This window comes from Streptomyces sp. NPDC004065, assembly GCF_044903565.1.
In the GTDB taxonomy this organism is placed as follows: Bacteria; Actinomycetota; Actinomycetes; order Streptomycetales; family Streptomycetaceae; genus Streptomyces.
The window spans coordinates 55699-112045 of record NZ_JBJDQT010000029.1; the positions used below are offsets into that span (position 1 = coordinate 55699).

51 protein-coding genes and 1 riboswitch (2 of these 52 running past the window's edge) are annotated in these 56347 nt (G+C 74.6%); of the genes, 20 read left to right on the forward strand and 31 right to left on the reverse strand.

Going from position 1 to position 56347, the window contains the following annotated elements; all coding sequences use genetic code 11:
• The 4 genes from ACI2LW_RS26640 to ACI2LW_RS26655 form a co-directional block, all read left to right on the forward strand.
• A protein-coding gene (locus ACI2LW_RS26640) for a DUF6010 family protein (protein ID WP_404733801.1) crosses the window boundary here: on the forward strand, window positions 1-263 show its 3' portion. It extends 154 nt beyond the left edge of the window; 263 of the gene's 417 nt are visible here — the last part of the coding sequence; its start codon lies off the left edge, out of view; it ends in the stop codon at window positions 261-263.
• 131 nt (window positions 264-394) lie between these two features.
• Window positions 395-1123: a TIGR03086 family metal-binding protein gene (locus ACI2LW_RS26645; protein ID WP_404733748.1), complete on the forward strand. Its 729-nt coding sequence runs from the start codon at window positions 395-397 to the stop codon at window positions 1121-1123.
• Window positions 1124-1402: 279 nt separating this feature from the next.
• A complete protein-coding gene (locus tag ACI2LW_RS26650) occupies window positions 1403-2197 on the forward strand; it encodes an HAD family acid phosphatase (protein WP_404733749.1) in 795 nt (264 codons plus the stop codon).
• Between the two features lie 203 nt (window positions 2198-2400).
• Entirely contained in the window at window positions 2401-3852 is a 1452-nt protein-coding gene (locus tag ACI2LW_RS26655; protein WP_404733750.1) for an NCS2 family permease, read from the forward strand.
• Window positions 3853-3872: 20 nt separating this feature from the next.
• Here the strand turns inward: ACI2LW_RS26655 and ACI2LW_RS26660 are convergent, their stop codons facing one another.
• The 3 genes from ACI2LW_RS26660 to ACI2LW_RS26670 form a co-directional block, all read right to left on the reverse strand.
• Window positions 3873-5324, reverse strand: coding sequence for a peptidoglycan D,D-transpeptidase FtsI family protein (locus ACI2LW_RS26660; RefSeq protein WP_404733751.1), 1452 nt, complete (start codon window positions 5322-5324; stop codon window positions 3873-3875).
• Window positions 5325-5425: 101 nt separating this feature from the next.
• Window positions 5426-5899, reverse strand: a complete 474-nt coding sequence (locus ACI2LW_RS26665) for a GNAT family N-acetyltransferase (RefSeq protein ID WP_404733752.1) — start codon at window positions 5897-5899, stop codon at window positions 5426-5428.
• 4 nt (window positions 5900-5903) lie between these two features.
• Window positions 5904-6677: an IclR family transcriptional regulator gene (locus tag ACI2LW_RS26670; RefSeq protein WP_404733753.1), complete on the reverse strand. Its 774-nt coding sequence runs from the start codon at window positions 6675-6677 to the stop codon at window positions 5904-5906.
• A gap of 140 nt (window positions 6678-6817) precedes the next feature.
• Here ACI2LW_RS26670 and ACI2LW_RS26675 point away from each other — a divergent pair, with 140 nt between their 5' ends.
• The 4 genes from ACI2LW_RS26675 to ACI2LW_RS26690 all read left to right on the forward strand — a co-directional run bounded on the left by ACI2LW_RS26675 (window position 6818) and on the right by ACI2LW_RS26690 (window position 11268).
• Window positions 6818-8347: an aldehyde dehydrogenase (NADP(+)) gene (locus ACI2LW_RS26675; RefSeq protein WP_404733754.1), complete on the forward strand. Its 1530-nt coding sequence runs from the start codon at window positions 6818-6820 to the stop codon at window positions 8345-8347.
• Window positions 8348-8753: 406 nt separating this feature from the next.
• On the forward strand, window positions 8754-9308 hold the full coding sequence (locus ACI2LW_RS26680) for a GNAT family N-acetyltransferase (RefSeq protein WP_404733755.1): 555 nt from the start codon (window positions 8754-8756) through the stop codon (window positions 9306-9308).
• A gap of 81 nt (window positions 9309-9389) precedes the next feature.
• The gene (locus ACI2LW_RS26685) at window positions 9390-10112 is read left to right on the forward strand and encodes a DsbA family oxidoreductase (RefSeq protein WP_404733756.1); all 723 of its coding nucleotides are present in this window, start codon (window positions 9390-9392) and stop codon (window positions 10110-10112) included.
• A 106-nt stretch (window positions 10113-10218) separates the two neighbouring features.
• Window positions 10219-11268, forward strand: a complete 1050-nt coding sequence (locus ACI2LW_RS26690) for an aminotransferase class V-fold PLP-dependent enzyme (RefSeq protein WP_404733757.1) — start codon at window positions 10219-10221, stop codon at window positions 11266-11268.
• A 96-nt stretch (window positions 11269-11364) separates the two neighbouring features.
• On the opposite strand, the gene thpD is transcribed toward ACI2LW_RS26690, so the two are convergent.
• The 6 genes from thpD to ACI2LW_RS26720 all read right to left on the reverse strand — a co-directional run bounded on the left by thpD (window position 11365) and on the right by ACI2LW_RS26720 (window position 17130).
• On the reverse strand, window positions 11365-12276 hold the full coding sequence (gene thpD / locus ACI2LW_RS26695) for an ectoine hydroxylase (protein ID WP_404733758.1): 912 nt from the start codon (window positions 12274-12276) through the stop codon (window positions 11365-11367).
• Window positions 12277-12283: 7 nt separating this feature from the next.
• The gene (locus tag ACI2LW_RS26700) at window positions 12284-12682 is read right to left on the reverse strand and encodes an ectoine synthase (protein ID WP_404733759.1); all 399 of its coding nucleotides are present in this window, start codon (window positions 12680-12682) and stop codon (window positions 12284-12286) included.
• Between the two features lie 43 nt (window positions 12683-12725).
• Entirely contained in the window at window positions 12726-13997 is a 1272-nt protein-coding gene (ectB, locus tag ACI2LW_RS26705; protein ID WP_404733760.1) for a diaminobutyrate--2-oxoglutarate transaminase, read from the reverse strand.
• A gap of 48 nt (window positions 13998-14045) precedes the next feature.
• The gene (gene ectA / locus ACI2LW_RS26710) at window positions 14046-14585 is read right to left on the reverse strand and encodes a diaminobutyrate acetyltransferase (protein WP_404733761.1); all 540 of its coding nucleotides are present in this window, start codon (window positions 14583-14585) and stop codon (window positions 14046-14048) included.
• Window positions 14586-14892: 307 nt separating this feature from the next.
• A complete protein-coding gene (locus ACI2LW_RS26715) occupies window positions 14893-15420 on the reverse strand; it encodes a DinB family protein (protein ID WP_404733762.1) in 528 nt (175 codons plus the stop codon).
• Window positions 15421-16029: 609 nt separating this feature from the next.
• Window positions 16030-17130 (reverse strand): pyridoxal-phosphate-dependent aminotransferase family protein, encoded by a 1101-nt coding sequence (locus tag ACI2LW_RS26720; protein ID WP_404733763.1) that lies wholly within the window; start codon window positions 17128-17130, stop codon window positions 16030-16032.
• Window positions 17131-17337: 207 nt separating this feature from the next.
• Here ACI2LW_RS26720 and ACI2LW_RS26725 point away from each other — a divergent pair, with 207 nt between their 5' ends.
• From ACI2LW_RS26725 to ACI2LW_RS26745, 5 genes are all read left to right on the forward strand, one after another.
• Window positions 17338-18198 carry a transporter substrate-binding domain-containing protein gene (locus ACI2LW_RS26725; protein WP_404733764.1) on the forward strand — a complete coding sequence of 287 codons (861 nt, stop codon included), beginning with the start codon at window positions 17338-17340 and terminating at the stop codon, window positions 18196-18198.
• Window positions 18195-19028, forward strand: a complete 834-nt coding sequence (locus tag ACI2LW_RS26730; RefSeq protein WP_404733765.1) for an amino acid ABC transporter permease — start codon at window positions 18195-18197, stop codon at window positions 19026-19028. Before ACI2LW_RS26725 ends, ACI2LW_RS26730 begins: the two co-directional genes overlap by 4 nt.
• Complete coding sequence (locus ACI2LW_RS26735) at window positions 19025-19819, forward strand: amino acid ABC transporter ATP-binding protein (protein WP_404733766.1); 795 nt, start codon at window positions 19025-19027, stop codon at window positions 19817-19819. Before ACI2LW_RS26730 ends, ACI2LW_RS26735 begins: the two co-directional genes overlap by 4 nt.
• Before the next feature lie 18 nt (window positions 19820-19837).
• The gene (locus ACI2LW_RS26740; protein WP_404733767.1) at window positions 19838-20935 is read left to right on the forward strand and encodes an amidohydrolase family protein; all 1098 of its coding nucleotides are present in this window, start codon (window positions 19838-19840) and stop codon (window positions 20933-20935) included.
• Window positions 20936-21201: 266 nt separating this feature from the next.
• Complete coding sequence (locus ACI2LW_RS26745; RefSeq protein ID WP_404733768.1) at window positions 21202-22173, forward strand: SCO1860 family LAETG-anchored protein; 972 nt, start codon at window positions 21202-21204, stop codon at window positions 22171-22173.
• 715 nt (window positions 22174-22888) lie between these two features.
• Here the strand turns inward: ACI2LW_RS26745 and cobC are convergent.
• The 6 genes from cobC to cobM form a co-directional block, all read right to left on the reverse strand.
• On the reverse strand, window positions 22889-24073 hold the full coding sequence (gene cobC, locus ACI2LW_RS26750; RefSeq protein ID WP_404733769.1) for an Rv2231c family pyridoxal phosphate-dependent protein CobC: 1185 nt from the start codon (window positions 24071-24073) through the stop codon (window positions 22889-22891).
• Window positions 24063-24980 carry a sirohydrochlorin chelatase gene (locus ACI2LW_RS26755; RefSeq protein ID WP_404733770.1) on the reverse strand — a complete coding sequence of 306 codons (918 nt, stop codon included), beginning with the start codon at window positions 24978-24980 and terminating at the stop codon, window positions 24063-24065. Before ACI2LW_RS26755 ends, cobC begins: the two co-directional genes overlap by 11 nt.
• Window positions 24977-25561: a precorrin-8X methylmutase gene (locus tag ACI2LW_RS26760; RefSeq protein WP_404733771.1), complete on the reverse strand. Its 585-nt coding sequence runs from the start codon at window positions 25559-25561 to the stop codon at window positions 24977-24979. Before ACI2LW_RS26760 ends, ACI2LW_RS26755 begins: the two co-directional genes overlap by 4 nt.
• Window positions 25558-27270 carry a precorrin-3B C(17)-methyltransferase gene (gene cobJ / locus ACI2LW_RS26765; protein ID WP_404733772.1) on the reverse strand — a complete coding sequence of 571 codons (1713 nt, stop codon included), beginning with the start codon at window positions 27268-27270 and terminating at the stop codon, window positions 25558-25560. Before cobJ ends, ACI2LW_RS26760 begins: the two co-directional genes overlap by 4 nt.
• The gene (gene cbiE / locus ACI2LW_RS26770; protein WP_404733802.1) at window positions 27267-28538 is read right to left on the reverse strand and encodes a precorrin-6y C5,15-methyltransferase (decarboxylating) subunit CbiE; all 1272 of its coding nucleotides are present in this window, start codon (window positions 28536-28538) and stop codon (window positions 27267-27269) included. The genes cobJ and cbiE overlap by 4 nt, the downstream gene beginning before the upstream one ends.
• A gap of 158 nt (window positions 28539-28696) precedes the next feature.
• Window positions 28697-29515: a precorrin-4 C(11)-methyltransferase gene (gene cobM / locus ACI2LW_RS26775; protein ID WP_404733773.1), complete on the reverse strand. Its 819-nt coding sequence runs from the start codon at window positions 29513-29515 to the stop codon at window positions 28697-28699.
• A gap of 107 nt (window positions 29516-29622) precedes the next feature.
• On the opposite strand from cobM, the gene ACI2LW_RS26780 reads away from it, so the two are divergent.
• Window positions 29623-30351, forward strand: a complete 729-nt coding sequence (locus ACI2LW_RS26780; RefSeq protein ID WP_404733774.1) for a ZIP family metal transporter — start codon at window positions 29623-29625, stop codon at window positions 30349-30351.
• Window positions 30352-30383: 32 nt separating this feature from the next.
• Here ACI2LW_RS26780 and cobI read toward each other — a convergent pair whose 3' ends face one another.
• The 9 genes from cobI to ACI2LW_RS26825 all read right to left on the reverse strand — a co-directional run bounded on the left by cobI (window position 30384) and on the right by ACI2LW_RS26825 (window position 43517).
• On the reverse strand, window positions 30384-31115 hold the full coding sequence (cobI, locus tag ACI2LW_RS26785) for a precorrin-2 C(20)-methyltransferase (RefSeq protein ID WP_404733775.1): 732 nt from the start codon (window positions 31113-31115) through the stop codon (window positions 30384-30386).
• Window positions 31112-32587 carry a cobyrinate a,c-diamide synthase gene (locus tag ACI2LW_RS26790; RefSeq protein WP_404733803.1) on the reverse strand — a complete coding sequence of 492 codons (1476 nt, stop codon included), beginning with the start codon at window positions 32585-32587 and terminating at the stop codon, window positions 31112-31114. Before ACI2LW_RS26790 ends, cobI begins: the two co-directional genes overlap by 4 nt.
• A complete protein-coding gene (gene cobO / locus ACI2LW_RS26795) occupies window positions 32584-33183 on the reverse strand; it encodes a cob(I)yrinic acid a,c-diamide adenosyltransferase (protein ID WP_404733776.1) in 600 nt (199 codons plus the stop codon). Before cobO ends, ACI2LW_RS26790 begins: the two co-directional genes overlap by 4 nt.
• On the reverse strand, window positions 33183-35201 hold the full coding sequence (locus ACI2LW_RS26800; RefSeq protein WP_404733777.1) for a putative cobaltochelatase: 2019 nt from the start codon (window positions 35199-35201) through the stop codon (window positions 33183-33185). The genes cobO and ACI2LW_RS26800 overlap by 1 nt, the downstream gene beginning before the upstream one ends.
• Window positions 35198-38851: a cobaltochelatase subunit CobN gene (gene cobN / locus ACI2LW_RS26805; protein ID WP_404733778.1), complete on the reverse strand. Its 3654-nt coding sequence runs from the start codon at window positions 38849-38851 to the stop codon at window positions 35198-35200. Before cobN ends, ACI2LW_RS26800 begins: the two co-directional genes overlap by 4 nt.
• A complete protein-coding gene (locus ACI2LW_RS26810) occupies window positions 38848-40356 on the reverse strand; it encodes a cobyric acid synthase (protein WP_404733804.1) in 1509 nt (502 codons plus the stop codon). Before ACI2LW_RS26810 ends, cobN begins: the two co-directional genes overlap by 4 nt.
• A gap of 44 nt (window positions 40357-40400) precedes the next feature.
• Entirely contained in the window at window positions 40401-41351 is a 951-nt protein-coding gene (locus tag ACI2LW_RS26815) for a cobalamin biosynthesis protein (protein WP_404733779.1), read from the reverse strand.
• Between the two features lie 106 nt (window positions 41352-41457).
• Window positions 41458-41600: riboswitch (cobalamin riboswitch) on the reverse strand.
• A gap of 266 nt (window positions 41601-41866) precedes the next feature.
• On the reverse strand, window positions 41867-42094 hold the full coding sequence (locus ACI2LW_RS26820) for a hypothetical protein (protein WP_404733780.1): 228 nt from the start codon (window positions 42092-42094) through the stop codon (window positions 41867-41869).
• Window positions 42095-42128: 34 nt separating this feature from the next.
• On the reverse strand, window positions 42129-43517 hold the full coding sequence (locus ACI2LW_RS26825) for an inorganic phosphate transporter (protein WP_404733781.1): 1389 nt from the start codon (window positions 43515-43517) through the stop codon (window positions 42129-42131).
• A gap of 257 nt (window positions 43518-43774) precedes the next feature.
• Between ACI2LW_RS26825 and ACI2LW_RS26830 the strand changes: the two genes are divergently transcribed.
• The 3 genes from ACI2LW_RS26830 (at window position 43775) to ACI2LW_RS26840 (ending at window position 47993) form a co-directional block, all read left to right on the forward strand.
• Window positions 43775-44470, forward strand: coding sequence for a class II aldolase/adducin family protein (locus ACI2LW_RS26830; protein ID WP_404733782.1), 696 nt, complete (start codon window positions 43775-43777; stop codon window positions 44468-44470).
• A 269-nt stretch (window positions 44471-44739) separates the two neighbouring features.
• Window positions 44740-45867, forward strand: a complete 1128-nt coding sequence (locus ACI2LW_RS26835) for an alpha/beta hydrolase (RefSeq protein ID WP_404733783.1) — start codon at window positions 44740-44742, stop codon at window positions 45865-45867.
• 848 nt (window positions 45868-46715) lie between these two features.
• Window positions 46716-47993 carry a hypothetical protein gene (locus tag ACI2LW_RS26840; protein ID WP_404733784.1) on the forward strand — a complete coding sequence of 426 codons (1278 nt, stop codon included), beginning with the start codon at window positions 46716-46718 and terminating at the stop codon, window positions 47991-47993.
• Window positions 47994-48160: 167 nt separating this feature from the next.
• Here the strand turns inward: ACI2LW_RS26840 and ACI2LW_RS26845 are convergent, their stop codons facing one another.
• Entirely contained in the window at window positions 48161-48571 is a 411-nt protein-coding gene (locus ACI2LW_RS26845) for a VOC family protein (RefSeq protein WP_404733785.1), read from the reverse strand.
• A gap of 281 nt (window positions 48572-48852) precedes the next feature.
• Here ACI2LW_RS26845 and ACI2LW_RS26850 point away from each other — a divergent pair, with 281 nt between their 5' ends.
• Window positions 48853-50451, forward strand: a complete 1599-nt coding sequence (locus ACI2LW_RS26850) for an ABC-F family ATP-binding cassette domain-containing protein (protein WP_404733786.1) — start codon at window positions 48853-48855, stop codon at window positions 50449-50451.
• Between the two features lie 323 nt (window positions 50452-50774).
• Window positions 50775-50996, forward strand: a complete 222-nt coding sequence (locus ACI2LW_RS26855; protein WP_018567695.1) for a helix-turn-helix domain-containing protein — start codon at window positions 50775-50777, stop codon at window positions 50994-50996.
• A gap of 73 nt (window positions 50997-51069) precedes the next feature.
• On the opposite strand, the gene ACI2LW_RS26860 is transcribed toward ACI2LW_RS26855, so the two are convergent.
• Entirely contained in the window at window positions 51070-51159 is a 90-nt protein-coding gene (locus ACI2LW_RS26860; RefSeq protein ID WP_404733787.1) for a CGNR zinc finger domain-containing protein, read from the reverse strand.
• Between ACI2LW_RS26860 and ACI2LW_RS26865 the strand changes: the two genes are divergently transcribed.
• Complete coding sequence (locus tag ACI2LW_RS26865) at window positions 51126-51941, forward strand: enoyl-CoA hydratase/isomerase family protein (RefSeq protein ID WP_404733788.1); 816 nt, start codon at window positions 51126-51128, stop codon at window positions 51939-51941. The genes ACI2LW_RS26860 and ACI2LW_RS26865 overlap by 34 nt on opposite strands.
• Before the next feature lie 123 nt (window positions 51942-52064).
• Here the strand turns inward: ACI2LW_RS26865 and ACI2LW_RS26870 are convergent, their stop codons facing one another.
• The 5 genes from ACI2LW_RS26870 to ACI2LW_RS26890 form a co-directional block, all read right to left on the reverse strand.
• Window positions 52065-52820 carry an SDR family oxidoreductase gene (locus ACI2LW_RS26870; RefSeq protein WP_404733789.1) on the reverse strand — a complete coding sequence of 252 codons (756 nt, stop codon included), beginning with the start codon at window positions 52818-52820 and terminating at the stop codon, window positions 52065-52067.
• 5 nt (window positions 52821-52825) lie between these two features.
• Entirely contained in the window at window positions 52826-54613 is a 1788-nt protein-coding gene (locus tag ACI2LW_RS26875) for a glycoside hydrolase family 15 protein (RefSeq protein WP_404733805.1), read from the reverse strand.
• A 153-nt stretch (window positions 54614-54766) separates the two neighbouring features.
• Window positions 54767-55597, reverse strand: coding sequence for an SURF1 family protein (locus ACI2LW_RS26880; protein ID WP_404733790.1), 831 nt, complete (start codon window positions 55595-55597; stop codon window positions 54767-54769).
• Window positions 55598-55669: 72 nt separating this feature from the next.
• The gene (locus ACI2LW_RS26885) at window positions 55670-55903 is read right to left on the reverse strand and encodes a hypothetical protein (protein WP_189708537.1); all 234 of its coding nucleotides are present in this window, start codon (window positions 55901-55903) and stop codon (window positions 55670-55672) included.
• A gap of 78 nt (window positions 55904-55981) precedes the next feature.
• A protein-coding gene (locus tag ACI2LW_RS26890) for a DEDDh family exonuclease (RefSeq protein ID WP_404733791.1) crosses the window boundary here: on the reverse strand, window positions 55982-56347 show its 3' end. 621 nt of this gene lie beyond the right edge of the window; only the last 366 of its 987 coding nucleotides appear in the window; the start codon falls outside the window, past its right edge; it ends in the stop codon at window positions 55982-55984.

Below are 56347 nucleotides of genomic sequence, written 5' to 3' on the forward strand. Positions count from 1 at the left end.
CCTTCACGGCCGTCGTCACCTGGGCCGCCTACCGGGGCCTGGAGTCGTGGACCTTCATCGGGATCGGCTGGCTGCTGCACACCGCCTGGGACGTCGTCCACCACCTCAACGGCAACCCCATCGTCCCCTTCGCCGGCGACTCCTCCTTCGGCTGCGCGCTGTGCGACCCGGTGATCGCCCTGTGGTGCCTCCGGGGCGGTCCGTCCCCCTGGGAGTGGCTGCGCCGCGGGCGCCCGGCGGCGGCCGGGGAGCCGGCGGCCTGAGGGGGCCGGCCGGGCGGGCGATGAGCTCCGTGCCGGGCGGGCGATGACCTCCGTGCCGGGCGGCGATGAGTTCCGTGCCGGGCCGGGGTCTGTACTCCCGGGGGACACCGTGACGACCCTGGGAGCACCCGATGACCGACACCGAAGCCGGCACCACCGGCACCGACACCACGCGCACCACTGTCACCGGCGCCGAGACCACCGGCGCCGAGACCACCGGCGTCGAGACCACCGGCGCCGAGACGACCGGCACCACGCGCACCGGCGGCACCGGCACCCCTCCCTCTCTCGACCTGGGCCCGCAGGCGCGGGTGGTGGCCGGGCTGGTCCGGGGCGTGGACGAGGACCTGCTCGCCGGCCGGACCCCGTGCCCCGAGCTGGCGGTGCGCAACCTGCTGGGGCACCTGCTGCACCTGGCGGTGGCCTTCCGGGACGCCGCCCGCAAGGACCTCGGCGTCACGACCGATACCGCCCCGGACACCGTCGTGCCGGACATCGGCCCCGGCTGGCGCGGGGAACTGCCCCGGGCCCTGGACGCCCTCGCCGCGGCGTGGCGGGACCCGGACGCCTGGACCGGAGCGACCCGCGCGGGCGGCGTGGACCTGCCGGGCGAGGTGGCCGGCGTGGTCGCGGCCGACGAACTCGTGATCCACGGCTGGGACCTGGCGCGGGCCACCGGCCAGGAGTACCGGCCCGACCCGGCCGCGCTGAGCGCGTCGTACCGCTTCCTGCGGGCGGCGGCCGGCGAACCGGACAGCGGCGGCGGCCTGTTCGGGCCCGTGGTGCCCGTCCCCGAGGGCGCCCCGCTGCTGGACCGGGCGGTCGGGCTGAGCGGCCGGGATCCCGGCTGGACACCGTGAACCGGCCGGGAGCGGCCGAGGAGTGACGGAAGCAGGGGCCGCTCCCGCGTAGGCCGCGTCGTACTCCGGCAGGCAGGTGCCGGAGTGCGACGCGGCCGACTGGCGGGTCGCCGCCCCGGTACGCCCCGCCGGCCCCCCAACTCACCCGCGCCCGGGTCGCGTCGGCGACCCGGGCGAATTGTGTATCGATCGGATAACTCCCCTCGCGTCCCTGTGCGTGATGCGCGTAGACAGTGCGTGACCTGGTGCATCAACCACCTCTGCAGATCCGGAGATTCCATGCGGAAGTCCCTCAGAGCGGCCGCCGCGGCCGCCGCCTGTGTCGTCGCCGGTGGCGCGCTGTACGGCGCCGGCGCCGCCACGGCCGGGCAGTCCAGCGCCAACTCCACCCGCGAGCCCTACAACATCGGGCTGCTGGTGAAGGACATCGACACCTACTACGGCACCGCGCTCGACGCGAACGGCGTCTACCAGGCGTCCCCGACGAGCCAGTACGCCAAGGACCTGGCCCGCATCGACGCCGACGCCAAGCGGTACATCGACAAGGCGGCCCACAAGGCGCACCACCGCGGCCAGAAGCCGGCCGTCGTCTTCGACATCGACGACACGCTGCTGCTCAGCCTCGACTACGAGAAGCGCTACAACTACACGTACAACTCGGCCAGCTGGGCCGAGTACGTCAACCGCGCCGACCGCCCGGAGGTGTTCGGCAGCCCCGAGCTCGTGCGGTACGCCGCGCGCAAGGGCGTCACCGTCTTCTACAACTCGGGCCTGAACGAGGCGCAGCGGTCCGCCGCCGTGGAGAACCTGAAGAAGGTCGGCGCCGACGTCAACCTCGACCCCGCGCACATGTTCCTCAAGGACGCGGCCAACCCGCCGGCGTACCTGAGCGGCTGTGCCACCCCGGGTGCCTGGAAGTGCACCACGGTCCAGTACAAGTCCGGCACCCGCAAGCACATCGAGGACCTCGGGTACGACATCGTCGCCAACTTCGGCGACCAGTACTCCGACCTCGACGGCGGCTACGCCGACCGCACCTACAAGCTCCCCAACCCGACGTACTTCGTCAGCTAGCCGCGTCCTTCGCGCGCCCGCCGGGCCGCGCCGCCGCCCGTCCCCGCGACGTGGCGGGGGCGCGGCCCGTCGCGTTGAGCCCCCGCGCCGGCCCCGCAACTGACGTCCATTCCGTAACACCGGGAACACCTGAAAGGGATGCGCCGGGGGAACAATCCAGCCAGCATCCGCGCACCGATCACTCAGGCCCGAGGAGTACAGCCATGTCCGAAACACAGAAGGCGGTCGACCGGCCAAGTGCCGCGCCCCCGGCGGCAGGCGGCGTCGACCGCTTCTTCCGGATCTCCGAACGCGGCTCCACCTTCGGCCGGGAGATACGCGGCGGTCTCGCCACGTTCTTCACCATGGCCTACATCCTCGTGCTGAATCCGATCATCCTGGGCAGCGCCAAGGACAAGTTCGGCCACCAGCTGGACACGGGCCAACTGGTCACCGCCACCGCGCTGGTGGCCTGTGTCATGACGGTCATCATGGGCGTGGGCGGCAATCTGCCGTTGGCCATCGCCGCCGGCCTCGGCCTCAACGCGGTCGTCGCCTTCCAGATCGCCCCGCTGATGAGCTGGGCCGACGCGATGGGCCTGGTCGTCATCGAGGGCGTCCTCATCTGCGTGCTGGTGCTGACCGGGCTGCGCGAGGCGATCATGAACGCCATCCCGCGCCAGCTCAAGCAGGCCATCGGCGTCGGCATCGGTCTGTTCATCGCCTTCATCGGCTTCGTCGACGCCGGGTTCGTCAGCCGCATCCCGGACGCGGCGGGCACGACCGTGCCGGTGCAGCTCGGCGCGGTGGGCCGGCTGACCGGCTGGCCCGTCCTGGTGTTCTGTCTCGGCGTGCTGCTGACCATCGCGCTGCTGGCGCGGAAGGTGAAGGGCGCGATCCTGATCAGCATCGTCACCATGACGGTGGTCGCCGTCGTCATCGACGCCGTCGCCGACGTGAAGAGCTGGGGCCTGACCACACCCGAGGTGCCCGACAAGGTGGTGGGCACCCCCGACTTCGGACTGGTCGGCCACTTCAGCCTGTTCGGCGCCTTCGGCGAGACCGGCGCGATCACCGTCGTCCTGCTGATCTTCACCCTGGTGCTGTCGGACTTCTTCGACGCCATGGGCACCATCGTCGGCATCAGCGCCGAGGCCGGGCTGCTCGACGAGCAGGGCCGGGTGCCCGGCATCGGGCGGGTGCTGTTCATCGACGGCGCCGCCGCGATCGCCGGCGGCGCCGGCTCGGCCTCCTCCAACACCGCCTACATCGAGTCCGCCGCGGGCGTCGGCGAGGGCGCCCGCACCGGTTTCGCCAACCTGGTCACCGGCGGACTGTTCGGCCTGGCGCTGTTCCTCACCCCGCTGCTGACCATCGTCCCGCTGCAGGCCGCCGCGCCCGCGCTGATCGCGGTCGGCTTCCTCATGATGACCCACGTCAAGCACATCGACTGGGACCGCTACGAGATCGCCATCCCGGCCTTCCTCACCATCGCCGCGATGCCGTTCACGTACTCCATCACCGACGGCATCGGCGCCGGCTTCCTGTCCTACGTCGTCATCAAGACCGTCCTCGGCAAGGCCAGGGAGGTCAACTGGCTGCTGTGGGGGGTGTCCGCGCTGTTCCTCGTCTACTTCGCGATCGACCCGGTGGAGCAACTGCTGGGCGTGGGCTGAGAGCCCTGAGGCTCCCCGCCTCAGTCCTTGAGCGCGGCCCGCATCACCGCCCTGGCCACCGGCGCGGCCAGCCCGTTGCCGCTGACCTCGGAGCGGGCCGCGTCCGACTGCTCGACGACCACCGCCACCGCGACCTGCTCGCCGGTCGCCTCCGAGGTGCCGTAGGAGGTGAACCACGCGTAGGGCACCTTGCTGTTGTGCTCGCCGTGCTGGGCGGTGCCCGTCTTGCCGCCCACCGTCACCCCGGGGACGCGCGCGTTGGTGCCGGTGCCCTGCTCGACGACCGTGCGCATCGCCGACCGCAGCTGCGCGGCCGTGCCGGAGCCGATGATCCGCCGGGAGCCGGCGCCGTCGTCGTAGTCCCGCAGCACGTCGCCGTCGCCGTCGGTGGTCCGGGACACCATGTGCGGCGCGACCAGCTCGCCGTCGTGGGCGATCGCCGCCGACACCATGGCCATCTGCAGCGGGGTGGCGGTGACGTCGAACTGGCCGATGCCGGACAGCGCGGTCTGCGCCTTGTCCATGTCCTTCGGGTAGACGCTCGGGTACGCCCGCACGGGCACGTCCTGCGACCGGTCGTCGAAGCCGAACTTCTCCGCCATCGCCCGCACCTTGTCCTGGCCGAGGTCGACGGCCATCTTGGCGAAGACGTTGTTGCAGGAGTACCGCAGCGCGGTGCGGATGGTGGCGTTCTCGCAGGGAGCGGAGGGGTTCTCGTTGGACAGGGTCCGGCTGGTGCCGGGCAGCGGGTAGGGGTCGGGGCTGTCGGTGCGTACGTCCACCGACGGGTACAGCCCGTCCTCCAGCGCCGCCGCCGCGACCACCAGCTTGAACGTGGAGCCCGGCGGCAGCGGCTGCCGCAGCGCGCGGTTGGTCATCGGCTTGTCCGGGTCGGCGCTCAGCCGCTGCCAGGCGCTCCCGTCGCCGGTGCTGAGCAGGGAGGGGTCGTAGGAGGGCGTGGAGACCACCGCGAGGATCCGGCCGGTGGCGGGGTCGACGGCGACGGCGGCGCCCTTCTTGCCGCCGAGCGCCCGGTACGCGGCCCGCTGCACGTCCGGGTCGATCGTCGTGATCACGTCACCGGGGGCGGCGCGCTTTCCGGTGACGGTGTCGAGCGGGTTCTTCAGCCGGGGGTCCGTGCCGTTGAGCAGGTCCTGGTGGACGCCCTCCAGCAGGGTCGCCCCGTACACCTGCGAGCTGTACCCGGTCACGGCGGCGTACAGCCGGCCGTCGACGTACGTGCGCTTGTACCGCAGGTCGCCGCCGGCCGTCCGCGCGGAGCCGGTGACCGCCCTGCCGCCCACGACGATGTTGCCGAGCGGCTCCGCGTACGTCTCGATCGCCCTGCGCCGGTTGTCCTTGTCGTCCGCGAGGGCCCTGCCGTCGTAGAACTGCACCCAGGTCGCCCTGACCAGCAGGGTCAGCACCAGCAGCAGCGCGAAGACGGAGGCCCGCCTGATCGTCTTGTTCATCGCACGCACAAGGACGAGCGGCGGGGGGTGAATCGTTCCCGTCCGCCCCCGTCCGCCCGCTTTCTCATCGGACGTTCATCAACGTCCGCCGCCGTCCGCGGTCAGCCGTGCAGGGACAGCACGACCTCGTCGATCTCCTCGCCGCGCGCCTGGGCGAACCCCCGCGCCCGCGCGGTCTGCCGGAAGCCGCACTTGGCCAGCACCCGCAGCGAGCCCGCGTTGTCGGCCGCCGCCCGGGCGTACAGCGGGCGTTCGGGCACCTCGGCCAGCAGGGCGCGCAGCGCGGCCGTGGCGATGCCGCGGCCCCAGTGGGCGCGGTCCACCCAGTAGGTGACCTCGCGCTCGCCCGGCTCTCCGTACACCGCGGCGCTGCCCACCACGTCCCCGCCCGCCAGGATCGTGCGCAGCACGTTGCCGGAGTCGTCGCGGATCCGGCTCCAGTGCGCGTCGAAGGCGTCGCGGTCGGCCGGGTCCTTCGGGGTGAAGGCCGCCATCCGCAGCGCCTCCGGGTCGTTCATGTGCCGGAAGAACACCGGCAGATCGCTGTCGTGTACCTCGCGGATTGCGATGTCCATGCTTTCAAAGCCTCCTGGTGGCGAGGGTCAGTCGGTCACGTGCGTCGAAGAGGGCGTCCTTGACGGTCTGCTCGTGCGCGGGCGTCAGCCGCGCCACCGGGACGGAGCAGCTGATCGCGTCCCGCGCCGGGGTGCGGTACGGGATGGCCACGCCGAAGCAGCGCAGGCCCAGGGTGTTCTCCTCGCGGTCCACCGCGTACCCCTGCTCGCGGATCCGGTGCAGTTCCTCGATCAGCTTCTCGCGGTCGGTGATGGTGTGCTCGGTCAGCGCGGGCAGCGTCTCCGGGAGCATCTTGCGCACCTGCTCGTCGGAGTACGTGCTCAGCAGCGCCTTGCCCAGGGAGGTGGAGTGGGCGGGCAGCCGCCGGCCGACCCGGGTGAACGGGCGCAGATAGTGCTGCGACTGGCGGGTGGCCAGGTAGACGACATTGGTGCCGTCCAGCCGGGCGAGGTGGATGGTCTCGGTGGTGTCGTCGGAGAGCCGGTCCAGGGTCGGCCGGGCCGCGGCGACCACCTCGTCGCCGTCGATGTAGGAGGTGCCGACCAGCAGCGCCCGCACCCCGATGCCGTAGCGGGTGCCGGTCGCGTCGGTCTCCACCCAGCCGAGGTCGACGAGGGTGCGCAGCAGCATGTACAGGCTGGACTTGGGGTAGCCCACGGCCTCCTGGACCGCGGCCAGGGAGTGCATACCGGGCCGGCCGGCGAAGTACTCCAGCAACTCAACGGTCCGCACCGCGGACTTGACCTGCGCGCCGCCGCCCGCCTCGCCTGCCGACATCGCCCTTGGCCCCTTCGCTGGACAAGCACGTCAAGATATAGTCTCCGACAGCCAGTTCATCATCAGAGACAGCGTTCAGTATATCGAACACCGTCGAGGATGACCCACGTACTGCGGCACGACATGTGGAGGGACCCGCGGTGGCAGCAGCACCAGTCTGGAGTGTCGACCCCCGTACCGGGAAGCGGCGGGAACAGGTTGCGGCCGAGGCCACAGCCGAGGACGTGGACGCCGCCGTCCGCGCCGCCCACGAGGCCCGGGGACCGCTCGCCGGCCGCGCCGTCCGCGCCGCGTTCCTGCGCACCGCCGCCGCGCTGCTGGAGGCGGACCGGGACCGGCTCGTCGGGGCCGCCGACGCCGAGACCGCCCTCGGCCCGGCCCGGCTCACCGGGGAACTCGCCCGGACCTGCTACCAGTTGCGGGCCTTCGCGGACATCGTCGACGAGGGCGCCTTCCTCGACGTGATCATCGACCACCCGGACGACACCGCCACCCCGCCGGTCCCGGACCTGCGCCGCTACAAGGTGCCGCTCGGGGTCGTCGCCGTCTACTCCGCCTCCAACTTCCCCTTCGCCTTCTCCGTCGCCGGCGGCGACACCGCCAGCGCGCTGGCCGCGGGCTGCCCGGTCGTCGTCAAGGCCCACCCCGACCACCCGGCCCTGTCCGAGCTGGTCGCCGAGGTGCTGCGCACCGCCGCCGCGCGGCACGGCATCCCCGAGGGCGTCGCCGGCCTGGTGCACGGTCTCGAGGCCGGCGTCGAGCTGATCAAGCACCCCCTGGTCACGGCGGCCGGCTTCACCGGCTCGGTGCGCGGCGGACGGGCCCTGTTCGACGCGGCGGCCGCGCGCCCGGTGCCGATCCCGTTCCACGGCGAACTGGGCTCGCTCAACCCGGTCCTGGTCACCGAGGCGGCGGCGGCCGAGCGGGCGGAGGCCATCGGGGCCGGGCTCGCCGGGTCCATGACCCTCGGCACCGGGCAGTTCTGCGTCAAGCCAGGGCTCGTGCTCGTCCCGGCGGGCGCGCACGGGGACCGGCTGGTGAAGTCCCTGGCCGACGCCGTCGGCGGCACCGCCCCCGGCGTCCTGCTCGACCACCGGATGCGGGACAACTTTCTCGCCGGGGTCGCCGAACGGGCCCGGCTGGAGGGCGTGGAGTCGCCGGTCGCCCCGGGCGCGGACGGCGAGCACGCGGTGCGCGCGGGCGTCCTGACCGTCCCGGCACGCCGCCTGACCGCCGGGGGCGCGCACGACCTGCTCCTGGAGGAGTGCTTCGGGCCGGTGACGGTGGTGGCCCGCTACGCGGACGAGAGCGAGGTCACGGCCGTGCTGTCCCGGCTCCCGGGCAACCTCAGCGCCACCGTGCAGCTGTCCGCCGAGGAGGCGGCCGGGCAGGGACGCGGCGCGCAGCTCCTCGCCGAGCTGACCCCGCTCGCCGGGCGCGTCCTGGTCAACGGGTGGCCGACCGGCGTCGCGGTGGCGCCCGCCCAGCACCACGGCGGTCCCTACCCGGCGACGACCTCGACGTCCACCTCCGTGGGCGGCACGGCCATCGAGCGGTGGATGCGGCCCGTGGCCTACCAGAACGCCCCCGAGGCGCTGCTGCCGCCCGAGCTGCGCGACGACAACCCGCTCGGCCTGCCCCGCCGCTTCAACGGCCGCCTGGAGCGCTGACCCCGGCGGGCGGACCGGCCGCATGCGGACCGGCGTGCGGACCGGCCGCACGCGCCCGCGCACACGCCGGTCCGCACGCCCGTCCTCGGCCGCAGACCCGTCCTCGGCCGCAGGCCCGTCTCCGGCCGTACGCCTGTCCCCGGCCGCATATCCCGGGCCGTGCGCCCCTTCCGCCCGTGGGCCACTTCCCGGGCGTACGCCCTGCCGTACGCCCCGCCCCGGCCGTACGCCCGTCCGGGCATGCCGTCCGCACGCTCGTCCGCACAGCCCACCGGGCCTGCTCGTCCGAATGCCCGCCCGGGCACGCCCGTCCGGACGCCCGCCCGCGCGTCCCTCCCCGTGGCCGGCCGGCCGCCCGGTCCGGCGCGGAGGGAACCGCCGGCCGCGCCGCCACGTCCTGTACCGCATGATCGACAACGGGACGAACGGCGGACGGACGGGCCGTGACCGGAGGGGCCACGACCGGACCGGCGGGGCGCGGGTCATCCGTACCGCCGTGCCCGCCGAGGCGGAGGCCATCACGGCCCTGCACGCGCGGGCGCGGGCGACGTACTACCCGGACGGTGTGCCCGAGGACGGCACCGACTGGGCGGCCGCCTGGCGGGCCGCCGTCGAGCGGCCCGACGGCCAGGTGCTCTGCGCCGTCGACGCGGGCCGCCTGGTCGCCGTCGCCTCCTTCCGCACCCCGCCCGGGGCCGCCGCGGACACGGTCAAGCTGTTCCAGTTCCACGTGGACCCCGGCCACTGGCGCTCCGGCATCGGTACGGCCCTGCACACGGCCTGCGTGGAGCAGTGGCGGGCCGACGCCGCCCGCACCGCCGTACTGGAGGTGCACGCCGGCAACCTGCGGGCCCGGGCCTTCTACGCCCGCCTGGGCTGGACCCCCGACCCGGAACACCCGCCGGCCCCGGACGACCACCACCTGTGCCTGCGGTACGCGGTGGGCGGCGGCGCGGAATGAACGCCACTGCTTGAACGTTCACGCACCCGGGCGGGGGAGGTCTCCGCCGCGCACCCGTACGAGCTGGGGAGAACGAAGAGCATGCGCGTCGAGATCTGGTCGGACATCGCGTGTCCGTGGTGCTACGTGGGCAAGGCGCGCTTCGAGAAGGCGCTCGCCGCCTTCGAGCACCGCGACCGGGTCGAGGTCGTGCACCGGTCCTTCGAGCTGGACCCGCACCGGGCCGAGGACGACGTCGAGCCCGTGATCACCATGCTGACCCGGAAGTACGGCATGAGCGAGGCGCAGGCGCAGGCCGGCGAGGAGAACCTGGCCCGGCAGGCGGCCGCCGAGGGACTCCCCTACCGCACCCGGGGCCGCGACCACGGCAACACGTTCACCCTGCACCGCCTGCTGCACCTGGCCAGGCGCGAGGGCCGGCAGAGCGAGCTGCTGGACGCGTTCTACCGGGCGAACTTCGCCGAGGAGCGGTCCGTGTTCACCGAGGGCGACGAGCGGTTGCTGGAGCTGGCCGCCGGCGCCGGACTCGACCCCGCCGCCGTGCGCGAGGTGCTCGCCGACCCGTCCGCCTACGCCGACGAGGTCCGCGCCGACGAGCGCGAGGCCGCGCGGCTCGGCGCCACCGGCGTGCCGTTCTTCGTCCTCGACCGCGCCTACGGCGTCTCCGGTGCCCAGCCCGCCGAGGTCTTCGCCCAGGCGCTCGCGCAGGCGTGGGGCGACCGCCCGGCGCCGGCCCCGCTGGAGGGCGGCAGGGGCGAGGCGGACGCCTGCGGACCGGACGGATGCGCGGTGCCGCGGCACTGAGCGCCGCGCCGCGCCGCAGGTCGGGGCGGACGCATAAGCGCTCATTGGGCCGATCATGCAGAAATACGCGATGGACCGGGGCGCGCGCGGGCCGCACAGTGGTGCCATGGAGACCTTCGAGAGCCTCGTCCGGACCGAGTTCGCCCCGAAGAACACCTACCTCAACACCGCGAGCACCGGGCTGCTGCCGGCCCGTACGGTCACGGCGCTGCGCACCGCGGTGGAGGCCGCGGCCGAGGGCCGGCCCACCGACATGTTCGCCGACGTCGAGGCGGCCCGCGCCTGCTTCGCCCGGCTGACCGGGGTGCCGGACCGCCGGGTGGCGGCCGGCGCCTCGGTCGCCGTGTACAGCGGCCTCATCGCCGCCTCACTGCCCGAGGGCGCCGAAGTCCTCACCGCCGAGGGCGACTTCAGCTCCGTGGTGAACCCCTTCCACGTCCGCCGCGACCTCAAGGTGCGCAGCGTGCCGCTGGAGCGGCTGGCCGAGGCGGTGCGGCCGGGCACGGCCCTGGTCGCGGTGAGCGCCGCGCAGTCGGCGGACGGCCGGATCGCCGGCCTGCCCGCGGTCCGCGCCGCCGCGCGCGAGCACGGGGCGCGCACCTACGTCGACGCCTCCCAGGCGGCCGGCTGGCTGGACCTCGAGACGGACCGGTACGACTATGTCGCGGCCGTCGCCTTCAAATGGCTGCTGTGCCCGAGGGGCGTCGCCTTCCTGGTGGTGCCGGAGGACCTCGGCGGCCTCCCCCCGCTGTTCGCCGGCTGGGTGGCGGGGGAGCACCCCTGGGACAGCTGCTACGGCCCGGTCGGGGAACTCGCCCGCTCCGCGCGCCGGTTCGACGAGAGCCCGGCGCTCTTCTCCTACGCCGGCGCCCGCCGCTCCCTGGAACTGATCGAGGAGCTCGGCGTGCCCGCCGTGCGCGCGCACGACGAGGCGCTCGCCGCCCGGTTCCGCGACGGGCTGCCCGCGCTGGGCCACGAACCGCTGCCCGCACCCGGCTCCCCGATCGTCTCCGTGCCCGGACTCGGCCACCGGCAGCCCGGGTTGAGCGCCGCCGGCATCGAGGTGTCCGACCGCGCGGGCAGTCTGCGCGCGGCCTTCCACCTGTACAACACGGCCGCCGACGTGGACCGGCTCCTCGACGCGCTGGCCGGGTGAACGCGGCCGGGCAGGGGCCCTCGGTCCCACACCAGGAGGCCCCTGCCCGGCCGTGTCCACCCCGATGTCACCGCACCGGGGCGGAATTCCGAAGGGTCACCGCACCGGGGTGAAGTCCCGGGCGCCGATGAACTCCGGTCGCCTGACCGGCGCCGCGAACGGCTCCACCGCGGTGTTCTCCACACTGTTGAACACGATGAAGACGTTGCTGCGCGGATACGGCGTGATGTTGTCGCCGGAGCCGTGCATGCAGTTGCAGTCGAACCAGGTCGCCGAGCCGGCCCTCCCGGTGAACAGCCGGATGCCGTACTCGCCCGCCAGCGCGGTCAGCGCCTCGTCGGACGGCGTGCCCGCGTCCTGCATCTGCAGCGACTTCTTGTAGTTGTCCTTCGGCGTGGCTCCCGCGCAGCCGAGGAACGTCCGGTGCGAGCCCGGCATGATCATCAGGCTGCCGTTGGTGGCCAGGTTCTCGGTCAGCGCGATCGAGACGGAGACGGTCCGCATGTTCGGCAGCCCGTCCTCGGCGTGCCAGGTCTCGAAGTCCGAGTGCCAGTAGAAACCGCCCGCGCCGAAGCCCGGCTTGACGTTGATCCGGGACTGGTGGACGTACACGTCGGAACCGAGGATCTGCCGGGCGCGCCCGACGACGCGCTCGTCGCGCACCAGCTTCGCGAACACCTCGCTGATCCGGTGCACTTCGAAGACGGAGCGGATCTCCTGGGACTTCGGTTCGACGATGGAGCGCTCGTCGGCCCGGACCTCCGGGTCGCTGACGAGGCGGTCCAGTTCCCGCCGGCAGACGGCGACCTCCTCGTCGGTGATCAGCTGGTCGACGGTGAGGAAGCCGTCGCGCTCGTACGCCTGGAGGTCCCCGGCCGGGACCGGGCCGGGTGTACCGGGCGAGCCCCAGACGACCGGGTCCTGGCGGGGGACGGTCACCTCGGTGGCGCCGCGGGTCGGGTACAGGTCCCGGACGGTGGCGGCGGACGTGGTGCTGGGAGCGGTCACGGGTTTCTCACACCTCCTCGGTGAGCAGCGGGTAGACGCCGTTCTCGTCGTGGTCCTCCCGTCCGGTCACGGGCGGGTTGAACACGCAGATGCAGCGGAAGTCCTCCTTGACCCGGAGCGTGTGCCGCTCGTGGCCGTTCAGGCAGTACACGGTCCCCGGAGTGATCGTGTAGGTCCTGCCGGTCTCGCGGTCGGTGAGCTCCGCCTCCCCCTCGACGCAGACCACGGCCTCGATGTGGTGGGCGTACCACATCGACGTCTCCGTGCCGGCGTAGAGGGTCGTCTCGTGCAGGGAGAAGCCGACCTTCTCCCTGGCCAGGATGAGCCGTTTGCTCTCCCAGGTCCCGGACGCGGCCTTCACATGCCGGTCGGTGCCCTCGATGTCCTCGAACGAACGGACGATCACGGTGCTGGGTGCCTTTCTTGCTGAGCCGGTGGGTGACGGGGTGTCAGGCGGTCTCGCGGACCGCGCGGGCGAGGATGCTCATGCCCTCGTCCAGTTCTCCGGGGGTGATGGTCAGGGCGGGCAGCAGCTTGGCGACCTCGCCCTGCGGGCCGGAGGTCTCCACCAGCAGCCCGAGTTCGAAGGCGCGGCGGGCGACCCGCCCGGCGCGGCCGCCGTCGTGGAACTCCAGGCCCCACACCAGGCCGCGGCCGCGGTACTCCTTGACGTCGGCGAGGTTCTCCTCGGTGATCGCGATCAGCCACTGCTCGACGAGCTCGCCGCGGGCGCGGGTCTGCTTCTCCATCGCCGAGCCGTCGGTCCAGTACGCCTCCAGGGCGGCCGTGGCGGTGACGAACGCGGGGTTGTTGCCGCGGAAGGTGCCGTTGTGCTCGCCCGGCTCCCACACGTCGAGCTCCGGCCTGAACAGGCACAGCGACATCGGCAGGCCGTAACCGCTGATGGACTTGGACACGGTGACGATGTCGGGCGTGATGCCGGCCTCCTCGAAGGAGAAGAAGGCGCCGGTGCGGCCGCAGCCCATCTGGATGTCGTCGACGATCAGCAGCATGTCCTGGCGCGCGCACAGGTCGGCCAGGGCCCGCAGCCACTCGGGCCGGGCCACGTTGATGCCGCCCTCGCCCTGCACGGTCTCCACGATCACGGCGGCCGGCTTGTCGAGGCCGGAGCCCTGGTCCTCCAGCAGCCGCTCGAACCACAGGAAGTCCGGCACCGTGCCGTCGAAGTAGTTGTCGAACGGCATGGGCGTGCCGTGCACCAGCGGGATGCCGGCCCCGGCCCGCTTGAAGGCGTTGCCGGTGACCGCGAGGGAGCCCAGCGACATGCCGTGGAAGGCGTTGGTGAACGACACCACGGCCTCGCGGCCCTTCACCTTGCGGGCCAGTTTCAGCGCGGACTCCACCGCGTTGGTGCCGGTCGGGCCCGGGAACATCACCTTGTACGGCAGGTCGCGGGGCCGCAGCACCAGGTCCTGGAAGGTCCGCAGGAAGGCGCGCTTGGCGGTGGTCGACATGTCGAGGCCGTGGGTGACGCCGTCGCGCTCCAGGTAGTCGAGCAGCGCCCGTTTCAGGACGGGGTTGTTGTGGCCGTAGTTGAGGGAGCCGGCGCCGGCGAAGAAGTCGAGGTACTCGTGGCCGTCCTCGTCGTACATGCGGCTGCCGCGGGCGCGGTCGAAGACGGCGGGCCAGCCGCGGCAGTAGCTGCGCACCTCGGACTCCAGGGTCTCGAAGACGCTCAGGTCGGGCTGGGTGATGGTCACGGCGGAACTCCTCGGGTGGGGGAGGGGAGGGGGAGTCGGCTGGGGCGGTCAGCGGGTGAGCGGGCCGATGCGGTGCAGGACCTCGGCCTCGTGCGGGCCGTCCGGGAACTGGCCGGCGGTGAACAGGACCTCGCGCCGGACCGTGGCGCCGTGCCGGTCGGCGAAGGAGGCGAACAGCCGCTCGGAGGCGGTGTTGCCCGGGGTGATCGTGGTCTCCAGCGCGGACAGCCCGCGCTCGGCTGCGACCCGGGCGGCGAGGGCGTCCAGCAGCCGGGCCGCCAGGCCCCGGCCGCGGTGCGCGGCGTCCACGGCGACCTGCCACACCATGAGGGTGCGGGGGCTGTCGGGCCGTACGTACCCGGTGACGAAGCCGACCGGCCGGCCGTCCGCGGCGCGCGCCACCGCGGAGGTGCCGGCGAAGTCGCGGCACCACAGCAGATAGCTGTAGGAGGAGTTCGCGTCCAGCGTTCCCGAGTCCTTCGCCAGCCGCCACAGCGCGGCGCCGTCGCCGGGGGCGGGACGGTCGATCGACACGGAATCCGGCAATTCAGTGCGGGGGGTGTGCGGGTCTGCTTGCGCGGCAGTCATGCGAAATGAACTTACCGAGCCGAATTCAAAAATGCATCGCCTCACGGTCTTGGGCGAGAGGGTGAGCATGTGTTATCGCGCGAGCGCACCCGACGCGCGAGTGGCGAGCGGGATGTGCGGTTTTGTCCGGCGATTAACGGGACAAAAGGGTCGGCCTTGTGGGGTCGGTCACAATAATGACCTTCACGGGACGCCCTCGAATTGCACCGTCCGGCGTTCGCAGAATCTCCGCGTTTAGGCTCTCGGAAACCGGGCAGGAGCAGAGTGTCTCGTCACCTGGATTGAATTCCCGGAAATCGGGCTGAATTCACGCCCCGGTCACCCCGTCGATACGCTCGCGGAGAATGTCGGCGTGTCCGTTGTGACGGGCGTACTCCTCGATGAGATGGATGAGCACCCAGCGCAGACTCACCTCTGTTCCGGCCGGCGGTCCGTCCGTCATCCGCCCGGTGTCGTCCAGACCGAGTCCCGCGCAGATCTCCCGCCCGCGGGCGATCTCCGCGCGCCAGGCGGCCAGGGCCCCGTCGAGGCCGCGCGCCGGGTCCAGCGCGTATCCGCTCTCGTCGCCGAAGACGGGCGGGACGTCGAGACCTCCCATGACGCGCTGGAACCAGTTCCGCTCGACCTCCGCGAGGTGCTGGACGAGGCCGAGCAGGGTGAGCGAGGAGGGCGCCGCCGAGGCGGTGCGCAGCTGCGCGTCGTCGAGACCGGCGCACTTCAGCTCGAGAGTCGCCCGGTGGAAGGCGAGCCAGCTCTCCAGCATGGGGCGCTCGGCCCCGGTCGGCAGCGGGACCGGACGGCCGTCGGGCAGGGTCGCGGGAGCGTCGGAGGGCATGCGGCGAGCATGGCACGAACGCCCGCCCACCCACCGGACCACCGACGCGATCCGGCCCCGGGGCGCGGGCGGCCCGGGGCCGGATGGACGACTCGTGCGGGTAGACGGCTCATGCGAGTCGACGGCCCGGGGCGGGAGCCGTTCGAGCGCGTGGCCGTGGGGCACGGGTCACGGGGTCGGCGCGGGGTTGCCGGGCGGACGCGGGGCCGCGGGCCCCGAGCGCGGGCCTCCGGTGCGGGTGGGCGCGGCCGGCGGGGCCGAGGCGCGTGTGCCGGGGCCAGGGGGACGGAGGGTCCCTCCGGGGACCAGGAGGCCCCGAGGCACGTGTAGGCCCCGGGGCCCGGAGGCGAAGAGGTCCGGGCGGCCCGGAGGGGAAGCGGCCCGGAGGCCCGGAGGGGATGCGGCCCGGAGGCCCGGAGGCCCGGAGGCCCCTGAGCCCGGGGGCCGGGGGCCGGGGCCCGCGGTCCCGAGGCCCGGGGACGGCCGGGGCGCGCGCGGGCGGCGCCCCCGAGGGCGGCCCGGGCGTCCGGGCTCTCCGGGCGTGCCCGGAGGCGGCGCCTGCCGGTGTGCGGGCGGGTGCCCGTGCGTGCCCCGGGGGACCCGGTGCCGTTACGCCCAGGCCGTCTCGACGGCGCGGCGGGCGGCCGGTACGTCGACCCGCGCGCCCCGCTCGGCCAGGGCCGCGCCGAGCGCCGCCAAGCTCGACTCCACCGCCTCACGGGTGGCGTCCGGGCCGTAGTGGTTGACGCGGATCATCTCCTTGGCGAGGGCGCCGCCGCCCGCGGCCAGGGGCAGCGAGGGGGCGCTCTCCAGGGCGCGGGCCACCAGCTCGAAGGCCGGGACGTCCGGCGGGGTGCGCAGCGTGGTGGCGACCGGAGCCGCCTCGCGGGCGTCGTGGACGTACGGCTCCAGGCCGCCGCCCAGGGCCCGCACGCCCGCACGGGTCGCCGCGGCGGCGGTGCGGTGGCGGGCCATCACGGCGTCCGGGCCGGCCGCCTCGATGCGCTCCAGGCACGCCTCCAGCGCCAGCATCTCCAGCTGCGCCGGAGCGTGCGGCAGCGCCCTGCGGCCGGCGTCGGTCCAGCGCTCCTTCCAGTCCAGCAGGGACAGGTAGGAGCGGCGCGGGGCCCGCGGGTTGGCCGACATACGGGCCCAGGCGCGCTCGCTCACCGACACCGCCGACACCCCGGCCGGCCCGCCCATCGCCTTCTGCGCCCCGATCACGCACAGGTCCACGCCCCAGGCGTCGGGAAGCACCGGCTCGGCGCCGACCGACGCCACGGCGTCCAGGTAGAACAGGGCGCCCTGCTCCCGTACCGCCTCGCCGATCTCCGCCACCGGGTTGGTGTTCCCGGTGGCCGCCTCCGCGTGCACCAGCGACACGAAGTCGATCTCCGGGTGCTCGGCGAAGGCCTCCCGGACCCGGTCCGCCGTGACCGCGGTGTGGAACGGCACGGACAGGTCGAGCACCGTCGCGCCGCAGTCCCGCAGCCAGTCGCCGAAGGTGCGGCCGTACGGACCCGTGATCACGTTCAGCGCCGTGGTGCCCGGACCGGCCGCGCCCCGGATGGCGCCCTCCAGCGGCAGCAGCGCCTCACCCTGCATGATCACGACGTCCTGCTCGGTGCCCAGCAGCCGCGCCACCCGGTCCTCGATGGAGGCGAAGCGGGCGGCGCTCAGCGGGGCGAGGTCCAGGAGGGGATGCGTCACGGCGGTGCTCTCTTCTGCGGTGCGGGTAGACGGTCCGAGAGTAATCGCCCGGAACGGCACGGCTCGCAGCGCTCCTCACTGCCGACTTCTTAGGTCGTACGGCCGTCCAGCCATGGGATTGGTTTGGGACACTCAAACCTGTCCTTATAATCGGAACCCGCAGTTCCCCGTACCGCCTTCCCCACCCCCCACAGAGAGGTCGCCCCCGTGATCACGCTCTCCGCGCGCCGGGCCCGCATCCTGGCCGCCACCACCGCCACGGCCGCCCTGGTGCTCGTGGCCGGCTGCACCTCGAGCGGCGAGGGTGGCAGCGGCTCCAAGACGGCCGCCGGCGGGGTCCAGCTCGTCAAGGCCGGGCAGCTCACCACCTGCACCCACCTGCCGTACCCGCCCTTCCAGTCGGAGATCGGCGGCAAGGTGCAGGGCTTCGACGTCTCGATGATCGACCTGGTCGCCAAGAACCTGGGCGTGAAGCAGCAGATCCTCGACACGCCGTTCGAGAACTTCAAGACCGGCGCCTTCCTCAACTCCGGCCAGTGCGACCTGGCCGCGGCCGGCATGACCATCACCGCCGAGCGCAAGAAGCACGTCGACTTCTCCGACCCGTACTTCAACGCCACCCAGGCCCTGCTCGTCGACAAGAAGAGCGGCATCACCTCCCTCGCCGACGTCAAGGCCAAGGGCAAGAAGCTGGGCGCCCAGGCGCAGACCACCGGTGAGGACTACGCCAAGAGCAAGGGCTACGACCCGGTCTCCTTCCACTCCTCCGACGCCGTCCTCAACGGACTGCGCACCGGCCAGGTCCAGGCCGTCGTCATCGACTACCCGGTCGTCCAGGGCTGGCTGAAGGACAAGGCCAACGCCGCCGCCTTCCGGGTCGCGGCCAACATCAGCACCGGCGAGCAGTACGGGTTCACGGTCAAGAAGGGCAACGCCAAGCTGCTCGCCGCCATCAACAAGGCGATCGCCGACGCCAAGGCCGACGGCACGTACAAGAAGCTCTACGAGCAGTGGATCGGCCCGTACGACGCCGCCGCGGCCTCGCCGTCCGCCCCCGCCGCCTCATGACCGGCACCGACACGGCGGTCCAGCCCAGGAAGAAGGGTCTGACCCGGCGTCAGAAGCGCCGGCTGTCGCGCGGCGCGCAGTACGCCGTCTTCGCCGCCGCCGTGATCGCCTTCGCGGTCTCGGCGGACTGGGGCCGGCTGCAGAACCAGTTCGCGCAGGTGGACATCGCCCGGCAGATGTTCCCCGACGTCATCACGCTGGCGCTGAAGAACACCGTGCTCTACACCCTGTCCGGGTTCGTCTTCGGCCTGGTGCTGGGCATGCTCGTGGCGCTGATGCGGCTGTCCTCCGTGGGCCCCTACCGCTGGCTCGCCGGCGTCTACATCGAGATCTTCCGCGGCCTGCCCGCGCTGCTGATCTTCATCTTCGTCGGTGTGGCCGTGCCGCTGGCCTTCCCCGGCACCCAGATCGTCGGCGGCACCTACGGCAAGGTCGCCCTCGCGCTCGGCCTGGTCTCCGCCGCCTACATGGCCGAGACCATCCGGGCCGGCATCCAGGCCGTGCCCAAGGGGCAGATGGAGGCGGCCCGTTCCCTGGGCTTCTCACCCGCGCGGGCCATGGTCTCGATCATCGTCCCGCAGGCCTTCCGGATCATCCTCCCGCCGCTCACCAACGAACTGGTCCTGCTGTTCAAGGACTCCTCGCTGGTGCTGTTCCTCGGCGTGACCCTCGAGGAGCGCGAACTGTCCAAGTACGGCAACGACCTGGCCAGCACCACCGCCAACTCCACGCCGATCCTCGTGGCCGGCCTGTGCTACCTGCTGGTCACCATCCCGCTCGGCTTCGTCGTCCGCCGCATGGAGTCCCGCTCCCAGGAGGCGATCCGATGAGCCGCCCGGAGATCCAGGTCCGTGACCTGCACAAGTCCTTCGGCGACAACCACGTGCTGCGCGGCATCGACCTGGAGATCGGCCAGGGCGAGGTCGTCTGCGTGATCGGCCCGTCCGGCTCCGGCAAGTCCACGCTGCTGCGCTGCGTGAACCTCCTGGAGGAGCCGAGCCGGGGCCAGGTGGTCGTCGGCGGTACCGAACTGACCGACCCGGACGTCGACATCGACGCCGTACGCCGCCGTATCGGCATGGTCTTCCAGCAGTTCAACCTGTTCCCGCACCTGTCGGTGACCGAGAACCTCACGCTCCCGCAGCGCCGGGTGCTGCGGCGGGACAAGGCCACGGCCGCCCGGATCGCCGCCGAGAACCTCCGGCGGGTGGGCCTCGCCGAGAAGGCGGACGCCTACCCCTCCTCCCTCTCCGGCGGTCAGCAGCAGCGCGTCGCCATCGCCCGCGCGCTCGCCATGGGCCCCGAGGTGATGCTCTTCGACGAGCCGACCTCCGCGCTCGACCCGGAGCTGGTGGGCGACGTCCTCGCCGTCATGCGGATGCTCGCCGACGAGGGCATGACGATGATGGTCGTCACCCATGAGATGACCTTCGCCCGCGAGGTCGCCGACCGGGTGGTCTTCATGGACGGCGGGGTGATCGTCGAGGACGGCCACCCCGACCGGGTCATCGGCGACCCGGCCCACGAGCGCACCCGCCACTTCCTCTCCCGGCTCCTCGACCCCGCGATGGCCGAGGTCGAGGAGGAGAAGCCGGACCGGGTGGGCGGCGCCGAAAAGTAGCTCACTAAGGTGCGGTGCATGAGCGATCGCGCGGTGCTGCACGTGAAGGGGCGGGTGCTCGCCGGCCCGGACGACGACCGGGTCCGGGACGAGCTGTGGGTGGTCGACGGCCGGATCTCCTACGAGCGCCCGGCCGGCGCGCGGGACGTGCGGACCGTCGAGGGCTGGGCGCTGCCCGGCCTGGTCGACGCCCACTGCCACGTCGGGCTCGACGCCCACGGCCCGGTCGAGGACCACGTCGCCGAGAAGCAGGCGACGACCGACCGGGACGCCGGCGCCCTGCTGATCCGCGACGCGGGCTCGCCCTCCGACACCCGCTGGATCGACGGCCGCGAGGACCTGCCGAAGATCATCCGCGCGGGCCGCCACATCGCCCGCACCCGCCGCTACATCCGCAACTACGCCCACGAGGTCGAGCCGGAGGACCTCGCCGCGTACGTCGCCCGGGAGGCCCGGCGCGGCGACGGCTGGGTGAAGCTGGTCGGCGACTGGATCGACCGCGACCTCGGCGACCTGTCCGCCTGCTGGCCCCGCGAGGCCGCCGAGGAGGCGATCGCCGAGGCCCACCGCCTGGGGGCGCGGGTCACCGCGCACTGCTTCGCGGAGGACTCCCTGCGCGACCTCGTCGAGGCGGGCATCGACTGCGTCGAGCACGCCACGGGCCTGACCGACGACCTGATCCCGCTGTTCGCCGAACGCGGCGTCGCGATCGTCCCCACGCTCGTCAACATCGCCCTCTTCCCCCGGCTCGCCGCCGGCGGCGAGGCCAAGTACCCGCGCTGGTCCGCGCACATGCGCAGGCTGCACGAGCGCCGCTACGACACCGTGCGCGCCGCGTACGACGCCGGCATCCCGGTCTACGTCGGCACCGACGCCGGCGGCACGCTGCCGCACGGCCTGGTGGCGGCCGAGGTCGCCGAACTGGTCACGGCCGGCATCCCGCCGCTCCAGGCGCTGTCCGCGGCCACCTGGGGCGCGCGCGCCTGGCTCGGCCGGCCCGGCCTGGACGAGGGCGCGCCGGCCGACCTGGTGGTCTACGAGGAGGACCCCCGGGCGGACGTACGGGTGCTGGCGGCGCCCCGGCGGGTGGTGCTGAACGGCCGCGTCGTCGGGTAGGGGCCCGGCGCGGTACGGCGGGTTGACGGGGAGTGACCCCGGGCGCCCGTGGATCGTTGCACTCCTCCGCCCGCGCCGGGGAGCCGCCCACGCGTTCGCCCGGGCGGGGCGGCCGGTGCGGCGGGAGGGAACACACGTGCCGCAAGAATCGAAAAGATGGCCGGAAAGTCCACGATGGAGTGAAGTCACGCGGGATCGCTGACCGTTCACTCCCCGTGCGTAATCCTTGCCGGGTCCCAAGCAGTCCTCTCTGGGGGTCCCACACCTTGAACGGCCACATCTTCCGCATGCCCGCACGCCGTTGCGCCGCCGTCGCCGCGGCCACCGTCCTGGCCGCCGGCCCGGCCACGCTGGCGGGGGCCGGGTCCGCGCACGCGACCGGGGACCACGGCCGGGCGAGCGCTTCCGTGCTGCGCACCGGACTCGACGTGTCCCTGGCCCAGGGGTCGGTGCACGTCCCGCTCGCCCTCACGCTCAACGAGGTGCGGGCGCCGCACAGCGCCCGGCGGACCGCGCTGTCCGCCCGCCTGGACGGCGTCGACGGCGGACGGCCCTTCGACGTGCTGCGCGCGGAGGTGGCCAGGGCCGGTGCGACGGCCACGGCGGACAAGGCCGAGGGCACCGCCGACCTGGCGCACGCCCGCGTCCACCTCCCGGGTCTGCCCCTGCTCTCCGTCGTCGAACTCGACCAGGTCACCTCCCGGGCGACCTGCGAGGCCGGCCGCGCCCCGGTCGCCAGAAGCAGCGTCCTCGGCGCCGTCACGGTGCTCGGCAAGCGGGTGACCCTCACCCCCGACGGCCCGACCCATGTGCGCGTCCCGGGCGTCGGCGAGGTCCGCCTCGACCTCGCCCAGCGCCGGACCACCTCCCGCACCGCCGCCGCGACGGCCCTGGAGCTGACGGTGACCGTCAACCCGCTGAAGCTGAACGTGGCGGCGGTCAAGGGCAGGCTGACCCTGGCCAGGACCTCCTGCGAGGCCCCTCCCGCCGCCCCGGAGCGCCACCAGCCCGCCCCGCACACCCCGCCGGCCTCGGCCGAGCCCACCGCCCCCGGGGCCGGCGTCACGCCCCAGGGCGCCCCGGCGGGCTCCGCCGCCGTGCCCCCGGACACGCACGCGAAGTCCGACCTGGCCGAGACCGGCGGCAGTTCGCTGACCCCCTACCTCGCGGGCGGCTCGGCCGTCCTGCTCGCGGCGGGCGGCGGCGCGTTCGCCCTGGCCCGCCGCCGGAAGGGCTGACGACCCGGGGCGGGGGCCGTGACGGACCCGGGCGCATGCGTGACGGACGCGCTCGGGTTCCCGAAGCCGGGGCGGGGACCGAGGGGACTCCCGTGCCGGACACGGAAGTCCCGGCCCCCGCCCCGTGACAAGCCCTGGACGGGCCCCGCCACAAGCCCCGGGCGGCTGCCCCGGGGCCCCGGGCGGGGCCCGCCGCAGCGCGCTCAGCCGGGCCGGGCGGCCGACCTGCCGACGGTCGACCGGGGGCGGCCGGTGTGCGGGCGGCCGGCGTGCCGCTGGCTGAAGTGCGGGCGGCTTACGTGCGGATGGCCGACGTGCCGCCGACCGAGGTGCCGCCGACCGACGTGCCGCCGACCGAGGTGCCGTCGGCCGAGGTGCGGGCGGTTGCGTGTGGGCGGTCGCCGGACGGGTCGGTTCTGCGCGGGCGGCCGGCGTGCCGCGGGCTGACGTGCGGGCGGTCGACGTGCGGGTGGCCGACCTGCCGTCGGCCGATGGGCGGGCAGCTGACGAGCCGTCGGCCGATGTGCGGGTGGGATGGCCGAGGCGCGGGCGGCCGATGTGCGGGCGGCCGAGGCACGGGTGGCCGAGGCGCCCGCCGGCAGGTGCCCGTCGGCCGATGTGCGTACCGCCGACGTGCCCGTCGGTCGGCGTGCGGGCGGTCGCCGGACGGGCGGTCGCCGGACGGGCGGTCCAGGTGCGGGCGCGTGCGGGCCCTCTACGTGCGGGTGGTTGCCGTGCCGTCGGCCGATGTGCGGGCGGTCGCCGGACGGGCGGTCCGGGTGCCGCCGGTCGCCGGGCGGGTGGGGTCCGGACGGACGGGCTCAGGACCGGCGGGCTCCGGGTGGCGCAGTGCGGCCCGCAGTGCCTTCAGAAACGCGTCCGCCGTCGACCGGTCCCGCACGGCCACCCGGAACCAGTCCTCGCCCAGCCCGGGGAAGGTGTCCCCGCGCCGCACCGCGTAGCCCAGCTCGCGCAGCCGCCGCCGTACCGCTGCCGCCCGGTCCACCCGCACCAGCACGAACGGGCCCTCCGCGGGCTCCACCACCCGCACCCCGCACTCCGCGAGACAGGCCAGGCCCGCCACCAGGTGGGCCCGGTCCGCGGCGACGCGGTGCGCGGCGTGGCCCGCCTCGGCCAGCGCCCTCGGCTCCACGCACGCCCGCGCCGCCTCGAGCGCCGGCGTGGACACCGGCCACAGCGGCTGCGCCCGCTCCAGCGCGGCGACGATCTCCGGCGAGGACAGCACATAGCCGATGCGCAGCCCCGCCAGCCCCCAGGTCTTGGTCAGGCTGCGCAGCACCACCAGCCCCGGCACGTCGATCCGCCCGGCCAGCGCCTCCCGTTCGCCCGGCACCGCGTCCATGAAGGCCTCGTCGACCACCAGCACCCGCCCCGGACGTGCCAGCCCCGCGACGGCCGCGGCCGGGTGCAGCACCGACGTCGGGTTGGTCGGGTTCCCGATCACCACCAGGTCCGCGTCCCCGGGGACGGCCGCGGGGTCGAGCCGGAAGCCGTCCTCCTCCCGCAACAGCACCCGCCGCACCGTGTGCCCGGCGTCCCGCAGCGCCGCCTCGGGTTCGGTGAACTGAGGGTGCACGACGACCGGCCGGCGTACCTCCAGCGCCCGCGCGAGCAGTACGAACGCCTCCGCCGCCCCCGCCGTCAGCAGCACCCGCTCCACCGGCAGTCCGTGCCGCCGGGCCACCGCCGCCCGCGCGGCCCGCCCGTCCGGATAGGCCGCGAGGCCGTCCAGGGCGCCGGCGATCCGCTCCCGCAGCCAGGGCGGAGGGGTGCCGGCGCGGACGTTCACGGCCAGGTCGACCAGGTCGCGGCCGTCGTCGCGGACCTCGGCGTCACCGTGGTGGCGCAGGTCGTGCCCGCCGGCCGGCTCAGTGCGCATGGGCGTGCCCGCCGTGGTGGTGACCGTGGTGATGGTGGCCGTCGTCGTCCGGGTGGAAGTGCGGCTGCTGCGGCAGTCCCACCTTGTCCTCGAAGCCGGGCAGCGCGATGCGGTAGACGCACGAGTCGCAGTTCATCCGCAGATCGCCGCGCACCGCCTCCTCGTAGCGCTCCATCACCAGGCCGAGCAGCTCCGGCTCCGGGCCGATGACCCCGGCCGAGCGCACCTCGGTCCCGGGGTGCGCGGCGGCCCAGTCCTGCGTCTGGCGCCGCACCCGGTCCGGGAGCACCCCGGTGAACAGGAAGTACGGCAGCACGACGATCCGCCGCGCCCCCAGCCGCGCACACCGGTCCAGGCCGCTCGGCACGTCCGGGGCCGCCAGCGAGACGAACGCCGTCTCCACCCCGGCGTATCCGCGGCCCTCCCACAGCAGCCGCGCCGCCTTGAACACCTCGGCGTTGGCGTCCGGGTCGGTGGAGCCGCGCCCCACCAGCAGCACGGTCACGTCCGACCGCTCCCCGGAGGTCCCCTCCAGCGCCTCCTCCAGCCGCCGCTCCAGCACCCGCAGCAGCGCCGGGTGCGGGCCGAGCGGCCGGCCGTAGGTGTACGAGACGCCCGGGTGCCGTTCCTTCTCGCGGGCCAGCGCCGCCGGGATGTCCCCCTTGGCGTGCCCGGCGGACACCAGCATCAGCGGCACCGCGGCGAACCGCGTGACGCCCCGCTCCACCAGCTCGGCGACGGCCTCGCCGAGCGGCGGCGGGGACAGCTCGATGAAACCGCCGGCGACGGGCAGTGCCGGGTGGCGGCGCCCCAGCTCCCGTACGAAGTCGCGGAATGCCTCGGCACCGGCGTCGTCCCGGGTGCCGTGGCCGGCGACGAGCAGGGCGGGCGGCAGCGGGGTGGTCACGGGGTCTCCTTCACGGCGGGGTGGTACAGCAGGGCGTTGAGCGCGGCGGCGGCGACCGCCGACCCGCCCTTCTCGGACACATTGCTCACGGCGGGCAGCCCGCTCTCGCGCAGAGCGGCCTTGGACTCGGCCGCCCCGACGAAGCCGACGGGCAGGCCGATGACGAGCGCGGGGGAGGCGTCCAGCGTCAGCAGCTCCTCCAGGGCGGTCGGCGCGCAGCCGATCACCCACAGGGCGCCGGGGCCGACCTCCTCGTGGGCGAGCCGCACGGCGTGCGCCGAACGGGTCAGCCCGGGGCGGGACACCGCGTCCCCGAGCCGGCACACGGTCCTGCGCCGGGTGATCCCGGCCGCGACCATCTCCACGTCCACCACCACCGGCGCCCCGGCGTGCAGGGCCGCGTGGGCGGCGGTCAGCTCGTCCTCGTCCATCACCAGGTCCTCGGCGTAGGAGAGGTCGGCGGAGGAGTGGATCACCCGCTCCACCACCGCCCGGGTCAGCGGCGCGAGACGGGAGGTGTCCAGGCGGGCCCGCAGCCGGCGGAAGGACTCCTGCTCGATGGGGTGGACGACACGGTTCACCGGGCCTCCTCCGGACGGGTGGCCTGCCAGCGGTAGCCGCGCGGGGTGACCATGCGGCCCGCGACCAGGCGGGTGGCGGTGTTGCCGACGGTCACGACCGTCATCATGTCGACGGTCGCCGGGTCGAGCCCGGACAGGGTCGTCACCCGGACGGACTCGTCGGGGCGCGAGGCGTTGCGCACGACGCCGACCGGGGTGTCCGGCGCGCGGTGCCCGGCGAGGATGTCCAGCGCCTTGGGCAGCTGCCAGTCCCGGCCCCGGGAGCGCGGGTTGTAGAACGTCACCACGAGGTCCGCCTCGGCCGCGGCGCGCACCCGGCGCTCGATGACCGCCCACGGCGTGTGCAGGTCGGACAGGCTGATCGAGGCGTGGTCGTGGCCGAGCGGGGCGCCGAGGACCGCGCCGGCCGCGAGCGCCGCGGTCACCCCCGGCACACCGGCCACGTCGATGTCGTCCGACGCCTCGGCGAGCGCGGGGGAGGCCATGGCGTACACCCCGGCGTCCCCGCTGCCGATCAGGGCGACGGCGTGCCCGCGGCGGGCCTCGGCGACCGCCGTCCTGGCCCGCTCCTCCTCGGCCCCGAGGCCCGACTCGAGGATGCGGGTGCCGGGCCGCAGCAGGTCGCGGATCTGGTCGACGTACTGGTCGAGCCCCACCACCACGGACGCCCGCCGCAGTTCGGCCTCGGCGCGCGGAGTGAGCAGGTCGCGGGCGCCCGGCCCGAGCCCGACCACGGCCAGCCGCCCGCGCACGGGCCGCCGTACCACCGCGCAGGTGGCCATCGCCGGACCGCCGTCCGCGCGCCGCGACTTCCGCTTGGGCACGAGGAGTTCGCCGCCGCCGGCGAGCGCGGCGGCCTCCGCGACGGAGGGGGTGCCGACGGCGGCGAGCGGCGCCTTCGACGGGTTGGGCACCGCGACGCCGGCCAGCTCCCGCGCGGAGTACGTCACCAGGGGCACGCCCAGCCGCCCGGCCGCCTCGACCAGGCCGGGCTCACCGGCCTTGGCGTCCACGGTGGCGAGCCGGGCGACGCACCGCGCGGACAGTCCGGCGTCCCGCAGCGCGTCCCCGACCAGGTCCAGCACCTCCTCGGCGGTCACTCCGCGGGAGGCGCCGACGCCGACGACGAGCGACGGCGGCCGCAGCACCACCTCGCGCGCGCCGGGACCGGCCGCGCGGTCCGTCAGCCGCACGGTGTACGACGCCGCGGTCCCCTCCGGCGCCACCGGCAGCGCGGGCAGCGGCCACGGCACCTCGGCGTCCAGGGCGACGGGCGTGCCGTCCAGCAGCGCCCGGGACACCGCGGCGATGTCGCCCTCCACCGGCAGCCCGAGCGTGTCCAGGCCGGGCAGCCCCGCCGCGTCCGTCGCCGTCGTCACCACCGGCTCGGCGCCCAGCAGGGCGCCCACCTCGCGGGCGAGCCCGTTGGCCCCGCCGCCGTGCCCGCCGAGCAGCGACACGGCGAACCGCCCGCCCTCGTCCACGCACACCACACCCGGGTCCGACGCCTTGCCGTCCAGCAGCGGCGCCACCAGCCGGACGACCGCGCCGGCCGCCAGGAAGCACACCAGCTGCTCGCACTGGGCGAAGGCGGCCCGTACCGCGTCCCCGACGGGCCCGTCGTACACCCGGGTGCGCTCCGGCCACGCGGCCGCCAGCCGGTCCCGCGCAGCCGCTCCCGCCGCGGTGGCGGAGATGAGGCCGATCACTGAGTAACTCCTTCTTCGGACGCCGGGGGCCGCATGCCCCACAGCAGGAAAACGGGGTTCGCCGCCGCCAGCCGGGTCACGTCACCCGGCAGCGGCGCGAGCCGGGAGGACTGCAGCAGCACCCCGTCGCAGGCGAACCCGGCGGCGGTCAGCGCCGCGCGCGCGGCCGGCACCCGGTCGAGCGCGGCCACGGCCACCACGACGGTGCGCCGGGCCCGCCGCGCGCAGGCGGCGACGACGGCGGGCAGGTCGCGGCCGCCGCCGCCGACGAACACGGCGTCCGGGTCGTCGCCGAGCCCGGCCAGCGCGCCCGGGGCCGCGCCGTGCACCACGGCCACGTCGACGCCGTGGGCCGCCGCGTTGGCGCGCACCCGTGCGGCCCCGTCCGCCGTCCTCTCCACGGCGACGACGGCCGCCCCGAGCCGGGCGCACTCCACGGCCACCGAGCCCGAACCGGCGCCCACGTCCCAGACCAGGTCGCCCAGGCGCGGCCCGAGCCGGGCCAGGGCGAGCGCCCGCACCTCGAACTTGGTGATCATCGAGTCGCGGTGGGCGAAGGCCGCCTCCTCCAGCGCCCACCCCGCCGGGCCGGCCGCGGGCCCGGCGACCGTGCGCGCGGCGCCGAGCGCCCGCGCCGGATCCAGGCACAGCACCACGTTCACCGCCGTGCCCCAGTCCCGGGCGGCGGCCTCGGCCGGGGCGACGCGCTCGACGCGTTCCCGGCGCGGGTCGCCGAGGGCCGAGGCGACGACCAGCGTCCGCTCGGCGCCCGGGGTGCGGGCCAGGGCGGCGCCCAGCTCCGCGGGCCCCGCGCCCGGCCCGGTCAGCACGGCGACCTTGGGGCGCGCCCGGCAGACGTTGACGGCCGTGCGCAGGTCCCGGCCGTGCGCGCTCACCACCACGGCGTCGTCCCACGGCAGCGCGAGCCGGGCGAAGGCGGCGGCCACCGAGGAGACGCCGGGACGGACGTCCAGCCGCTCGGGCCCGAACCGCTCGGCCAGCGCCCGGACGATCCCGAAGAACCCGGGGTCTCCGGAGGCCAGCACGACCACCGGCCGGTCCGCGCGGACGTACTCCTCGACGGCGTCCAGCGCGGGCGCCAGCGGGCCCAGCACGATCCGCTCGGCCGTGTCCGGCAGCACGGCGGCGTCCAGGTGCCGGCGCGCCCCCACGACCAGCGCGGCGCCGGCCGGCGGTCCGCCGGCGTACGCCGGGTCCCCGCCCGGGCCGGCGTCGCGCCCCCGGTCCGTGCCTGTGCCCGTGGTCAGGCCCGTGCCCGCGTCCGTGCCGGTGCCGGTGCCGGTGTCCGTGTCCGTGCGCGGGCCCGCGTCCGTGCCCGTGCTCAGGCCCGTGCCCGTGCTCAGGCCCGTGCCCAGGTCCGGCTGCGTGCCGGCCCCCGCGCCCGTCCCGGTGCCGATGACCGTGATCATGTGCTCGCGCCCCGTGCGCGCAGGGCCCTGCGGGCCTCCGGGTCGGCCTTCCGGTGGCCGTGGAAGTGACCGGGGTGGTACAGGTGCGAGCGGGTCCCGTGCGCGTCCAGGGCCGGGCCGACCAGGAAGAGGGTGTGCTTCCAGAGCCGGTGCTCCTTGACCGTCTCCTCCAGCGTGCCGATGGTGCACCGCACCAGCAGCTCCTCCGGCCAGGTCGCCTGGTACGCCACCACGACCGGCGTGGTCGTGGGGTAGCCGCCCTCCAGCAGCTCCCGCACCAGCTGGCCGCTGCGGGCCGCCGACAGGAAGACCGCCATGGTGGTGCCGTGCCGGGCGAACTCGCGCAGCTCCTCGCCGGGCGGCATCGGCGTCTTGCCGCCGCCCAGCCGGGTCAGCACGACCGACTGGGCGACCTCCGGGATGGTCAGCTCGCGCTGTGCCAGGGCGGCGACGGCGGAGAAGGACGAGACGCCGGGCACGACCTCCGTCTCGATCCCGAGCGCGGCGCACCGGTCGAGCTGCTCCTGGGTGCCGCCCCACAGCGCCGGGTCGCCGGAGTGCACGCGGGCCACCTTCAGGCCCTCGGCGCGGGCCCGCTCGTAGACGGCGACGACGTCCTCCAGGGACATGGCCGCCGAGTCCAGGATCTCGGCGCCCTCGCGCGCGTGCTCCAGGACCTCCGCCTGCACCAGGCTGGCCGCCCAGATCACGACGTCGGCCTCGGCGATCGCGCGGGCGGCGCGGAACGTGAGCAGGTCGGCGGCGCCGGGTCCGGCACCGACGAAGGTCACCTTGCCGGCGGGTGCGTCGGCCATGGGGTCGGGTCCTCTCGTACGGAATGTCATGGTGTGCGGGGGTGTGCGCGGGGGTGCAGCGGGGGCCGGATGTGCGCGACCGGGGGGTGATCGGATAACAAGGGCACATGGCGGTCCTCGTCGCGCTCGGCGCGTTCCTGATGACGCTGGCCGGCGGCTGGACGGCACAGCGGGTCACCGACCGCCGCCATCTGGTCCTCGGACTGGCGGGCGGCCTCATGCTGGGCGTGGTGGGCCTGGACCTGCTGCCGGAGGCGCTGCACGCGGCGGGCCGGGAGGTGTTCGGCGTCCCGGCGGCGCTGCTGCTGTTCGTGGCCGGGTTCCTGCTGGCCCACCTGGTGGAGCGGCTGCTGGCGGCCCGGCAGGCCGCGCACGGCGGCGACGAGAGCGACCACCGCGCCCCCCAGGTCGGTCTGACGGCGGCGGCCGCGATGGTCGGTCACAGCGCCATGGACGGCGTGGCCATCGGCGCGGCCTTCCAGGTGGGCGGGGGCATGGGCGCGGCCGTCGCGCTCGCCGTCATCGCCCACGACTTCGCCGACGGCTTCAACACCTTCACCATCACCAGCCTGTACGGCAACGCGCGCCGCAAGGCGGTCGCCATGCTGGTCGCGGACGCGCTGGCGCCGGTGGCGGGCGCGGCCTCCACCGCGTTCCTCGCCATCCCGGAGTGGTTCCTCGGCGGCTATCTGGGCCTGTTCGCCGGGGTGCTGCTCTACCTCGCCGCGGCGGAGATCCTGCCCGAGGCGCACCATGAGCACCCGGCCCGCTCGACCCTGCTGTGCACGGTCGCGGGCGTGGCGTTCATCTGGGCCGTCGTGGGCCTGGCGACCTGACCCCGTGCCCGCCGGGGCCGGAAGGACATGGTTCACAGCTTGCCGCCCCGGCCGCCCTCGCGCCGCGCGGGCGCGATCAGCGTCGACAGATACGGCAGCGCGTCGCCGTCGAGTTCGGCGGCCGGCCGGATCGACTGCCCGGCCAGCCCGAGCGCCGACCCCCACACCGCGTCGCCGAGCCGCCCGCTCTCGCGCAGCGCCCGGGCGACCTCCTCCGCCTGCCGCCCGAACTTGTACGCCACCACGGTCCCCGGCCCGTTCAGCGCCTCCTTCAGCACGGCCGTCCCGGCGGTCACGGGCACCAGCGTGAGGGGTTCGGTCCCCTCGGTGAGCACGGCCCCCGAGCGCGCCGCCAGGTCCTGCATGGCGGTGATCCCGGGCACGGTCTCCACCGCCGTCCCCGGCACCAGTGCGGCGACGGTCTGCGCGAGGTAGGTGAAGGTGGAGTAGACGTTGGGGTCGCCGATGGTGGCGAAGGCGACGCTGCGGTGCGCGCGCAGCAGGGCGGCGACCCGCTCGCCGGCGGCGTCCCAGGCGGCCTCGCGCCGCGCCCGGTCCGACCGCTCGTTGAGCGCGAACACCACCCGGACGACCTTCTCGCGCGGCACGTAGTGCAGCACGGTCGCCTCGGCCCGCCCCTGCTCGCCGCTGTCCATCACGGGCACCACGACCACCTCGGCGGCGCGCAGCGCGTTGACCCCCTTGACCGTCACCAGTTCCGGATCGCCGGGGCCGACCCCGACACCGATCAGCGTGCTGCTCATGACGTCCGGCACCTCTCGACGAACCGACGGGCGACACCGGGCGCGGCGGCCCAGTGCGTATGCAGATAACTCGCGTGCACGTTCCGCTGGACGAACCCCTCGATCCGCCGGCCGGGGCCGCGCACGCCCCAGGCGGGGGCCGCCGGCCCCGTTCCCGAGCCGGGCTCGACGACGGTCCGGTGGAACTCGTGGCCGCGCATGCGCTGCCCGGCGCCGGCGAGCACGCTGTCCCCGACGGCCACGGCGTCCCGGTAGCCGAGCGTGAGCCGCTCGCTCATCCGCCCGGCGGCGTCCAGCACCCCGCACATGGGCAGCCCGTCCAGTTCCCGGCACAGGTACAGCAGCCCCGCGCACTCGGCGGCGACGGGACCCCCGTCGAGCGCGAAGCGGGCCACGGCGCCGCGCAGCGGCTCGTTGGCGGACAGCTCGGCGGCGTACACCTCGGGGAACCCGCCGCCGACGACGAGGCCGCGGGTCCCCTCGGGCAGCCGCTCGTCCCGCAGCGGGTCGAAGGCGACGACCTCCGCTCCGGCGGCGGCGAGCAGTTCGGCGTGCTCGGCGTAGGAGAAGGTGAACGCGGCCCCCGCGGCGACGGCGATCCGGGGCGCTCCGGGCACCGGAGGTCCCGCGTCCGCGGGCGCCTGACCCCGGGGTTCAGCGTCCGTGTCCGCCTGCCCGTCCGGGCCCGAACCCGCGCCCGGCGACGGAACGGGAGCGGGCGGGGCCGAGGCGGCCACGGCGGCGGCCGGGTCCCAGGCCGCACAGTCCAGCGCCGCCGCGCTCCGCGCCAGCGCGACCAGGGCCGGCACATCGCAGCCGGCCTCCACCCGCGCCGCCATCGCGGCGACGGCGTCCACCGCCTCGGCCCGCCGCTCGGCGACCGGCACCAGCCCCAGATGACGCGACGGCGTGCCGATGCCGGCCGTGCGCCGCAGCGCGCCGAGCACCGGCACCCCCGCCGACTCCAGCGCCTGGCGCAGCAGCGCCTCGTGCCGGTCGGACGCCACCTTGTTCAGGATCACGCCCCCCACCCGCACCCGCGGGTCCCAGGTCACGAAGCCGTGCACCAGCGCCGCCACCGACCGCGACTGCGACGACGCGTCCACGACCAGCACCACCGGCGCCCGCAGCACCTTCGCCACCTGAGCCGTGGACGCCAGTTCGCCCTCGCCGGCCGCACCGTCGTACAGCCCCATGACGCCCTCGACGACGGCGATGTCGCAGCCGCGCGCCCCGTGCAGGAACAGCGGCCCGAGCAGCTCCGGACCGCACAGGTACGCGTCCAGGTTGCGCCCCGTCCGCCCGGTCGCGAGGGCGTGGTAGCCCGGGTCGATGTAGTCAGGCCCGACCTTGTGCGGGGAGACGGCGAGCCCCCGCCGGGTCAGCGCGGCCATCAGCCCGGTGGCGACGGTGGTCTTGCCGCTGCCGGAGGCCGGCGCGGCGATCACCAGCCGGGGCACCGGGGGCGTCACCACTCGATGCCCCTCTGGCCCTTCTGGCCGGCGTCCATGGGGTGCTTGACCTTGGACATGTCGGTGACCAGGTCGGCGAACTCCACCAGCTCCTGGGGGGCGTTGCGCCCCGTGATCACGACGTGCTGGGTGCCGGGCCGTCCGCGCAGCACCTCGATCACCTCGCCGGTGTCCACCCACCCCCAGTGCATCGGGTAGGCGAACTCGTCGAGCACGTACAGCCGGTAGCGCTCGGCCGCCAGGTCGCGCTTGACCTGCTCCCAGCCCTCCCGGGCCTTGTCCTCGTTGTCCATCTGGGCGTCGCGCTGGACCCAGGACCAGCCCTCGCCCATCTTGTGCCAGTCCACGGTCCCGCCGTGCCCGGAGGCGCCCAGCACGCGCAGCGCGTTCTCCTCGCCGACCCGCCACTTGGCCGACTTCACGAACTGGAACACCCCGATGGGCCACCCCTGGTTCCAGGCGCGCAGCGCCAGCCCGAAGGCGGCGGTCGACTTGCCCTTGCCGATGCCCGTGTGCACCACGACCAGCGGCCGGTTGCGGCGCTGACGGGTCGTCAGACCGTCGTCCGGTACGACACTCGGCTGTCCCTGCGGCATTACGCGGCCCTCCTCGAAGTCTCCCGGACATCCCTGACGAGTGAGGCGATCGAGTCCGCCCGCAGCTCGGCCAGGGTCACTGCCGTACCGCCCAGCTCGCCGGCGAGCCGCCCCGCGAGCCCGAGCCGGACCGGCCCCGACTCGCAGTCGACCACCACCGAGGCGAGCCGCTCCGCGGCGAACAGCCGGGCCGCGCGCCCGGCCCGCGCCACCGGCTCCGCGCCGCCGGTGGCGCGGCCGTCCGTCACCACCACGACCAGTGCCCGCCGCGCCGGGTCCCGCAGCCGTTCCACCCGCAGGACCTCGTGCGCCCGCAGCAGCCCCTCCGCGAGCGGCGTGCGCCCGCCGGTCGGCAGCGACCGCAGCCGGGCGGCGGCCGCGTCCACGGACGAGGTGGGCGGCAGCGCGACCTCGGCGGACGAGCCGCGGAAGGTCACCAGGCCCACCTTGTCCCGCCGCTGGTAGGCGTCCAGCAGCAGCGACAGCACCGCGCCCTTGACCGCGCCCATGCGCTGCCGCGCGGCCATCGACCCCGAGGCGTCGACGACGAACAGCACGAGGTTCCCCTCGCGTCCCTCCCGCGTCGCCTGCCGCAGATCGTCCCGGCGCACCACCAGTCCCGGCCCGGACCGGCCCCGCGCCCGCTGGTGCGGGGCGGCGGCGTGCACGGTCGCCGCCAGGTGCAGCTTGGTGAGCGCCCCCCGGGGCCGCCGCGCCCCGGTGGTACGGCCGTGCTCGGTCCGGGCCCGCGAGCGCCGCCCGGCGGCGCCCTGACCGATGCCGGGCACGCTCAGCACCCTGGCCCGGAACGGCTCGGCGGCACGCGCGGCCGGCTGCTCCCGCGCCCCGGCCGGCTGCGGCTGCCCGCCCTCACCGGCCTCGGGGCGGGCGCCGCCGTCCGCGTCGCCCCGGGGACCGCTGTCGGGCGCCGGCCCCCCGCCGCCGGGCCCGTCGGGACCGGGCCCGTCGGGACCGGGATCGTGCGGATCGGGATCGTCGTCGCCGTCGCCCGCGGACCGCTCCAGGGTCTCGTCCAGCTTGTCCTCGTCCAGGCCCGGCGCGTCGAAGGGGTTGCGGCGCCTGCGGTGCGGCAGCGCGAGCAGCGCCGCCTGCCGGACGTCCTCGGCGAGGACCTCCGTCCGCCCGGCCCACGCGGCCAGCGCGGTCGCCGTACGGGCCATCACGATGTCGGCGCGCATGCCGTCCACCTCGAACGCCGCACAGGTCGCCGCGATCTGCCGCAGCGCACCGTCACCCAGCCGCACCCGCGGCAGCAACTCCCGTGCCGCCACGATCCGTTGCCGTACGGCGGCCTCCTCCGCGGCCCACCGCGCGGCGAAGCCGGCCGGATCGTCGTCGTACGCCAGCCTGCGCCGCACGACCTCCACGCGCAGGTCCGGCTCCCGCGAGGCGGCGACCTCCACGGTCAGCCCGAACCGGTCCAGCAACTGCGGCCGCAGCTCGCCCTCTTCGGGGTTCATGGTGCCGACGAGCAGGAACCGGGCGGCATGCCGTACGGAGACACCCTCGCGCTCCACGTACGACGCGCCCATCGCCGCCGCGTCCAGCAGCAGGTCGACCAAGTGGTCGTGGAGCAGGTTCACCTCGTCCACGTAGAGGATCCCGCGGTGCGCCTCGGCGAGCAGGCCCGGTTCGAACGCCTTGACGCCCTCGGCGAGCGCCCGCTCGATGTCCAGGGCGCCGACCAGCCGGTCCTCGGAGGCGCCGACCGGCAACTCCACCATCCGGGCCGGGCGGGACGTACCGGCCCCGGGCTCGTGCGGCCCGTCCGGGCACGCCGGGTCGGGGGAGGCCGGGTCGCAGGAGAACCGGCACCCGGGCACGACGGCCACCTCCGGCAGCAGCGCCGAGAGGGCCCGTACGGCCGTGCTCTTCGCGGTGCCCTTCTCGCCGCGCACCAGCACACCGCCGACCGCCGGGGACACGGCGTTCAGCAGCAGTGCCAGCCGCAGGTCGTCCTGCCCGACGACGGCCGTGAACGGAAACGGGGTACTCACTTGTCCTCGCCCTCCAAGTCGCCCTCGAGCTCCAGATAGGTGGCGCGCAGCCGCTCCAGCGTGTCCGCGTCCGGCTCCGCCCACAGCCCCCGCTCCGCCGCCTCCAGCAGCCGTTCGGTGATGCCGCGCAGCGCCCAGGGGTTGGACTTCCGCATGAAGTCCCGGTTCTCCGGGTCGAAGACGTACTCCGCGCTGAGCTTCTCGTACATCCAGTCGTCGACCACGCCGGCCGTGGCGTCGTAGCCGAAGAGGTAGTCGACGGTCGCGGCCATCTCGAAGGCGCCCTTGTAGCCGTGCCGCCGCATCGCCGCCATCCAGCGCGGGTTGACCACCCGGGCCCGGAAGACCCGGTGGGTCTCCTCGCCGAGCGTGCGGGTCCGCACCTGGTCCGGCACGGCCGAGTCGCCGACGTACGCCTCCGGTGAGGCGCCGGTCAGATGCCGCACCATGGCGACCATGCCGCCGTGGTACTGGAAGTAGTCGTCGGCGTCGACCAGGTCGTGCTCGCGGGTGTCGACGTTCTTCGCGGCCACGGCGATCCGCCGGAACGCCGTCTCCATGTCCCCGCGCGCGGCCCGCCCGTCCAGGTCGCGGCCGTAGGCGTAGCCGCCCCACACCGCGTACACCTCGGCGAGATCGGCGTCGGAGCGCCAGTTGCGGGCGTCGATCAGCGGCAGCAGGCCCGCCCCGTACGCGCCCGGCTTGGAGCCGAAGATCCGCGCCGTGGCCCGCCGCCGGTCGCCGTGCGCGGCGGTGTCCTCGTCCGCGTGCGCCCGCACGTAGTTGGACTCCGCGGGCTCCGCCAGCTCCGCCACCGTCCGCACCGCGTCGTCGATCAGGCCGACCACGTGCGGGAAGGCGTCCCGGAAGAAGCCGGAGATGCGGACCGTGACGTCGATGCGCGGCCGGCCCAGCTCCGCCAGGGGCACCACCTCGAAGCCGGTCACCCGGCGCGAGGCGTCGTCCCACACCGGACGGCAGCCCAGCAGCGCCAGGATCTCGGCGATGTCGTCGCCCTGGGTGCGCATCGCCGAGGTGCCCCACACCGTGAGCCCCACCGACCTCGGGTATGCGCCCGTGTCCCGCAGATACCGCTGCACCAGGGAGTCGGCGAGCGACTGGCCGACCTCCCAGCTCAGCCGGGACGGAATGGCCTTGGGGTCGACCGAGTAGAAGTTCCGCCCGGTCGGCAGGACGTTGACCAGGCCGCGGGTCGGCGAGCCCGACGGCCCGGCGGGGACCCGGCCGCCGTCCAGCGCCCGCAGGATGTGGCCGATCTCGTCACCGGTCCGGGCCAGCCGCGGCACCACCTCGGTGCAGGCGAAGTCCAGCACCGCCACCGCGGACGGCACCTCGGCGCCCAGCACCTGCCGCACCAGCGCGGCGCTCTCCCGGGCCGCCCAGCCGCGCGCCTCCATGCCCTCCGCGATCCGCCGGCACAGCTGCTCCAGCAGGTCGATCGCGTCGGCCGCGGTGCGGGCCGGCCCCGCGACCAGCCCGGTGAGCTCCGCCGGCACCTTGACCGCGGCGCCCGGCTCGGCCAGCAACTCCCGCTCCACCAGCCCGAAGTGCTCCGCGACGCAGGCCCGCAGGCCCGGCAGCGCGTCCGCCCGCCCGCCCCACACCTGCGCGGCGCGCAGCACGGCGAGGACCAGGTTCACCCGCGGCTCGCCCACCGGGCCGCCGCCCAGGACGTGCAGGCCGTCGCGGATCTGCACGTCCTTGATCTCGCACAGATAGCCGTCGACGTGCAGGACGAACTCGTCGAACTCGTCCTCGTCCGGCTGCTCGTCCACGTGCAGGTCGTGATGCAGCTCGGCCGCCTTGACCAGGGTCCAGATCTGGGCCCGCACGGCCGGTGCCTTCGCCGGGTCCAGATCGCTGACCAGCGCGTACTCGTCGAGGAGCTGCTCCAGCTTGGCGAGGTCGCCGTAGGTGTCGGCACGCGCCATGGGCGGCACCAGGTGGTCGACGACCGTGGCGTGCCCGCGCCGCTTGGCCTGGGTGCCCTCGCCGGGGTCGTTGACGATGAACGGGTAGACCAGGGGGAGGTCGCCGAGGACCGCGTCCGGCGCGCAGCCCCGGCCCAGACCCAGTCCCTTGCCGGGCAGCCACTCCAGGGTGCCGTGCTTGCCCATGTGCACGATCGCGTCGGCGCCGAAGCTCTCCTCGAGCCAGCGGTAGGCCGCCAGGTAGTGGTGGGAGGGCGGCATGTCGGGGTCGTGGTAGATCGCGACCGGGTTCTCGCCGAAGCCGCGCGGCGGCTGGATCATCACGACCACGTTGCCGAACCGCAGGCAGGCCAGCACGATGTCCTCGCCGTCGACGTACAGCGAGCCCGGCGGCTCGCCCCAGGCCTCGGTCATCGCCTCCCTGAGGTCCGCGTCGAGCGTGCCGAACCACGCCCGGTAGTCGGCGAGGGGCACCCGGGCGGGCGCGGCGGCGAGCTGCTCCTCCGTCAGCCACTCCACGTCGTGGCCGCCGGCCTCGATGAGCCGGTGGATCAGCTCGTCGCCGCCGGAGGGGTACTCCGACAGCGAGTACCCGGCCTCCCGCAGCGCGTCCAGCACCCGCACCGCCGAGGCGGGCGTGTCCAGCCCGACCGCGTTGCCGACGCGCGAGTGCTTGGTCGGGTAGGCGGTGAAGACCAGCGCGATCCGCTTGTCCGCGTTGGGCTTGTGCCGAAGCCGCGCGTGGCGCACGGCGATCCCGGCGACCCGCGCGGCCCGCTCCGGGTCGGCCGTGTACACCGGCACGTCGTCCGGCCCGCGCTCCTTGAAGGAGAACGGCACCGTGACGAGCCGGCCGTCGAACTCGGGGATGGCGACCTGCATCGCCGCGTCCATCGGCGACAGCGCGGCGTCGGAGGCCTCCCAGGCGGCCCGGGAGGAGGTCAGGCACAGCCCCTGCAGGACGGGCACGTCCAGGTCGGCCAGCGCCCCGATGTCCCAGGCCTCGTCGTCGCCGCCCGCCGAGGCGCCGGCGGCGTGCGTGCCGCCGGCCGCGAGGACGGTGGCGATCAGCGCGTCGGCGCGCCCGAGGATGTCGTACAGCCCCGGATCGGCGCCGCGCAGCGAACCGCAGTACACCGGGAGGGCGTTGGCGCCGTGCGCCTCGATCGCCTCGCACAGGGTGTCCACGAAGGCGGTGTTGCCGGACAGTTCGTGGGCCCGGTAGAAGAGCACGCCCACGGTCGGACGGTCCGCCCGCACCGCGCGGGCGCCGTGGACGCCGTACTCCGGCATCTTCCGCGGCTCCTCGAAGCCCTCGCCGGTCAGCAGCACCGTGTCGGACAGGAACCGGGCCAGCTCGGCCAGGTTGGCCGGGCCGCCCTCGACCAGGTACCTCAGCGCCTCGGCGACGACCCCGGCGGGCACGGACGACTCGGCCATCAGCTCGGCGTCCGGGACGGCCTCGCCGCCCAGCAGCACGGTCGGCACTCCGGACGCCCGCAGCGCGGCGAGCCCCTCCTCCCAGGCGCGCCTGCCGCCGAGCAGCCGTACGACGGCGATGTCCGCGCCGTCCAGCAGCGCGGGCAGCTCCCCGGCGACGTCCACCCGGGCCGGGTTGCCGATCCGGTAGGGGGCGCCGGAGGCCCGGGCCGCCAGCAGATCGGTGTCGGCGGTCGACAACAACAACACTGTGCTCATGCGGGCGCTCCCGGTGGGATGAAGGGCAGTCCTCGCGGCGCGCCCGACTCGATGAGCCGCCACAGCGCGTCCGTGTCCGCGTGCTGTTCGATCAGGTCGCCGAGCCGGTCGAGCTGCTCCTCGCGCAGCGCGGCGAACGAGGTGTCGGGCGCGGGTACGAAGCGGCGGCCCGCGGCGGCCGCCACCTCCCGCAGGAAGGCCCGCCGGAAGCCGTCGGACTCCAGCGAGCCGTGCCAGTGCGTGCCCCGGACGGAGCCGGAGCGGCAGCCGTCCAGGAAGGGCTCGCCCCCGGTGACCTCGGCGACCCCGTGGTGGATCTCGTAGCCCTCGACCCGCTCGCCCAGGGCCTCGCCCACCGGGCGGGCCAGGGTCTTCTCCCGGGCGAAGCGGACCCTCACCGGCAGCAGGCCCAGCCCGTCGACGTGGCCGCGACGGCTCTCCACGTCGTCCTCGATGTGCTCGCCGAGCAGCTGGAAGCCGCCGCAGATCCCGAGGACGGGCCGGCCCTCGGCCGCCCGGCGCGCCAGGGCCGCGGCCAGGCCCCGCTCCCGCAGCCACTCCAGCGCCCGGACCGTGCCGCGGGTGCCGGGGACGACGACGAGGTCGGCGTCGGACAGCTCCTCGGGGCGGTCCACGAACCGCACGACCACGCCCGGTTCGGCGGCCAGCGCGTCCACGTCGGTGAAGTTGGACATCAGCGGGACGGCGCAGACGGCGACCCGCAGCACGTCCTCGCCGACGGGCGCGGCCACGGCGGACTCCCGCACGGCGCCCCGCAGGGACACCCGCAGCCCGTCCTCCTCGTCGATGCCCAGCCCGTGCCGGAAGGGCAGCACCCCGTAGGCGCGCCGCCCGGTCAGTCCGTGCAGCATGTCCAGTCCGGGTTCGAGCAGCGAGACGTCCCCGCGGAACTTGTTCACCAGGAATCCGGCGACCAGTTCCTGGTCCTCGCGGGACAGCAGCGCCACGGTGCCGAAGAACGAGGCGAAGACGCCGCCGCGGTCGATGTCGCCGACGACGAGCACGGGCAGCCGGGCGCCCCGCGCGATCCCCATGTTGACGATGTCCGTCCGGCGCAGATTGATCTCCGCCGGGCTGCCCGCCCCCTCACAGATCACCGCGTCGTAGGCGCCCCGCAGTTCGGCGAGGCAGTCCAGCACGGTGCCCAGCAGCCGCTGCTGCCGGCCGCCGTGGTAGCCGCGGGCGCTCAGCTCGCCGACCGGCCTGCCCAGCAGCACCACCTGGCTGCTCTGCTCGCCGCCCGGCTTGAGCAGCACCGGGTTCATCAGCGCGGTCGGCTCGATCCGGCAGGCCTGGGCCTGCATGGCCTGCGCCCGGCCGATCTCGGCGCCCTCCCGGGTGACGAAGGAGTTGAGGGACATGTTCTGCGCCTTGAACGGCGCCACCTTGACCCCCTGCCGGACCAGCCACCGGCAGATCCCGGCGGTGACGACGCTCTTGCCGGCGTCGGAGGTGGTGCCGGCGACGAGCAGACCCCCGCTCATACCGCCGTCGAGAGCCGCGTTCAGACCCGTCTTCAGACCCCCGCTCATGACGTACGCCCCCTCGTCGCCGTCCACAGCATCCGTGCGCCCGCGCACACCCCGAGCGCGATCCAGCCCACGCGCCGGGACAGGCGTACGGCCCGCTCGATGTCTCCCACCCGGACGGCGCGTCCGGCCCGGTTCAGGACCGGCCGGTGCTCCACACGCCCCCCGTACGAGAGCGTGCCGCCCAGCCGCACCCCGAGCGCCCCCGCGAAGGCGGCCTCGACCGGGCCGGCGTTGGGGCTGGGGTGCCGCCGGGCGTCGGCGCGCCAGGCGCGCAGGGCGCCGCGCGGGTCGTCTCCCGCCGCGGCCGCCGCGACGGCGGTGAGCCGCGCTCCAGGCCAGCCGGCGAGGTCGTCGAGCCGGGCCGAGGCCCAGCCGTAGCGGCGGTACCGGGGCGACTTGTGCCCGACCATGGCGTCGAGGGTGTTGACGGCGCGGAACCCGAGCAGTCCGGGCACGCCCGCGAGGGCGCCCCACACCAGCGCGCCCACCACCGCGTCCGAGGTGTTCTCGGCGACCGACTCCACCACCGCCCGGGCGATCCCGTCGGCGTCCAGCGCCTGCGGGTCGCGTCCGCACAGGTGCGGCAGCCGGGCCCGCGCGGCCTCGACGTCCCCCGCCTGAAGCGCCCGCCCGACGGTGCGGGCCTCGCGGGCGAGCGAGGTGCCCCCGACCACGGCCCAGGTGGCGACGGCGGTCAGGACGGCGGACGCGGTGCGCGAGCGGCGCACGGCGGACGCGGCGAGCGCCGCGCCGGAGACCACGCCCCCGGCGCACACCGCGGTGTGCAGCACGCCCCGGCCGCGGTGGTCCCGCCACAGCACACGTTCCACGGCGCCGGCGGCCCGCCCGAACACGGCGACGGGATGCCCCCGGCGGGGATCGCCGAGGAGCAGGTCACCGAGGAGGCCGGCGGCGGCGCCGTACGCGAAGACGCGATCGGCACCCATGGGGGTCAGCCGATGCCGACGCCGGGAGTGGTCAGTACGTCGCTGGTGAACCTAGGTCGGCAGCCGCGCATGGCGATGTGTCCTCACTCAGGGTGTCCACGCCCTGGTTCGACGAGACCGGCGGTGAGAGTTCCTGGCTCCCGGGGACTCCTACCCCGGTGACAGTGGCGGGACCGCGCCGGAATCTCACCGGCTTCCTCTCCTGCCGCCGCTAATGGCTCCGGCAGTCCACCATGCCCCGTGAACGGCCGTCAACCTGCCCTTGACCTGCGGGGCGTCACTGAGATGAGGCCCACACCGGCGGTGTGAGAAGCCCGCCCTGCCCGGGACCGCCTGGAAGGGCGGGCCCGGGCAGGGCGGGCGGTGAGGCGCCAAGGGGCGCGGGAGACCCGGCCGTTGCCCGGCGCGCGGTGCCGGGGACTGCTATGGCGGGGTGCGGGGGACCGCCCGGGGTGCCGTGCCGTCCCCGGCCCCGTTCGGCGCGGGGACGGCACGCGACCCGGGCTGAGGGGGTGTCAGCCCTTCGCCATGATGAGGTGGATGCCGTAGGCGACCGCGGCGGCGCACGCGGCGAAGCAGACGTACGCGCCGGTGAGCGCGAGGGCTCCGCCGCCCCCCTGGGCGGCGGCCCGCTCCCGCCGGGAGAGGCCGGCGATGCCGAGGGTGAACAGGGCCACGAGGCCCACGGTGACGCCGAGGCTGACGCCGAACACGGAGCCGAGGGCTGCCCAGTCGATCTTCATGTCGGAACTCTTTCTGCTGACCGGGTGCCCGGGTTCAGACGGCGGCGGCCGGCGGGGCCGCCTGGGCGGTCTTGGGTGCCGGGTCGGTGGCGGGGGCCACGGTGGCCTGGAGGGGGATCGCGACCGACAGGTCGGGCAGGTCCTCGGCCGCGGACACCGCGTGGACCTCGGCCGCGGGCACGGCCCGGACCTCGCCCGCGGGCACCGTGTGGACCTCGGCCGGCCCGGCCGCCGGGGTTCCGGTCGCCGGGGTTCCGGCGGGCGTGGCCGCCGGGGGCGGGGTGACGGCCGCGATGGCCTGGGTGACCACGCCGGCGGGCTCGCCGGTCTCGTTGACGTTGGTGTGGTCGACGACGTCGCGGCGGGAGATCCGGTAGATCGCGGCGCTGGAGGCCACCAGGAACAGGGCCACCAGCGCGGTGCCCCAGTCGCCGAGGCCGGTGACCAGCTCGGCGCCGGCGGCCACCAGCGCTGCGGCGGGAAGGGTGAGCACCCAGGCCACGGCCATGCGGGTCGCGGTGGACCAGCGCACGACGCCGCCCGTGCGGCCCAGGCCCGCGCCCATCACCGAGCCGGAGACGACGTGCGTGGTGGACAGCGAGAAGCCGAGGTGGGAGGAGGCCAGGATGGCGGTGGCCGCGCTGGTCTGGGCGGCGAAACCCTGCTGCGGCTGGAGGTCGGTCAGGCCCTTGCCCATGGTGCGGATGATGCGCCAGCCGCCGATGTACGTGCCGAGCGCGATGGCCAGGCCGGCGGAGAGGATGACCCAGGTGGGAGGGTTGGAGCCGGGGGCCAGGGCGCCGCCGGCGACCAGGGCGAGGGTGATGACGCCCATCGTCTTCTGCGCGTCGTTGGTGCCGTGGGCCAGCGAGACCAGACCCGCGGAGGCGATCTGGCCCACGCGGTGGCCCTTCTCGGCCGCCTTGCCGTCCGTCCGGGCCCCGATCGTGTACGACAGCCGGGTGGCGACCAGCGCCGCGACTCCGGCGACGACCGGAGCGGCGACGGCGGGCAGCAGCACCTTGGTGACGAGCACGCCGCCGTGGACCGCGCCGAAGCCGGCGGAGGCGATCGCCGCGCCGACCAGACCGCCCATCAGGGCGTGCGAGGAGCTGGACGGCAGCCCGACCAGCCAGGTCAGCAGGTTCCAGAGGATCGCGCCGACCAGGGCGGCGAAGATGACCTCGGGACGGATGCCGGTCTCGTCGACGAGACCCTTGGAGATCGTGTTGGCGACCTCCACCGAGAGGAAGGCGCCCACCAGGTTGAGCGCGGCGGACATGGCCACCGCGACCTTGGGCTTGAGCGCGCCGGTCGAGATGGTCGTGGCCATCGCGTTGGCGGTGTCGTGGAAACCGTTCGTGAAATCGAACGCAAGTGCGGTTATCACCACAATCGCGAGGATCAGCGAGAAGCTTTCCATTTACCCAGGCAATCGTTCGAGGTCATTGGCTGCTCGAACGTACGTAACCCGGGTGAACGGAAGATGAACTGGGACGGTCTTCGGGGTGTTTGTTGAAACCGGACGCAGGCCGTCACCGGACCGGTGGCGCGACGGGCTCTCGGACCCCGGTGGCGCCCGGTTCCGCGGACCCGGTGGCGTCCGGGTTCACGGACCCGGTGGCGTCCGGGTTCACGGACCCGGACCCGTGGGCGCCCCGCCCTGGCAGGATCACCTCCATGGCGCAGACGAGGTGTGACGAAGCAGACGTACGGGACCCCGGCGAGGAGGAGCTCCGCGCCTGGCGCGAGCTCGTCGCGACGGCCCGCCGCACGGTGGCCGACGGTCTGGTCGTGGGCACCTCCGGCAATGTCTCGGCACGGGTGGGGGAGACCGTGCTGGTCACACCGTCCGGCGTGCCGTACGACCGGCTCACGCCCGACGACGTCACGGGCGTCGGCCTCGACGGGCGGCAGGTGCTCGGCACCCTCGTCCCGACCAGCGAACTGCCCCTGCACCTCGCCGTGTACCGCACCACCGACGCACGCGCCGTCGTCCACACCCACGCCGTGCACGCCACTGCCGTCTCCACGCTGGTGCCGGAGCTGCCGCTCATCCACTACATGGCCGCCGCGCTCGGCGGCCCCGTGCGGGTCGCCCCGTACGCCACCTACGGCACCGAGGAGCTGGCGCGCAACATGCTGCGCGCCCTGGCCGGCCGCTCGGGCTGCCTCCTGCAGAACCACGGCACCGTCACCTACGGCGCCACCCTGGACCAGGCCTACGACCGCACCGCCCAGCTGGAGTGGATGTGCCGGCTGTGGCTGACGGCCTCCTCCGTGCCCGGCCTCTCGCCGGCCCTGCTGACGCCCCAGCAGCTCGCCCGGGCCGAGGAACGGCTGCGGGGGTACGGGCAGCGGGACCGGCAGCCCTGACGGAAGCGGTGCCGCGTGTCCCGTGTCCCGGGCCCGGCGCCTTGGTGCGCGACGGGAACGACACGCACGGCGACCCGCGTGGGTGGGAACCGCACGCGCGTGGGCGGGAGCAGGACCCGCGTGGGTGGGAACAGGACCCGCAGGGGCGAGAAGAGGACTGCGGGCGCGGTGAAGGCGTGAAGACCGCTCTCCCTGGAACTCTCAGGAACATGTCACCCCGACCCTTCCTCCCACTGGCCGGTGTCCCGGGGCGCCACGACACTGGTCCCGTGCGCACAGTCAGAGCGACGGCCGCGGCCGTCACCGCCGCCCTGGCCGCCGGCGCGGCGAGTGTCGCCGTGGGCCGGCTGGCCAGCGACGCGGCGCTCAAGGCCGTCCCGGGCCGGCCCCTGCCCACCGAGCCCCGGCTCACCGTGCACGGCACGGCGGCGGGGCACATCGTGCTCACCCGCGACCTCGCCTCCCTGCGCCCCGGCACCTACGGCCTGGCCGGCAACGGCTCCCACGCGGTCGTCGGACCCGTTCTGCCGACCGCCCCGCACCGGCCCGACACCGTCGTACGGCGGCTGGAGCGCGTCACCCACGGCGCCCTCGCCCCGGGCGACAAGGTCTGGCTCACCCCGAACGTGCACGTCGGCAACCCCGGCTCGGCCCTCGGACTGGAGCACGCCGACGTCGACGTGCCGGGCGAACTCGGCGCGCTGCCCGCCTGGTTCGTGCCCGGCGTCCGCGAGACCTGGGTCATCACCGTGCACGGCCTGGGCACCACCCGGGAACTGCCCATGAACGTCATGGGGTTCCTCAACCGCAGGCACTTCCCGGTGCTCGACCTCGCCTACCGCGGCGACCTGGGCGCCCCCCGCCCCCCGGACGGCCTCAACCACCTCGGCCAGACCGAGTGGCGCGACCTCGACGCGGCCATCCGCTACGCGGTGCGCTACGGCGCCGAACGGGTGGTGCTGCACGGCTGGTCCACCGGGGCCACCATGGCGCTGCGCGCCGCGCTGCACTCGGGCATGCGCGAGCGCATCTCGGGCCTGGTCCTCGACTCCCCGGTGCTCGACTGGGAGGCGACGCTGCGCGCCCTGGCCAGGGCACGCCACACCCCGGACGCCCTGCTGCCGCTCGCGGTGCGCGCCGCCCAGGGGCGCACGGGCCTGTACGGCGACCGGCTGGCCGAGACGGCCGACCCCTCCCGGCTCACCGTGCCCACGCTGATCTTCCACGGCCCCGACGACGAGGTGGCCCCCTGGCGGCTGTCCCGCCTGCTCGCCGAGCGCCGCCCCAACCTGGTCGCCCTGCACACGGTGGCGAACGCCTCCCACGGCGCCATGTGGAACGCCGACCCGGAGGCCTACGAGGAGGCCCTGCGCCGCTTCCTCACCCCCCTGATGTGACCCCGCCCGGCGAGAAAGCCCCACTGCCCCCGCCGGCCGGCCTCCACAAGCCCCGGCCCGCGGGCCGCCCCGCGCCGGTCCGTCCGGCCGCCCCGTAGGCCACTGCACCGGCGACCCCATGGGTCGGTCGGCCCCTCCCCGCCTGGCCGACTCCACCGACCCATGGGCCCACCGCTCGCACGGGTCGCACCGGTTGCGCATGCCTCCTCAGCCCCACCTCGCCGGCCCCACCGGTCCCGTCGGCCCCCCCACCGGGGGCCGGCTCCAGCGACCCAGCGGCCCCAAAGGTCGCGGGGCACCGGTGGCCGGCCCGTGCGTCCGGGCTGCCCGCCCGCACTGCCTCCGTGCCCGTCTCTGCGCCCGCGTTGTTTCCGCGCCCTGACGCCCGCCCGCACTGCCTCCGTGCCCACGCCGCCTCCGTTCCCGTCTCTGCGCCCGCGTTGTTTCCGCGCCCTGACGCCTCCACGCCCGCGCCGCGCCTCCTGGGCGGAGGCGGCGCGGGTGGCGGGTAGTGCGTGGGGCGCCGGGCGCGGGCCCCGGGCCCGGCGCCGCGGTCGCGGCGGGCTTCCGTTCCGGGGCCCGGCTGTGGCCTGTTCATGCCGTGCCGTCCTCCCTCCGCACCCCTGCGTTGGCCATCCCCGTCGCCCGCGGTGACATTCCGTTTGGGTTTTCGGACCGTCAACCGGAAGACTGCACCCGTGACGTCCCGTATCCCGCGCGACTCAAGGCTTCGACTCGTCCGCCCGCGACCCCTGACCGCCGCCCCCCGAGCCGTGAACCAACGGCGCTCGCGCCGCCCCGCACCACGCCCCCCGCAGGGCACCCCGGCCCCCGCGGAGCTGGCCGGAATGGCACGCTCCGGCCTGGCCGGCGCGGTCCGCGTCGCCCGCTGGGCCGACGCCGCGCTGGGCCCCGGCCGTGCCGGGGCGACGGCGGACGGCAAGGCCACGCTCTCCGACGCCACCGCGGAGCGGGCCGCCGCCGAGCTGGGCCTGACCCCCGCTCAGGTCCGCGCCGACTGGGACACGGCCCGTCTGGCCGGCCTCGTCGAGGTGCACGGCGACAACGCCCGGCCCGGCTGGCGGCTGCGCGCCTGGGACCGGGACGACAGCGCCGTCCTGCGCGGCTGGGTCGCCCTCTTCGACGCCTGGTCGCTCGCCTGCCCGGAGCCGGACGGCCACGAGGCCGCCGCGGTGGCCGAGGTCGTCTCCGCGATGCCGCAGGTGCTCTCCTTCCTCCAGCTGTCCGCCGGCCCCGTCCCCGTGGACCAGCTCCTCGACCTCCTCCAGCAACGCGTCACGGAACTGCGCACGGAACGCTGCGAGATCCCCTACGGCCCGGACCGCGAGCCGGACCCGGCCCCCGGCCCCGAGTCCGCGCCCGCCGCCGGTCCCGGCGCCACCGCCTCACTGGCCCCGCTGCTCGACTGGGCGCTGGGCGCCCTGGCCGCCGTCGGCGCCCTCACCTACGGCGACGGGCAGGTCACCCTCACCCCGCTCGGCAGCTGGGCGGTGTGGGTCAAGCTGGAGCAGATCTGCGTCGCCGCGCAGAGCCCCGCCGGGAACATCGAGCAGTCGGCCGAGGACATGCTCCGCGGCTGCGCCCAGCTGCGCCCCAACGCCGCCCGCGCCGAGTACCGCGCCTGGCTCGCCGCCCGCCCCGTGGGCAGCGCGGTCACCGAACTGCTCGCCGCCGCCCGCGGCGAGGACGCCCTGCTGCGCGGCCTGGCCTTCGAGGCGCTGCGGGTGGTGGGCGCCCCCGCCGAGCCCGATGTGCGCTCGGTGCTCGAGGAGCCCGCGCTGCGGCCGTACGCCCTGCTGTGGCTCGCGGAGCACGACGGCATCGACCCCGAGGACGCCCACGAGGTCCTCACCCGGGACGAGGCGACCTGGCTGTGGGTGGACACCGCCGCCGCCGTCGCCGACCACGGCGAGGCCCCGATGCTCGTCCGCCACCTGGAGGCCGCGGTGCAGCCCACGGTCCCGGCCCTGCTCGACGAGGTGCGCGCCGTGGGCCACCCGCGCACCGTGCAGGTGCTGGTCGCGCTGGCCGCCGCGCACCCCGACCCGGCCCTGGCCAAGGCCGTCCGCCGCGCCGCCTTCCAGGTGCACACCGGCGGCAGCTGAGCCGGCGCGCACCCGCGTCGGCTGAAGCGGTACGCAGGGAGGCCGCCGCGAGGCGGCGCACCGCGCGACGCCGGGACGTGCCCACCGGAGGCGGGGACCCGCGCGAGCCGGCCGGGCTCAGCCTCCGCGGCGGCTGCCCGGCTCGGCCTCCGCGGCGGCTGCCCGGCTCAGCCCTCCACGCGAGGCGCGTATGTGCCGAAGCTCCACACGTTGCCCTCGACGTCCCGGGCCATGTAGTCCCGTGAGCCGTAGTCCTGGTCGGTCGGGGGCATCAGGATCTCCACGCCGTGGTCCACCGCCCGCTGGTAGTGGCCGTCCACGTCGTCCACGACGACGTACACCCCCGCCGGGCCGGCGCCGCGCATCGCCTCGTCGAAACGGCCCCCGCGGCCCTTCGAGCCGAGCATCACCGCGCCGTTGCCCTGCACCAGCTCGGCGTGCTGGACGAGGCCGTCCTCACCCTCGTACACCGACAGCTCGGTGAACCCGAGCGCCTCCGTGAGCTGCTTGAGGGCCGCCCTGGCGTCCGCGTACAGCAGTGTCGGGTAGACGCTGGGGCGTCCCGTGGTGCCTGCCATGCCGATCACTCCCTTGTGAGTCGGTGATCACCGAAATATCCGGTTCGCCGCTCAGTCTGGCACCCACCACTGACAACGCCCCGGCGACGGCACTCCCCGCCGCCGGGGAGGAGACGAACCGAACACCCGTGGGCGGGAAAAGGGCTTGCGCACCTTCGTTAGACTGGCCCGCATGGCCATTCTCCTCGCGCATTAGACGGCGGGAACGTCCGCAGCCGCCCATCCCGCCACTCTCCCCCCAGCTCACTGAGCAGGGAGCACCTCAGCCCTGGAGTCTGTCCGTGATCTCCGCCTCCGGCATCGAGCTGCGCGCCGGTGCCCGCATCCTCATCGAGAACGCCACCTTCCGCGTCGCCAAGGGCGACCGGATCGGCCTGGTCGGCCGCAACGGCGCCGGCAAGACCACCCTCACCAAGTGCCTCGCCGGCCAGGGCATCCCCGCCGCCGGCACCATCACGCGCTCCGGTGAGGTCGGTTACCTGCCGCAGGACCCCCGCACCGGCGACCTCGACGTGCTCGCCCGCGACCGCATCCTGTCCGCGCGCGGCCTGGACGTCCTGATCCGCAAGATGCGCGAGAACGAGCAGCGCATCGCCACCGGCAAGGGCGCCACCCGCGAGAAGGCCCTCAAGCAGTACGAGCGCCAGGAGACGGAGTTCCTCACCAAGGGCGGCTACTCCGCCGAGGCCGAGGCCGCCACCATCGCCGCCGCGCTCAACCTGCCCGACCGGGTGCTCGGCCAGCCGCTGCACACGCTCTCCGGCGGTCAGCGCCGCCGGATCGAGCTCGCCCGGATCCTCTTCTCCGACGCGGACACCCTGCTGCTGGACGAGCCGACCAACCACCTGGACGCGGACTCGATCATCTGGCTGCGCGACTACCTGAAGACCTACCGCGGCGGCTTCATCGTGATCTCCCACGACGTCGACCTGGTCGAGACGGTCGTCAACAAGGTGTTCTACCTGGACGCCAACCGCGCCCAGATCGACGTCTACAACATGGGCTGGAAGCTCTACCAGCAGCAGCGCGAGGCCGACGAGAAGCGGCGCAAGCGGGAGCGGGCCAACGCCGAGAAGAAGGCCGCGGCGCTCAACGCGCAGGCCGACAAGATGCGGGCCAAGGCCACCAAGACGGTCGCCGCGCAGAACATGGCCCGCCGCGCCGAGAAGCTGCTCTCGGGCCTGGAGGAGGTCCGGCAGTCCGACAAGGTGGCCAAGCTGCGCTTCCCCGAGCCGGCGCCCTGCGGCAGGACGCCGCTGATGGCCGAGGGGCTGTCCAAGTCGTACGGCTCGCTGGAGATCTTCACCGACGTCGACCTGGCCGTCGACAAGGGCTCCCGGGTCGTCATCCTCGGTCTCAACGGCGCCGGCAAGACCACGCTGCTGCGGCTCCTCGCGGGCGTGGAGCAGCCGGACACCGGCGCGGTCGTCCCCGGCCACGGCCTCAAGCTCGGCTACTACGCCCAGGAGCACGAGACCCTGGACCCCGACCGCACCGTCCTGGAGAACATGCGCTCGGCCGCCCCGGACCTGGACCTCGTGGAGGTCCGCAAGGTGCTGGGCTCCTTCCTGTTCTCCGGCGACGACGTCGACAAGCCGGCCGGGGTCCTCTCCGGCGGCGAGAAGACCCGGCTGGCGCTCGCCACGCTGGTCGTCTCCTCCGCGAACGTCCTGCTGCTCGACGAGCCCACCAACAACCTCGACCCGGCCAGCCGCGAGGAGATCCTGGGCGCGCTGCGCACCTACAAGGGCGCGGTCGTCCTCGTCACGCACGACGAGGGCGCCGTGGAGGCGCTGCAGCCGGAGCGGATCATCCTGCTGCCCGACGGCGTCGAGGACCTGTGGGGTTCCGACTACGCGGATCTCGTCGCCCTCGCCTGATCAACCCCGTATGGATCATTCGGCCCATCGTTGATCCACCATCTGTGTGAGATCTCCTCGTACCGAGGTGTGTCCTACACCGATTTCGCGGCCGAGCCCTTATGTGCCAAGGGCTCGGCCGTCGCGCGCCTGTGACCAGGAGGTTCGCGGAACAACCCGTTCGGCGGTACGGCCGCGGCGGTACGGAATAGGCAATTCCGCTTGTGGGGACCCCTTCCTGTCGTCACAAGCCTGTCTCACGGACCTTGCCGAATGGGTGGCCATCGCGCCCCGGAGGGGTGATCATGAGGAGACCAGAGCGCACTTCCCATGAGGAGGCACGGGTGGCCGAGACTCTGAAGAAGGGCAGCCGGGTGACCGGCGCCGCGCGCGACAAGCTCGCGGCAGACCTGAAGAAGAAATATGACGCCGGTGCGAGCATCCGGGCGTTGGCCGAGGAAACCGGCCGCTCGTATGGCTTCGTCCACCGGATGCTCAGCGAGTCGGGTGTCACGCTCCGTGGGCGTGGCGGCGCGACGCGGGGAAAGAAGGCCGCTTCGGCCTGACCGCGGGCGGCCCATCGGCTTCGATGGTGGCCACCCGGTCGGTCGACCGGCCGGCCGGGTGGTTACTGTGCAGTCACTTACGATGCCGTCGTACGGCATCACGATGACCGCACCCATCGGAGGCGCACCATGGCTTCGCCCGAGCAGGACCTCGATCCGGCAACCGGTCCCGTACTCGACAAGGACGGCGTACGGCTCACCGTCGACGACGCGGTCGCCACGGTGACGCTGACCAACCCGGCCAAGCGCAACGCGCAGAGCCCCGCTCTGTGGCGGGCGCTCACCGAGGCCGGACGGCTGCTGCCGGGCTCCGTCCGCGTCGTGGTGCTGCGCGGCGAGGGCAAGTCCTTCTCCGCGGGCCTGGACCGGCAGGCGTTCACGCCCGAGGGGTTCGACGGCGAGCCGTCGTTCATCGACCTCGCGCGCGGTGGCGACGCCGAGCTGGACGCGACCATCGCCGAGTACCAGGAGGCGTTCACCTGGTGGCGGCGCAACGACATCGTGTCGATCGCCGCGGTCCAGGGGCACGCCATCGGGGCGGGCTTCCAGCTGGCGCTCGCCTGCGACCTGCGGGTCGTCGCGGACGACGTGCAGTTCGCCATGCGCGAGACCAGCCTGGGGCTGGTGCCCGACCTCACCGGCACGCATCCGCTGGTGGGGCTGGTCGGCTATGCCCGCGCGCTGGAGATCTGCGTGACCGGCCGGTTCGTGACGGCCGGGGAGGCGGTGAGCACCGGGCTCGCCGGCCTGGCCGTGCCCACCGACCAGCTCGACGACGCGGTACGCGACCTGGCCTCGGCGATCCTCGCCGCGCCGCGCGACGCCGTCGTGGAGACCAAGACCCTGCTGCGGGGTGCCCTGGAGCGCACCTACGAGCAGCAGCGCGCCGCCGAACGGCAGGCCCAGGCCCGCCGCCTGCGCGACCTGGCCGGCCTCGGCGACTGACGGCCCGTCCCGGCCCCGCACACCCCGGCGCCGCTCCCCGCCAAGGGGTCAACGGCGCCGGTCGGTGCGTTTCGGGCGGGGCCCGGGGCCCGGGGCGCGGCTCGTGGTGCCCCGGGCCGCCGGTCAGAATCCGTGACGCATGCCGCCGTCCACGGGCAGCATGATGCCCGTGAGGTAGGAGGCCGCCGGGGAGAGCAGGAACGCCGCCGCGCGGCCGAACTCCTCCGGCGTCCCGTACCGCCGCAGCGGGATGCGCGACTCGTTCGCCGCCCGGGTGGCCTCGGGGTCCGCCGACAGACCGTCCAGCTCGCGCACCCGGTCGGTGTCGATGCGGGCCGGCAGCAGCCCCACGACCCGGATGCCGCGCGGGCCCAGCTCGTCGGCGAGGGACTTGGCGAAGCCGGCCAGGCCGGGCCGCAGCGCGTTGGAGATGGTCAGCCCGGGGATCGGCTCGTGCACCGAGCCGGACAGCACGAAGCCGATGACGCCGCCCTCCTCCAGCTCCGCCGCGGCGGCCCGGGCCAGCCGCACCGCACCGAGGAACACCGACTCGAACGAGGACCGCCACTGCTCGTCGGTGTTGTCGGCGACGAAGCCGGGCGGCGGCCCGCCGACGCTGACCAGCACTCCGTGGAAGCCGCCGAAGTTGTCCCGCGCGGCGGCGATCAGCCGGGCCGGCGCCTCGGGGTCCGCGTTGTCCACGGCCACGCCCACGGCGCCGGGTCCCAGCGCGGCCGCCGCGTCGGCGGCCCGCTGCTCGTCCCGCCCGGTGACGACCACCTTCGCGCCGTCGGCGATCAGTTCGCGCGCGGCGGCGTTGCCCAGTCCGCGCGTCGCGCCGGTGACGACGTACACCCGGTCCTTCAGTCCAAGATCCATGGCCCCTATCCTGCCTCCTCGTCCCCGTACAGGGCGAGGGCGGTGTTCACCAGCCCGATGTGGCTGAACGCCTGCGGGAAGTTGCCGAGCTGGCGGCCCGAGGCGGTGTCGTACTCCTCCGCGAGCAGCCCCACGTCGTTGGCGAGCGCCGCCAGGCGTGCGAACAGCTCCCGCGCCTCCTCGGTGCGGCCGGTCATGTGCAGCGCGTCGGCGAGCCAGAACGAGCACGCCAGGAAGGCGCCCTCGCCGCCGGGCAGTCCGTCGACGCTGGCCCGGTCGGTGCTGTAACGGCGCAGCAGACCGTCCTCGCCCAGTTCCGCGCGGACCGCGTCCACGGTGCCGGCCACCCGCGGGTCGTCCGGCGGCAGGAACCCCACCCGCGGGATGAGCAGCAGGGCGGCGTCGAGCTCCCGTGAACCGTAGTACTGCGTGAAGGTGTTGCGGTCGGCGTCGTAGCCCTTCTCGCACACCTCGCGGTGCACCTCCTCGCGCAGCGCCCGCCAGCCCGCCAGGTCCCCCTTCAGCGCCGGGTCGGCCTCCAGCGTGCGTACCGCGCGGTCGGCGGCCACCCACACCATCACCTTGGAGTGCACGAAGTGGCGCCGGCCGCCGCGCACTTCCCACAACCCCTCGTCGGGCTGCCGCCACGCCGTGCGCAGGAAGGCCAGCAGCACGCACTGCATCGACCACACGTGCGGCCTGGCCGACAGTCCCGAGCGGCGCGCCAGCCACAACGAGTCCATCACCTCGCCGTACACGTCGAGCTGGAGCTGGCCGACCGCGTCGTTGCCGATCCGCACCGGCGCCGAGCCGGCGAAGCCCGGCAGCCACGGCAGCTCGTACTCCGGCAGCCGCCGCTCGCCCGCGAGGCCGTACATGATCTGCATGTCCGCCGGGGCGCCCGCGACCGCGCGCAGCAGCCAGTTCCGCCACGCCTCGGCCTCCTCCTGGTAGCCCGCCGCCAGCAGCGTCCCGAGGGTGAGGGTGGAGTCGCGCAGCCAGCAGTAGCGGTAGTCCCAGTTGCGCACGCCGCCGATCTCCTCGGGCAGGGAGGTGGTGGGCGCGGCCACGATGCCGCCGGTGGGGGCGTAGGTGAGGGCCTTGAGGGTGATCAGTGAGCGGACGACCGCGTCCCGGTACGGGCCGTGGTAGCGGCAGCGCGCCGCCCACACCCTCCAGTCGGCGACGCTGTGCTCCAGGGCCTCGAACGGGTCGATGAGCGGGGGCCGGGGGTCGTGCGAGGGGTGCCAGGTGAGCACGAACGCCACCTTCTCGCCCGCGGCGACGGTGAACTCCGCGTGGGTGCCGAAGTCCTCGCCCCAGGTGCGCACCGGGGGTTCGCTGCGCAGCCACGCCGAGTCCGGCCCGGCGACGGCCACCCGGTGCCCGTCGGACCTGCGCATCCAGGGGATGGCCGCGCCGTAGTCGAAGCGCAGCCGCAGGGTGCTGCGCACGGTCACCCGGCCGCTGAGGCCCTCCACGATCCGTACCAGGTCCGGCGCGCGGTCGCGCTGCGGCATCAGGTCGGTGACGCGCACGGAGCCCCCGGGGGTGTCCCACTCGGTGTCCAGGACGAGGGTGTCCGGGCGGTAGGCGCGGCGGGTGCACTCACCCGTCACGCCCTTGGGGGCGATGCGCCAGTGGCCGTTGTCCTCGTCGCCGAGCAGCCGCGCGAAGCAGGCCCCGGAGTCGAAGCGGGGCAGGCACAGCCAGTCCACGGAGCCGTCCCGGCCGACCAGGGCGGCCGTCTGCTCGTCACCGATGAGCGCGTAGTCCTCGATCCGCGAATGCACGGACATCCGGCTTCCCGGCCGGACCGTACGGCAATCACGGTGCCGAGCCGCGCGCCCGGCCCCGCCCCCCGGTCCCGGACCGCCCGTGCGGCTCTCCTCGGCAGACGGCCGGCCGGCTGAGGTGGCACAACGCCGTCGTCGGCGCGCCGGACCTCAGACCGCGGCGGCTTCCGTCGTCTCCCGCGCCGCCTGCTCCGACGCCGCCCGGGCCCGCTCCCGGGCCTCGCGGCGGGCCAGGGCGGCCCAGCCGACGGGCACACCCGCCGCGAACAGCCACCACTGGATGGCGTACGGCAGGTTGATGTCGTCGACGCCGATCCAGCTCGAGTCCTCCTTGGGGGAGGGGATCGGCTCGGGGCTGCCGCCCTTGGGCGCGGGGGAGGTCAGCTCGACGTATCCGCCGAGCACCTCCTTGGCGTAGGGCGCGCCCGCGTCGCCCAGCAGGGCGGCGATCTGGCCGCTGTTGATGAGCAGGACCTGGCGGTCGGGGAGACCCTTGACGTTCTTGATGCCGCTGGCGGCGGTCGTCTGGTCCTGCATCAGCCGGCCGGTGACCGTGATCTCGCCGCCCGCGGGGGCGGGGATGTCGGGGAAGGCCGTCTGCGAGGAGGGTGAGGGGATCCAGCCCCGGTTGACGAGGAGCGCCCGGCCGTCGTCCAGCACGAACGGGGTGAGGACGTGGTAGCCGACCTGGCCGTCCGCGTTCGTGCGGCGGCGCACCACCACCTCGTGCGCCGTGTCGAAGTGCCCCCTGGCCGTCACCCGGCGGTACATGGTGTCGTGCGCGACCGTGCCGCCGACGGACGTCAGCGACTGCGCGGGCACGGGCTCGGCCGCCAGCGAGGCCTCTATCACCTTGTTCAGCGCCTGCCGGTGGTCGTGGCGGTGCAGCTGCCAGAAGCCCAGCCAGATCATCGTGGGGATGAGCAGCAGGGCCACGAGCGTGAGGATCACCCACTGGCGGCTCAACAGGAAGCGGTACACCCCACGACGGTACCTCTCCGGGCGCGGGGTGCTTCCGCCAGGGGTGCCCTCGGCACCGGGCGCCGCGGGCCCTCAGACGCGGTCGACGATCCCTACCCTCCCCTCCGCGCGGGCGCAGTGCGCGCCGCAGTACCAGTGGCCGTCGACGTCCACGCCCTGCCCGATGATCTGGACACGACAGTGCTCGCAGATCGGCGCCATGCGGTGGATCGCGCACGCGAAGCAGTCGAAGACGTGCACCGAGCCCTGGGCGTGCACCTCGAAGGTCATTCCGTAGTCGTTGCCGCAGACTTCACATCTCGCCATGCGCCACAGCGTGTGCCGTGGCCGCCGCGCGGGCGAGCGGGCGGCGGGCGAGTCGTGCGGCAATCACCCGTACGCCCCTCAGGTGCCGTCCGCCGGTTCCACGTCCCCCAGCAGTTGGCCGAACGCCGCCTCGTCCACCACCGGAGTGCCGTACTGCCGGGCCTTGACCGCCTTGGACGTGCCCGAGTCCGGGTCGTTGGTGACGAGCAGGCTGGTCAGCCGGGACAGGCTGGTGGCGACGTGGAGTCCGGCCTCGGTCGCCCGGTCCTCCAGCAGTTCCCGCTCGATCGAGGTGTCACCGGAAAAGGCGACCCGCATGCCCTGTTTGAGACGTTTGCCCTCTTCGTAGCGTCCCGGGTTGGGATAGGGGCAGGCGGGCCTCCTGCGGGAGGGGCGCCAACCGCCGGGCCGGTAGCCGCCGTAGCCGCCCGAGGGCTGCCGGGG

Bases quoted from the DNA above. Each gene is read 5' to 3' on its own strand.
- cobC (WP_404733769.1), bottom strand. From the start codon at position 24,073: ATGCGCACTGAGCCGGCCGGCGGGCACGACCTGCGCCACCACGGTGAC.
- ACI2LW_RS26870 (WP_404733789.1), bottom strand. From the start codon at position 52,820: ATGGATCTTGGACTGAAGGACCGGGTGTACGTCGTCACCGGCGCGACG.
- cobN (WP_404733778.1), bottom strand. From the start codon at position 38,851: ATGAGCACAGTGTTGTTGTTGTCGACCGCCGACACCGATCTGCTGGCG.
- ACI2LW_RS26820 (WP_404733780.1), bottom strand. From the start codon at position 42,094: ATGAAGATCGACTGGGCAGCCCTCGGCTCCGTGTTCGGCGTCAGCCTC.
- ACI2LW_RS26810 (WP_404733804.1), bottom strand. From the start codon at position 40,356: ATGAGCGGGGGTCTGCTCGTCGCCGGCACCACCTCCGACGCCGGCAAG.
- ACI2LW_RS26665 (WP_404733752.1), bottom strand. From the start codon at position 5,899: ATGGACATCGCAATCCGCGAGGTACACGACAGCGATCTGCCGGTGTTC.
- cobM (WP_404733773.1), bottom strand. From the start codon at position 29,515: ATGGCCGACGCACCCGCCGGCAAGGTGACCTTCGTCGGTGCCGGACCC.
- ACI2LW_RS26840 (WP_404733784.1), top strand. From the start codon at position 46,716: ATGGCACGCTCCGGCCTGGCCGGCGCGGTCCGCGTCGCCCGCTGGGCC.
- ACI2LW_RS26690 (WP_404733757.1), top strand. From the start codon at position 10,219: ATGGAGACCTTCGAGAGCCTCGTCCGGACCGAGTTCGCCCCGAAGAAC.
- ACI2LW_RS26830 (WP_404733782.1), top strand. From the start codon at position 43,775: ATGGCGCAGACGAGGTGTGACGAAGCAGACGTACGGGACCCCGGCGAG.
- ACI2LW_RS26865 (WP_404733788.1), top strand. From the start codon at position 51,126: ATGGCTTCGCCCGAGCAGGACCTCGATCCGGCAACCGGTCCCGTACTC.
- ACI2LW_RS26730 (WP_404733765.1), top strand. From the start codon at position 18,195: ATGACCGGCACCGACACGGCGGTCCAGCCCAGGAAGAAGGGTCTGACC.
- ACI2LW_RS26680 (WP_404733755.1), top strand. From the start codon at position 8,754: ATGATCGACAACGGGACGAACGGCGGACGGACGGGCCGTGACCGGAGG.
- ectA (WP_404733761.1), bottom strand. From the start codon at position 14,585: ATGACTGCCGCGCAAGCAGACCCGCACACCCCCCGCACTGAATTGCCG.
- ACI2LW_RS26885 (WP_189708537.1), bottom strand. From the start codon at position 55,903: ATGGCGAGATGTGAAGTCTGCGGCAACGACTACGGAATGACCTTCGAG.
- ACI2LW_RS26825 (WP_404733781.1), bottom strand. From the start codon at position 43,517: ATGGAAAGCTTCTCGCTGATCCTCGCGATTGTGGTGATAACCGCACTT.
- ACI2LW_RS26780 (WP_404733774.1), top strand. From the start codon at position 29,623: ATGGCGGTCCTCGTCGCGCTCGGCGCGTTCCTGATGACGCTGGCCGGC.
- ACI2LW_RS26815 (WP_404733779.1), bottom strand. From the start codon at position 41,351: ATGGGTGCCGATCGCGTCTTCGCGTACGGCGCCGCCGCCGGCCTCCTC.
- ACI2LW_RS26660 (WP_404733751.1), bottom strand. From the start codon at position 5,324: ATGAACAAGACGATCAGGCGGGCCTCCGTCTTCGCGCTGCTGCTGGTG.
- ACI2LW_RS26735 (WP_404733766.1), top strand. From the start codon at position 19,025: ATGAGCCGCCCGGAGATCCAGGTCCGTGACCTGCACAAGTCCTTCGGC.
- ACI2LW_RS26740 (WP_404733767.1), top strand. From the start codon at position 19,838: ATGAGCGATCGCGCGGTGCTGCACGTGAAGGGGCGGGTGCTCGCCGGC.
- ACI2LW_RS26650 (WP_404733749.1), top strand. From the start codon at position 1,403: ATGCGGAAGTCCCTCAGAGCGGCCGCCGCGGCCGCCGCCTGTGTCGTC.
- ACI2LW_RS26655 (WP_404733750.1), top strand. From the start codon at position 2,401: ATGTCCGAAACACAGAAGGCGGTCGACCGGCCAAGTGCCGCGCCCCCG.
- ACI2LW_RS26845 (WP_404733785.1), bottom strand. From the start codon at position 48,571: ATGGCAGGCACCACGGGACGCCCCAGCGTCTACCCGACACTGCTGTAC.
- cobO (WP_404733776.1), bottom strand. From the start codon at position 33,183: ATGCCGCAGGGACAGCCGAGTGTCGTACCGGACGACGGTCTGACGACC.
- ACI2LW_RS26670 (WP_404733753.1), bottom strand. From the start codon at position 6,677: ATGTCGGCAGGCGAGGCGGGCGGCGGCGCGCAGGTCAAGTCCGCGGTG.
- cobI (WP_404733775.1), bottom strand. From the start codon at position 31,115: ATGAGCAGCACGCTGATCGGTGTCGGGGTCGGCCCCGGCGATCCGGAA.
- ACI2LW_RS26645 (WP_404733748.1), top strand. From the start codon at position 395: ATGACCGACACCGAAGCCGGCACCACCGGCACCGACACCACGCGCACC.
- ACI2LW_RS26685 (WP_404733756.1), top strand. From the start codon at position 9,390: ATGCGCGTCGAGATCTGGTCGGACATCGCGTGTCCGTGGTGCTACGTG.
- ACI2LW_RS26715 (WP_404733762.1), bottom strand. From the start codon at position 15,420: ATGCCCTCCGACGCTCCCGCGACCCTGCCCGACGGCCGTCCGGTCCCG.